Origin of the sequence: Acinetobacter sp. CFCC 10889 (assembly GCF_003268395.1) — a bacterium.
Classification (GTDB): Bacteria; Pseudomonadota; Gammaproteobacteria; order Pseudomonadales; family Moraxellaceae; genus Acinetobacter.
Genome location: NZ_LQXQ01000019.1, coordinates 1 through 57,671 on the forward strand (window position 1 = coordinate 1; position 57,671 = coordinate 57,671).

The 57,671-nt window shown below is 38.1% G+C and carries 58 protein-coding genes and 4 pseudogenes (1 of these 62 running past the window's edge); 42 read left to right on the plus strand and 20 right to left on the minus strand.

Translation table 11 applies throughout. The features are described 5' to 3' along the window. The 6 genes and pseudogenes from AVJ19_RS08910 to AVJ19_RS08930 form a co-directional block, all read left to right on the plus strand. A pseudogene (locus AVJ19_RS08910) lies at positions 1–2,113 on the plus strand (hypothetical protein); the annotation flags it as partial. Continuing rightward, positions 2,113–2,445: a hypothetical protein gene (locus AVJ19_RS08915; protein WP_111859386.1), complete on the plus strand. Its 333-nt coding sequence runs from the start codon at positions 2,113–2,115 to the stop codon at positions 2,443–2,445. The pseudogene AVJ19_RS08910 and the gene AVJ19_RS08915, both read left to right, overlap by 1 nt. Then, a complete protein-coding gene (locus AVJ19_RS08920; protein ID WP_111859387.1) occupies positions 2,445–3,092 on the plus strand; it encodes a hypothetical protein in 648 nt (215 codons plus the stop codon). The genes AVJ19_RS08915 and AVJ19_RS08920 overlap by 1 nt, the downstream gene beginning before the upstream one ends. A gap of 8 nt (positions 3,093–3,100) precedes the next feature. Continuing rightward, entirely contained in the window at positions 3,101–3,262 is a 162-nt protein-coding gene (locus AVJ19_RS22005) for a hypothetical protein (protein ID WP_162626573.1), read from the plus strand. Between the two features lie 15 nt (positions 3,263–3,277). After that, positions 3,278–3,634 (plus strand): hypothetical protein, encoded by a 357-nt coding sequence (locus AVJ19_RS08925; RefSeq protein ID WP_111859388.1) that lies wholly within the window; start codon positions 3,278–3,280, stop codon positions 3,632–3,634. Beyond that, entirely contained in the window at positions 3,631–4,380 is a 750-nt protein-coding gene (locus AVJ19_RS08930; protein ID WP_111859389.1) for an N-acetylmuramoyl-L-alanine amidase, read from the plus strand. The genes AVJ19_RS08925 and AVJ19_RS08930 overlap by 4 nt, the downstream gene beginning before the upstream one ends. A gap of 24 nt (positions 4,381–4,404) precedes the next feature. Here the strand turns inward: AVJ19_RS08930 and AVJ19_RS08935 are convergent, their stop codons facing one another. Then, positions 4,405–4,770: a hypothetical protein gene (locus AVJ19_RS08935; RefSeq protein WP_111859390.1), complete on the minus strand. Its 366-nt coding sequence runs from the start codon at positions 4,768–4,770 to the stop codon at positions 4,405–4,407. A gap of 552 nt (positions 4,771–5,322) precedes the next feature. Here AVJ19_RS08935 and AVJ19_RS08940 point away from each other — a divergent pair. Then, positions 5,323–5,967: pseudogene (locus AVJ19_RS08940) on the plus strand (hypothetical protein). Positions 5,968–6,009: 42 nt separating this feature from the next. On the opposite strand, the gene AVJ19_RS08945 reads toward AVJ19_RS08940, so the two are convergent. Further along, entirely contained in the window at positions 6,010–7,197 is a 1,188-nt protein-coding gene (locus AVJ19_RS08945) for an MFS transporter (RefSeq protein ID WP_111859391.1), read from the minus strand. An 18-nt stretch (positions 7,198–7,215) separates the two neighbouring features. After that, positions 7,216–7,647, minus strand: a complete 432-nt coding sequence (locus tag AVJ19_RS08950) for a RidA family protein (RefSeq protein WP_111859392.1) — start codon at positions 7,645–7,647, stop codon at positions 7,216–7,218. A gap of 89 nt (positions 7,648–7,736) precedes the next feature. On the opposite strand from AVJ19_RS08950, the gene soxR reads away from it, so the two are divergent. Continuing rightward, a complete protein-coding gene (soxR, locus tag AVJ19_RS08955) occupies positions 7,737–8,222 on the plus strand; it encodes a redox-sensitive transcriptional activator SoxR (RefSeq protein ID WP_111859393.1) in 486 nt (161 codons plus the stop codon). A gap of 4 nt (positions 8,223–8,226) precedes the next feature. Here soxR and AVJ19_RS08960 read toward each other — a convergent pair whose 3' ends face one another. Then, positions 8,227–9,084 carry an LD-carboxypeptidase gene (locus AVJ19_RS08960; protein WP_228203335.1) on the minus strand — a complete coding sequence of 286 codons (858 nt, stop codon included), beginning with the start codon at positions 9,082–9,084 and terminating at the stop codon, positions 8,227–8,229. Between the two features lie 3 nt (positions 9,085–9,087). Beyond that, a pseudogene (locus AVJ19_RS08965) lies at positions 9,088–10,021 on the minus strand (DMT family transporter). 886 nt (positions 10,022–10,907) lie between these two features. Here AVJ19_RS08965 and AVJ19_RS08970 point away from each other — a divergent pair. From AVJ19_RS08970 to AVJ19_RS08985, 4 genes are all read left to right on the plus strand, one after another. Then, entirely contained in the window at positions 10,908–12,035 is a 1,128-nt protein-coding gene (locus AVJ19_RS08970; RefSeq protein WP_111859394.1) for a Re/Si-specific NAD(P)(+) transhydrogenase subunit alpha, read from the plus strand. 11 nt (positions 12,036–12,046) lie between these two features. Then, positions 12,047–12,367 carry a proton-translocating transhydrogenase family protein gene (locus AVJ19_RS08975; protein WP_068973100.1) on the plus strand — a complete coding sequence of 107 codons (321 nt, stop codon included), beginning with the start codon at positions 12,047–12,049 and terminating at the stop codon, positions 12,365–12,367. Between the two features lie 3 nt (positions 12,368–12,370). Beyond that, the gene (locus AVJ19_RS08980; RefSeq protein ID WP_111859395.1) at positions 12,371–13,825 is read left to right on the plus strand and encodes an NAD(P)(+) transhydrogenase (Re/Si-specific) subunit beta; all 1,455 of its coding nucleotides are present in this window, start codon (positions 12,371–12,373) and stop codon (positions 13,823–13,825) included. Between the two features lie 388 nt (positions 13,826–14,213). Beyond that, a complete protein-coding gene (locus AVJ19_RS08985; protein WP_162626574.1) occupies positions 14,214–15,425 on the plus strand; it encodes an ammonium transporter in 1,212 nt (403 codons plus the stop codon). Positions 15,426–15,472: 47 nt separating this feature from the next. Here the strand turns inward: AVJ19_RS08985 and rsfS are convergent, their stop codons facing one another. The 5 genes from rsfS to AVJ19_RS09010 form a co-directional block, all read right to left on the minus strand. Further along, entirely contained in the window at positions 15,473–15,874 is a 402-nt protein-coding gene (rsfS, locus tag AVJ19_RS08990) for a ribosome silencing factor (protein ID WP_111859397.1), read from the minus strand. A gap of 101 nt (positions 15,875–15,975) precedes the next feature. Then, positions 15,976–16,770 carry a hydroxypyruvate isomerase family protein gene (locus AVJ19_RS08995; protein ID WP_111859398.1) on the minus strand — a complete coding sequence of 265 codons (795 nt, stop codon included), beginning with the start codon at positions 16,768–16,770 and terminating at the stop codon, positions 15,976–15,978. 54 nt (positions 16,771–16,824) lie between these two features. Then, positions 16,825–17,691 (minus strand): NAD(P)-dependent oxidoreductase, encoded by an 867-nt coding sequence (locus AVJ19_RS09000; protein ID WP_111859399.1) that lies wholly within the window; start codon positions 17,689–17,691, stop codon positions 16,825–16,827. Positions 17,692–17,720: 29 nt separating this feature from the next. Next, positions 17,721–18,509 (minus strand): crotonase/enoyl-CoA hydratase family protein, encoded by a 789-nt coding sequence (locus AVJ19_RS09005; protein ID WP_111859400.1) that lies wholly within the window; start codon positions 18,507–18,509, stop codon positions 17,721–17,723. A 108-nt stretch (positions 18,510–18,617) separates the two neighbouring features. Next, complete coding sequence (locus AVJ19_RS09010) at positions 18,618–21,422, minus strand: ATP-binding protein (RefSeq protein ID WP_111859401.1); 2,805 nt, start codon at positions 21,420–21,422, stop codon at positions 18,618–18,620. A gap of 314 nt (positions 21,423–21,736) precedes the next feature. Here AVJ19_RS09010 and cysM point away from each other — a divergent pair, with 314 nt between their 5' ends. The 4 genes from cysM (at position 21,737) to AVJ19_RS09030 (ending at position 27,323) form a co-directional block, all read left to right on the plus strand. Then, positions 21,737–22,651, plus strand: coding sequence for a cysteine synthase CysM (gene cysM / locus AVJ19_RS09015; RefSeq protein WP_111859402.1), 915 nt, complete (start codon positions 21,737–21,739; stop codon positions 22,649–22,651). A 108-nt stretch (positions 22,652–22,759) separates the two neighbouring features. Then, a complete protein-coding gene (locus AVJ19_RS09020) occupies positions 22,760–23,581 on the plus strand; it encodes a 3'-5' exonuclease (RefSeq protein ID WP_111859403.1) in 822 nt (273 codons plus the stop codon). A gap of 8 nt (positions 23,582–23,589) precedes the next feature. Beyond that, positions 23,590–24,966 carry a 23S rRNA (uracil(1939)-C(5))-methyltransferase RlmD gene (rlmD, locus tag AVJ19_RS09025; RefSeq protein ID WP_111859404.1) on the plus strand — a complete coding sequence of 459 codons (1,377 nt, stop codon included), beginning with the start codon at positions 23,590–23,592 and terminating at the stop codon, positions 24,964–24,966. A 50-nt stretch (positions 24,967–25,016) separates the two neighbouring features. Continuing rightward, positions 25,017–27,323 (plus strand): RelA/SpoT family protein, encoded by a 2,307-nt coding sequence (locus tag AVJ19_RS09030; RefSeq protein ID WP_111859405.1) that lies wholly within the window; start codon positions 25,017–25,019, stop codon positions 27,321–27,323. Positions 27,324–27,399: 76 nt separating this feature from the next. Here the strand turns inward: AVJ19_RS09030 and AVJ19_RS09035 are convergent, their stop codons facing one another. Then, positions 27,400–28,173 (minus strand): SDR family oxidoreductase, encoded by a 774-nt coding sequence (locus AVJ19_RS09035; RefSeq protein WP_111859406.1) that lies wholly within the window; start codon positions 28,171–28,173, stop codon positions 27,400–27,402. 116 nt (positions 28,174–28,289) lie between these two features. Between AVJ19_RS09035 and mazG the strand changes: the two genes are divergently transcribed. The 9 genes from mazG to yjgA all read left to right on the plus strand — a co-directional run bounded on the left by mazG (position 28,290) and on the right by yjgA (position 34,985). Beyond that, entirely contained in the window at positions 28,290–29,093 is an 804-nt protein-coding gene (gene mazG, locus AVJ19_RS09040; protein ID WP_111859407.1) for a nucleoside triphosphate pyrophosphohydrolase, read from the plus strand. After that, on the plus strand, positions 29,062–29,511 hold the full coding sequence (locus AVJ19_RS09045) for a ComEA family DNA-binding protein (RefSeq protein ID WP_111859408.1): 450 nt from the start codon (positions 29,062–29,064) through the stop codon (positions 29,509–29,511). Before mazG ends, AVJ19_RS09045 begins: the two co-directional genes overlap by 32 nt. Before the next feature lie 151 nt (positions 29,512–29,662). Further along, positions 29,663–31,117, plus strand: coding sequence for a polynucleotide adenylyltransferase PcnB (gene pcnB, locus AVJ19_RS09050; RefSeq protein WP_111859409.1), 1,455 nt, complete (start codon positions 29,663–29,665; stop codon positions 31,115–31,117). Further along, positions 31,114–31,602 carry a 2-amino-4-hydroxy-6-hydroxymethyldihydropteridine diphosphokinase gene (gene folK / locus AVJ19_RS09055; RefSeq protein ID WP_111859410.1) on the plus strand — a complete coding sequence of 163 codons (489 nt, stop codon included), beginning with the start codon at positions 31,114–31,116 and terminating at the stop codon, positions 31,600–31,602. The genes pcnB and folK overlap by 4 nt, the downstream gene beginning before the upstream one ends. Positions 31,603–31,645: 43 nt before the next feature. Next, positions 31,646–32,455, plus strand: coding sequence for a 3-methyl-2-oxobutanoate hydroxymethyltransferase (gene panB / locus AVJ19_RS09060; RefSeq protein WP_111859411.1), 810 nt, complete (start codon positions 31,646–31,648; stop codon positions 32,453–32,455). Positions 32,456–32,457: 2 nt separating this feature from the next. Next, positions 32,458–33,303, plus strand: a complete 846-nt coding sequence (gene panC / locus AVJ19_RS09065) for a pantoate--beta-alanine ligase (RefSeq protein WP_111859412.1) — start codon at positions 32,458–32,460, stop codon at positions 33,301–33,303. A gap of 25 nt (positions 33,304–33,328) precedes the next feature. Further along, positions 33,329–34,180: an RNase adapter RapZ gene (gene rapZ, locus AVJ19_RS09070; protein ID WP_111859413.1), complete on the plus strand. Its 852-nt coding sequence runs from the start codon at positions 33,329–33,331 to the stop codon at positions 34,178–34,180. Beyond that, the gene (locus tag AVJ19_RS09075) at positions 34,177–34,446 is read left to right on the plus strand and encodes an HPr family phosphocarrier protein (protein WP_065994388.1); all 270 of its coding nucleotides are present in this window, start codon (positions 34,177–34,179) and stop codon (positions 34,444–34,446) included. The genes rapZ and AVJ19_RS09075 overlap by 4 nt, the downstream gene beginning before the upstream one ends. A gap of 2 nt (positions 34,447–34,448) precedes the next feature. Next, positions 34,449–34,985: a ribosome biogenesis factor YjgA gene (gene yjgA, locus AVJ19_RS09080; protein WP_111859414.1), complete on the plus strand. Its 537-nt coding sequence runs from the start codon at positions 34,449–34,451 to the stop codon at positions 34,983–34,985. 80 nt (positions 34,986–35,065) lie between these two features. On the opposite strand, the gene AVJ19_RS09085 is transcribed toward yjgA, so the two are convergent. Continuing rightward, positions 35,066–36,712 carry an acyl-CoA synthetase gene (locus AVJ19_RS09085; RefSeq protein WP_111859450.1) on the minus strand — a complete coding sequence of 549 codons (1,647 nt, stop codon included), beginning with the start codon at positions 36,710–36,712 and terminating at the stop codon, positions 35,066–35,068. A 546-nt stretch (positions 36,713–37,258) separates the two neighbouring features. Here AVJ19_RS09085 and thrS point away from each other — a divergent pair. The 6 genes from thrS to AVJ19_RS09115 all read left to right on the plus strand — a co-directional run bounded on the left by thrS (position 37,259) and on the right by AVJ19_RS09115 (position 41,902). Continuing rightward, positions 37,259–39,181: a threonine--tRNA ligase gene (gene thrS / locus AVJ19_RS09090; protein ID WP_111859415.1), complete on the plus strand. Its 1,923-nt coding sequence runs from the start codon at positions 37,259–37,261 to the stop codon at positions 39,179–39,181. 5 nt (positions 39,182–39,186) lie between these two features. Beyond that, entirely contained in the window at positions 39,187–39,738 is a 552-nt protein-coding gene (gene infC / locus AVJ19_RS09095) for a translation initiation factor IF-3 (protein ID WP_086322731.1), read from the plus strand. A 290-nt stretch (positions 39,739–40,028) separates the two neighbouring features. After that, complete coding sequence (locus AVJ19_RS09100) at positions 40,029–40,646, plus strand: glutathione S-transferase N-terminal domain-containing protein (protein WP_111859416.1); 618 nt, start codon at positions 40,029–40,031, stop codon at positions 40,644–40,646. Between the two features lie 64 nt (positions 40,647–40,710). Continuing rightward, positions 40,711–40,995: a hypothetical protein gene (locus tag AVJ19_RS09105; RefSeq protein WP_111859417.1), complete on the plus strand. Its 285-nt coding sequence runs from the start codon at positions 40,711–40,713 to the stop codon at positions 40,993–40,995. A 58-nt stretch (positions 40,996–41,053) separates the two neighbouring features. Beyond that, the gene (locus AVJ19_RS09110) at positions 41,054–41,461 is read left to right on the plus strand and encodes a hypothetical protein (protein ID WP_111859418.1); all 408 of its coding nucleotides are present in this window, start codon (positions 41,054–41,056) and stop codon (positions 41,459–41,461) included. 15 nt (positions 41,462–41,476) lie between these two features. Further along, positions 41,477–41,902 carry a YqaA family protein gene (locus tag AVJ19_RS09115; RefSeq protein WP_111859419.1) on the plus strand — a complete coding sequence of 142 codons (426 nt, stop codon included), beginning with the start codon at positions 41,477–41,479 and terminating at the stop codon, positions 41,900–41,902. A 4-nt stretch (positions 41,903–41,906) separates the two neighbouring features. Here the strand turns inward: AVJ19_RS09115 and AVJ19_RS09120 are convergent, their stop codons facing one another. Beyond that, positions 41,907–42,092, minus strand: coding sequence for a hypothetical protein (locus tag AVJ19_RS09120; protein ID WP_111859420.1), 186 nt, complete (start codon positions 42,090–42,092; stop codon positions 41,907–41,909). Positions 42,093–42,163: 71 nt separating this feature from the next. Next, complete coding sequence (locus AVJ19_RS09125) at positions 42,164–42,529, minus strand: hypothetical protein (protein ID WP_111859421.1); 366 nt, start codon at positions 42,527–42,529, stop codon at positions 42,164–42,166. Positions 42,530–42,867: 338 nt separating this feature from the next. Between AVJ19_RS09125 and rpmI the strand changes: the two genes are divergently transcribed. Together rpmI and rplT are read left to right on the plus strand one after the other, a co-directional pair. Further along, entirely contained in the window at positions 42,868–43,062 is a 195-nt protein-coding gene (gene rpmI / locus AVJ19_RS09130) for a 50S ribosomal protein L35 (RefSeq protein WP_111859422.1), read from the plus strand. Positions 43,063–43,073: 11 nt separating this feature from the next. Continuing rightward, complete coding sequence (gene rplT / locus AVJ19_RS09135) at positions 43,074–43,433, plus strand: 50S ribosomal protein L20 (RefSeq protein ID WP_065994398.1); 360 nt, start codon at positions 43,074–43,076, stop codon at positions 43,431–43,433. 83 nt (positions 43,434–43,516) lie between these two features. Here rplT and AVJ19_RS09140 read toward each other — a convergent pair whose 3' ends face one another. Further along, complete coding sequence (locus AVJ19_RS09140) at positions 43,517–44,680, minus strand: hypothetical protein (RefSeq protein WP_111859423.1); 1,164 nt, start codon at positions 44,678–44,680, stop codon at positions 43,517–43,519. A 52-nt stretch (positions 44,681–44,732) separates the two neighbouring features. On the opposite strand from AVJ19_RS09140, the gene AVJ19_RS09145 reads away from it, so the two are divergent. The 4 genes and pseudogenes from AVJ19_RS09145 to AVJ19_RS09155 all read left to right on the plus strand — a co-directional run bounded on the left by AVJ19_RS09145 (position 44,733) and on the right by AVJ19_RS09155 (position 46,711). After that, positions 44,733–45,113, plus strand: a complete 381-nt coding sequence (locus tag AVJ19_RS09145; RefSeq protein WP_111859424.1) for a hypothetical protein — start codon at positions 44,733–44,735, stop codon at positions 45,111–45,113. 111 nt (positions 45,114–45,224) lie between these two features. Beyond that, positions 45,225–45,420: pseudogene (locus tag AVJ19_RS22200) on the plus strand (hypothetical protein). A 55-nt stretch (positions 45,421–45,475) separates the two neighbouring features. Then, entirely contained in the window at positions 45,476–46,021 is a 546-nt protein-coding gene (locus tag AVJ19_RS09150; RefSeq protein WP_111859425.1) for an AAA family ATPase, read from the plus strand. Between the two features lie 141 nt (positions 46,022–46,162). Next, a complete protein-coding gene (locus AVJ19_RS09155) occupies positions 46,163–46,711 on the plus strand; it encodes an NADAR family protein (RefSeq protein ID WP_111859426.1) in 549 nt (182 codons plus the stop codon). Between the two features lie 41 nt (positions 46,712–46,752). Here AVJ19_RS09155 and AVJ19_RS09160 read toward each other — a convergent pair whose 3' ends face one another. Further along, complete coding sequence (locus AVJ19_RS09160; RefSeq protein ID WP_111859427.1) at positions 46,753–47,763, minus strand: hypothetical protein; 1,011 nt, start codon at positions 47,761–47,763, stop codon at positions 46,753–46,755. Positions 47,764–47,933: 170 nt separating this feature from the next. Between AVJ19_RS09160 and pheS the strand changes: the two genes are divergently transcribed. From pheS to AVJ19_RS09175, 3 genes are all read left to right on the plus strand, one after another. Beyond that, positions 47,934–48,914: a phenylalanine--tRNA ligase subunit alpha gene (pheS, locus tag AVJ19_RS09165; RefSeq protein ID WP_111859428.1), complete on the plus strand. Its 981-nt coding sequence runs from the start codon at positions 47,934–47,936 to the stop codon at positions 48,912–48,914. A 130-nt stretch (positions 48,915–49,044) separates the two neighbouring features. Then, on the plus strand, positions 49,045–51,426 hold the full coding sequence (gene pheT / locus AVJ19_RS09170) for a phenylalanine--tRNA ligase subunit beta (protein ID WP_111859429.1): 2,382 nt from the start codon (positions 49,045–49,047) through the stop codon (positions 51,424–51,426). After that, the gene (locus AVJ19_RS09175; RefSeq protein ID WP_004723042.1) at positions 51,423–51,719 is read left to right on the plus strand and encodes an integration host factor subunit alpha; all 297 of its coding nucleotides are present in this window, start codon (positions 51,423–51,425) and stop codon (positions 51,717–51,719) included. The genes pheT and AVJ19_RS09175 overlap by 4 nt, the downstream gene beginning before the upstream one ends. Positions 51,720–51,830: 111 nt before the next feature. On the opposite strand, the gene AVJ19_RS09180 is transcribed toward AVJ19_RS09175, so the two are convergent. The 4 genes from AVJ19_RS09180 to trxA form a co-directional block, all read right to left on the minus strand. Further along, positions 51,831–52,433: a suppressor of fused domain protein gene (locus AVJ19_RS09180; protein WP_322873945.1), complete on the minus strand. Its 603-nt coding sequence runs from the start codon at positions 52,431–52,433 to the stop codon at positions 51,831–51,833. A gap of 101 nt (positions 52,434–52,534) precedes the next feature. Then, complete coding sequence (locus AVJ19_RS09185) at positions 52,535–52,813, minus strand: hypothetical protein (RefSeq protein WP_111859431.1); 279 nt, start codon at positions 52,811–52,813, stop codon at positions 52,535–52,537. A gap of 384 nt (positions 52,814–53,197) precedes the next feature. Then, on the minus strand, positions 53,198–54,466 hold the full coding sequence (rho, locus tag AVJ19_RS09190) for a transcription termination factor Rho (protein WP_111859432.1): 1,269 nt from the start codon (positions 54,464–54,466) through the stop codon (positions 53,198–53,200). Between the two features lie 326 nt (positions 54,467–54,792). Next, on the minus strand, positions 54,793–55,119 hold the full coding sequence (gene trxA, locus AVJ19_RS09195) for a thioredoxin (RefSeq protein ID WP_111859433.1): 327 nt from the start codon (positions 55,117–55,119) through the stop codon (positions 54,793–54,795). Positions 55,120–55,395: 276 nt separating this feature from the next. Between trxA and ppx the strand changes: the two genes are divergently transcribed. Further along, positions 55,396–56,916 carry an exopolyphosphatase gene (gene ppx, locus AVJ19_RS09200; protein ID WP_111859434.1) on the plus strand — a complete coding sequence of 507 codons (1,521 nt, stop codon included), beginning with the start codon at positions 55,396–55,398 and terminating at the stop codon, positions 56,914–56,916. Positions 56,917–56,967: 51 nt separating this feature from the next. Further along, a protein-coding gene (locus AVJ19_RS09205; RefSeq protein ID WP_111859435.1) for an acetyl-CoA carboxylase carboxyltransferase subunit alpha crosses the window boundary here: on the plus strand, positions 56,968–57,671 show its 5' portion. The gene runs 121 nt beyond the window's last position; 704 of the gene's 825 nt are visible here — the first part of the coding sequence; its start codon is at positions 56,968–56,970; the stop codon falls past the right edge of the window.

The following is a 57,671-nucleotide window of genomic DNA, read 5'->3' on the forward strand; positions in this document are numbered from 1 at the left end:
GGCAAATACAACTGCAGGTACCGCAAAAAATACGGCAGATGCAGCAAATGCAGCAGCTTCAAATGCGGGTAAAACAGCAAATGATGCAAAGGACTCTGCAACGACTGCTTTGACCAATGCTGCAACTGCGCTCAGTAAAGCAACAGCAGCTGCGGATCAATCCAGTGCTAATGCGAAAGACATTACATCAATCAATGCACAACTTACAGATAAAGCCAGTGCAGGAGCTTTGTCAGAGTTGCAAGCAGATGTGAAAGAAATTGATGGTGTAGTGACTGCCAATGCACAAAAGCTAGATGGGGTTTATGCACAGATTTCACCTGTAACTGCGGATTCAACTGAGCTGACAGTTGATAGCTCATCAAATCAAGCAGGATCTTGGACTTTACAAAGTGCATTTGCTGAAGGTGATCTAGTTTTAAGTCAACGCATTGATACTGTGTCTGCTTCTGTTGCCACTAGTGCTGCATTAATACAGTCAGAAACGACAGCACGTGCAGATGGTGATAGCGCCAATGCTCAGGCATTGAATCTTTATAAAGTCAGTAATGATTCAGCACTTGCCGCTGTATCTGAAAAAGTGAATGTTAATACAACTGATAATGCTGCGAATGCTTCAAAAATTACAGCATTAGATAGCCGTTTAGTTGTTGCTGAATCAGATGCAAGTACAGCAAAAACCAATGCAGCGACTGCGGTGAGCAAAGCTGAAACAGCAGTGACTCAGGCTGGATCAGCAGTGTCTACAGCAAACCAAGCGACCGCCACAGCTCAAGCTGCGGACTCTTTAGCGAAGTCTGCAAATACAACCGCAGGTATCGCAAAAAACACAGCAGATGCAGCAAATACGGCAGCTTCAAATGCAGGTAAAACTGCCAATGATGCGAAGGATTCTGCAATAACTGCTTTGACCAATGCTGCAACTGCATTAACCAAAGCGAATGCAGCAGCAACAGAATCAAGCGCAAATGCATCAAAAATTGATTCATTAACTGTTGATTTGGCAGGTAAAGCCAGTGCAGGCGCTTTAGACTCTGTGAAAACAGATGTGAAAAATCAAGGAGATAAAATAACTGCAAATACAGAGCGCTTGAATGGTGTGTATGCAAAAGTTACACCAGTAACTTCCGATACAACAAAGCTAACTGCAGATAGTAGCACTGTGGATGCTGGCTCATGGACACTACAATCAGCTTTCGCTGAAAGTGATTTGGCTTTAAGTCAGCGCATTGATATTACGCAAGCGCAAGTGAATGACAATAAAGCTGCAATTGTGACTGAGCAAACAGCACGAGTTGATGCAGATTCAGCCATTGGTCAGCGTATTGATGTTGTGCAGTCTGATTTTCAAAACAATAAATCTGTTGTTGATAGTCAGATCAAGACCCTATCAGATGCGCAATCAGCACAGTCGAGTCGAATTGATACGGTTCAAGCATCTACTGCAACAGCTCAAACGACTGCAAATGATGCGTTATCCAAAGCAAATACGGCAAATACCAATCTTGCGACTGTACAGACCAAAGTTGATGCGGTCACAACTGCACAATCTGCGACGGCTTCAAAAGTTGATACGATTCAGTCAACTGTGAATGGAAATACAGCAAGTATTCAAGCTCAACAAACATCAATCAATGGCTTGACTGCACGGGCAACATTGAAGTTGCAATCGGGTAATTTGATTGGTGGTGTGGGTATTGAAAATGACAGCAAAACTGTTGATTTCATCATCCAAGCCAATAAGTTTGCAATTGGTGCACCCAGTGGCGTTTCAGGTGTTTCTAATGCTTATGCATTTATTTACCAATCTACAGCATCAACTTTGCCGAATGGTACGATTATTCCAAAAGGTCTTTATTTGGATGATGCGTATATTGGATCAATCAATGCTAATAAAATTCACGCTGATAGCTTAAGTGCAATCAGTGCGAAACTTGGCACGATTTACTCCGATAACTATGTGCAAAACAAATCAGGTTGGGCAATTAGCAGTAAAACGGGAACATTTGAAATGAATAGCTCAACAAGTCAAAGTCAAACACAAGTGTCTGGTAATGGTTTAAGAGTGATTGATAGTAATGGTGTTGTGCGAATTGAAATCGGAGAGTGGTAATGCTGAAGATTAGAGATGAGCAAGGACGTTTAGTGCTTGATGATCAAATGTTGGTTGGGAGGTATTTAACAAGTTTGGAAATCGCTTGGAATGATAAAAGTGAACATCAGGTGGTACATGAAGGCTTTTCGAAAGGAAAGCCTTTTTTTCAGATCTACAATCCGAATTCGCATTACTTAAATTGTTATAGCTCAGTTTTTGGTAATCACTCATATATTGATATTCAATTTTCAGGAAATACAGCTGTATGCAAGCAAATTTTTGCAGATGGCGTGGGGGATTCATTTGTCGATATGAAGAAAAACATTGTGATCTATTTTGGAATTTATTGATGGCGATTAAGTTTTTTATTAAATCAAAAAATGGCAATGCTTTGATTGATGACACATATCGAACTCTTTCATTAACTTCGGTAAGAACAATAGCACAAAGCAATAACATTGAAATTAAGCGTAATAGCTTTTCAGTTTTGGCTTTGTCATGTCAAACCGAAGGCGTGATGATGCTTGGTGCAAGTTATGCGAATGGTTTTTCTTGGAAGTCGCTCGATCACTATACAACCAAAGGTGAGCTGAAAATTTATGAGTTTAGTGATGTTGAAGTTTTAAGAGATCCTGTTGGCATCAATATTCGAAACTCGCTTGGTGTTCTTGTTTTTTCATCAAAATTAAAGCCACTGCGGGTTGTACATCATCAAAGTGGTGTGATTAAAGATGTTTGGCAAGATGAGGTTTTATATGAAGCCAATCTTGATCCTTCTCGAAAATATGCAGTTGTTTTAGGAAATCTACCATTTAGTTTGTCTGTTAGTCGTGATGTGGTGTATGCGCGAGCCTTGACAATCACGACACAAGATAACGGTTATACAAAAGTGCAATTTAAACAATTTAGCTATGAAGCACAAACCGGTGCAGTCCGAGGAAATATTGCTGTTTCAGGTTTTTACAGCTTTCAGATTATTGATGTCACAACCTATTAAGAGGTCATATGAATGCAATTTTATTAAATGAGCACAGCAGATTGATGCGTGAAATGATGATGTATGCAATGAAAGACAGTATGGCTGAAAAACTGCAAGTCGGGCCTGTCTGTCAAGTCTTCGAGCTTGGTAATGCTTGGTTGTTGCACTGTAGTTATTTATTTTTTTAAAAGGGGTGCACAGCCATGGCTGAAAATGAAACATATGGGTTAAGAGTCGAAAAAAAGATTGATGCAATGCAATCTGATATTCGAACTTTATCAGATCACGTAACGCGGCTGACTTTTATTAATGAAGCACACAAATCAGCAAGTGAAGAAAACAGAAAAGATATTGATTCAATTGATCTTAAAGTTTCAGCACTTGAGCATAAATCGTCGATGCAAGACGGTGGCATTTCAGTCATTAAAATTATTTTAGGTTTATTCGCTGGATCTATTATTTCTGCATGTATTTGGGTTGGATCATCAATCATTCAAATGAATCAAGAGTTATCTCTTTTTAAAGAAAAAGTCGCAAGACTTGAGGAAGTTAGTAAATGAAATTAATCAATGAAAACCCATGGCAATATTTGTCAGTAAAGCTCCCGATGTTGGGGGCTTTTTTATTGCTTGTTGTTATTCCAGCGCTGCAGTGGGCGCTGGATTATCAGTTGGTCCCGGATAAGTATGAAGTGGTAATTATAGGTACGGTTCTGCCACTTTTGACATGGATTGGTCGCAAGATTGCACAGCCGAATTTGCACAATGTAAATCAATTTGTCACAGTGACAGCAGGACACTCGAATGTAGATCCGGGAGCAGTCAACGGAAAATTTAAAGAAGCTGAACTTGTTACAAAGTTCCGTAATGCGGTTGCTCATTATTTAAAAGAAGCAAACATTGCAATTAAAACAGACGGTGTTGGTACTGATAACCAAAATTTGAATACAGCAATTAAGTTGATTAAAGGTTCTGATGTTGCAATTGAATTTCACATGAATGCAGCAGCAAATAAGTCAGCGTATGGCATTGAAACCATTGCACTACCAAAAGATAAAAAATTAGCTCAGGATTTATCAAAAGTTGTGGCCAAAGCTTTTAATTCTAAATTGCGTGGTGATGAAGGTTGGATTGATCAAAGTCAGTCGGCTCGTGGAAAATTAGGATTTATCAGCAATGGCGGCTTAATCGTTGAACTTGGTTTTATTTCAAATGAAGCTGAGTTGAAAACGTTTAATGAAAAATATTGGTTGGCTGCACGTGATGTTGCTGATGTTTTGATTAAATATAAGAAAGCACTCAATTGAGTGCTTTCTTATAAAAAGTAACAATTAGTTATTTTCAGATTCTTCGATTGCTTTACGAATTTTATCATTTTGTTTACAAATATGCTTGTGGAATATGACAGCCTCAAGCTCATCATCTTCATTTTTGATATTTTCAATAGCTAATAATAATTTATCTATTGCGTAAAACATTGTCTTAAATTCGTAATCGAAATATGAGTTATCATAAATAGACTTTTGATCGATAACAGCTTTTAGTTTCTGAAAATTTTCTTTATGTGATTTTAATAGGCTTTTAGCTAAATCTGTATCTACACCCGGTTCTTTAAAAATTGCACTTCCTGATTTCTCTAAGACATATAAAGATTCAGGACCAATAGTTTCAATTGCGATTTTAGATGTTGAAAACATGATTATTCTCATTAAGTATATATGGTTCATTTTATATACTGTCTGTAAGGGATAAGTCAATAAGACTTAATCGTGTCAAAATCATGTCAATAAAAAAGCCACTTTATAAAAGTGGCTGATTTATTTAAGGAATTTTGGTGGAGATGGCGGGAGTTGAACCCTCATCTGAGTTCGTCCAGTAAAGTTGTCCAGTTTTATGCTTTATGTTTTGATTGCAACTAAATTGCAAACATAGAATTTTAAAAAAATATAAGACATTGAATTATAATTATTATTTTTGTTTTTAAGTCCAATCCATCATCGGTGCAACCGAAATGCGAGGCTGTAAAGATTGGAGATCAGACATAACATAACCCAAAAGGAGCAAAACGAGAGCGCAAATTATACGTGTTTTAGCACAAAATCTACAGTGCTGTGATGAAGTGCAATTTTTGCAAAAAATGTCATGATTGTGTTTTATTAATTTTTAATAAAATTAAATATTTAAACTTGAGCCACAGCTTAAACTTCAGTAATGTAATTTGATAAATACAGAGAATGGAGTGATAAATCATGTTGGTTTTAGAGGAAACTTACAAAAGTAAGAAAGCACAAAATTCAGACCAATTTAATTTAAGAATTCATCGAGGGTTGAGTTGGCTAAAACAAGCTATATTATTAGATGAAAGTTTAGATTTAAAATTTATCAGTCTATGGATTGCATTCAATGCTATTTATGCACAAGATGGTGATGAAATCAAAGATCGACAACAGTTTAGACAATTTTTATTAGAACTTTGTCAGGCAGATGCTGAACATAAGATTTATCATTTAATTTGGACTAAGTACAGCCATGCGATACGGATTTTGCTTGATAATCCTTATACGTTTCAACCATTTTGAGACTATCAAAACCAGAAAATAAGTCAACAAGATTGGAAAACTAGCTTCGAGAAAGATAAAAATAAAGTACATCGTGCCTTACAACAAAAAGACAGTGTAGAAGTGTTATATGTGATTTTTAATCGTCTCTATACCTTGCGTAATCAAATTATGCATGGTGGTTCAACTTATAACAGTTCAGTAAATCGTGCACAGATCCAAGATGGGTGTAATATTTTAACGGCTTTGTTGCCTGCGTTTATGCATATTTTATTGGAAAATGAAAAAATTATAGATTTAGGAAAACCTTTTTATCCTGTAGTACAAGTATCTTAGGTTATAAAAAATCCCTCAAAACTTGAGGGATTTTGATTGATTCTAAGCTTGAATTTTATTTAAAAATAACCGATCTAAGAGTGCAAAAAAGGCTGAACCAAAAACTAAACATAAACCTACGATACAAGTCATCGTCCAACCACCATGATGCCAAGCATACACACCGAGTGCTGAACCGCATGCACCACCTGTAAAATAAGCAGTCATATAAATTGAATTAATACGAGATTTTGCATCAGGACGTAAACGGAAAATAATATTTTGATTACTGCTATGCACAATGGCTAAACCCAAGCTAATCACACCATAACCGATGATATAACTGATCAGTGATGTACCACCAAAATATAAAAAACCCCAACTACAGGCTAAAATTATCACACCGATTAACGTTAAACTGTTGGTATAACCTTTGTCCGCAATTTTACCGATTTTTGTGGTGCTGAGTGCGCCAAAGACACCAATAAGGGTTGCAACACCCACCATAACATCAGGCAACTCAAAAGGTTTTGATGTGAGTAAAACAGCAATGGTAGAGAATAAAATACTCATGGCAGCAAAGGCAAAACCACCAATCAACGAACGGTACACCAAGCGCTTTTCTTGCACAATTAAAGTCGCCATCGACTGAAATATTTTGCCATAACTCATTTTAAATGTTGGCACAGCAGGTAAACGTGTCAGTAATAAAAATGCTAAAATTAACATTAAAATTGCACTAACAGCATAGATGACTTTCCAGTGGAATAAGTTAGAAAGTAAGCCTGCCAAACTGGTTGAAAGCAATAAACCGACCAATAAGCCACTCATCAAAAAGCCAACCACTTCGCCTGTTTTTTCAGGTTTGACAGCCATAGTTGCCAGTGGAATCAAGACTTGTGCAGCGACAGAAAATAATCCTGCAATGACTGTACCGACCCAAAGCATGGGTAAGTTCACAGCAAAGGCGCAGAGCAATAAGCCGATTGAAGCAAAAAACATCAGTAAAGGAATAAACTTGGTTTTATTGACAATATCACCCACAGGTACAATCAATAATAACCCTAAAGCATAGGAGACTTGTGCAAAGGTCACAGTCAAAGCCACTTGTGACTCAGGAACTTGAAAATATTGTTGAATTGAATGTACCAAAGGTTGGCAATAATAATTCACACCTGCACATAAACCGCAGGCGATCGCCATTAGCCACAATAATGCTTTATTTTGGCTAATATCGAGTTGAGGTTGCATAAAAGCTCCGCATGGGTTTTATAAACAATAGGCTGTAGCTTCGATTTCAATCTGCATGGCAGGCAGTGCCAAACAAGGGACAGGAATTAGCGTACATGCAGGAAAAGCATGATTTTTCCATAAATGCTGCATTTCTTGAATTAAACTTTGATGTTTCTTTGCAGAATGATCGACAACTAAAATTCGCAAAATGGCGATATCACGTAATGTTGCATCAACATCAGCCAAAGCAAGCTGTAAATTTGCAAAAGCCTGATGAGTTTGCACCGTAAAATCACTGGACAGTTGACCTTGTGGATTTTCACCACCTTGACCTGAAATGTGCAGAATTCTTAAGAAATGTTTCACTTCAGCGATGTGACTATACGCAAATGCACGTGGATTATAAAGTGTGTTTGGGTTAATGAGATTAAAGGCTTGAATGCTTGAGAGAGAGGATTTTGAATTCATGATGTTGAACCATCTTGGCTTGAATTTTTGATTTTGCTAGTATCAAAGCTCAAGTTAACTTTAGGTCAAGCCTTTGAAGAGAAATTTTGATGGAAAATAATGATATTCATACGTGGCTAAGCATTGGTGAGTTGGCAGAACGTAGTGGGGTGAGTGTGCCTACTGTTCGCTTCTATGAAGAAAAGCAATTAATTTGGAGTACACGCACACAAGGGAATCAACGGCGTTACCAACGTGCCATGCTTAGACGAATCGCCATTATCAAAGTTGCGCAGCAAGTGGGGATTAGTCTGCAACAAGTCAACGAGGCATTTTCAGTCTTACCCAAACAGCAAATTGCTAGCAAAAAAGATTGGGCAAAAATGTCGAAAAAATGGCAAGCACAACTTGATCAGCAGATCATTACCTTATTGCAATTACGTAACCAATTGGATAAATGCATTGGTTGTGGTTGCTTGTCATTAAAGCAATGTCCACTACGCAATCCCGATGATCAATTTGCGGAACAATCTTCAGGTGCACATTTTCAAAGTGTTTTATTGTCTTTACTCGAAAATGATGATGCTGAGCTTTAGATGCTCAGTTGAGTATCGATAATACTGCCATTTTTACCCACCCAAATGGACGATTATGTTCACCATGTCCAAACCAGTCACATTGATATAATGGAATATTTAACGCTTCAAGATGCTCATTGATAATTTGCATCAAACTATGTGGCACATTTTTTTGTGGACAATGATAAAACTCACCAAGAATCACTGCTTTGAGCAAAGATGTATCTATACTTTGTAACAGCTGAACCAAACAACGCTCAATGCGATAATAAGGCTCACTCACATCTTCAAGCAGTAAAATAGAGGGTTGCTTAAGTTCTAAATGATAAGGTGTACCTTGTAAGCTACATAAAACTGTCAGATTTCCCCCCAAAACTTGTGCAGCACTGATATTGAAATCGTGTGCAAAACGATTCACAGGCGATAAAGCATAATTTTGTGTGGTTTGTGCATTTAATAATGCAATCGTTTTTAAAGCATCAGTAGAAAGTGGAGCATTGTCTAAGTTTTTACAGGCAATTTCTTGAAAGACAGGGGCATGTATAGCATAACCACCATGCATCGCAACATAATTCAACAAAACCGTACTGTCAGAATAGCCAATAATCGGTTTATTTAACATCCATTTGCCTAATTCGGGCAATAACATCGCTGCACCTGTACCACCACGTGCACACCAAATTGCATCGATCGTTGGATCTTCACAAGCTTTTTGTAAATCTTGAATACGCTGCTGCGTGTTACCTGCTAAATAACGATATTGTCCAAATACATGTTCAGCAAGACTGACTTGATGACCTAAACGTTGCAACTTTTCTTGTGCAAGTTCAATCTTTTCAACATCTACACACGCACTTGGCGCTACAATTTGAAAATGCATAATTTACCTAGATGATTGAGCAAGTTTCTTTTTTGACAAGGTAATCATCATGACACCAATGATATTCAAGATGCAACCTAGCCATTGAATTGTATTCATATGCTCGCCCAATAAAGCAACAGCCAAAATAATGGTCAGAATCGGTCCAATAGACCCGATCATTGCAGACTGTGCTGCCCCCAAACGGGAAATACTTTGTGCAATTAAAATAGTGGGGAGAACTGTGACCAATAATCCCAAAGCGATGCCATACCAAATAATTTCATTCGGTAATTGGGTGAGTAAAGTCAAAGGTTGCGGTGTTACGATCAGAAAATGAGTTAATGTACCGATACAGGCGATGCTCAAAGCTAAACCTGTATAGTTCCACGAGCCAAAACGCACGATTAAACGAGGTGTTAATAACAGATATGCAGCAAAACTGATGGCACTTGCAAAGACCAAACTAACACCAAGCCAAAAATTTCCCTCATGTGGGACAGTGCTTTGTTCTTGCAACATCACAATCACAGTTCCGCCATAACTCAAAGCGATCGCAAAAATACTTTTAAAACTCAGTTTTTGCTTATAAATAGCACAAGAGGCTAAAACGGTTAAAGTTGGATATAAAAATAAAATGATCCTTTCTAAAGATGCGCTGATGTACATCAAACCTGAAAAGTCTAACCAACTGGAAAAATAATAGCCAAGTAAACCTGCAAAGACCAACAAGCCCCAATCTTTCATTGCAATATTTTGGCTATGTTTACGGTTCAACCAACACAGCAGCAAAAAAAATGGCAAAGCACTTGCCATACGTAGCGCCATGAGCACCGTACCATCAACTAAAGGAGATAAGGCATAGGCTTGTTATGAAAATTGCTTTGGTGCTAAACAGGAATGCTGCCCCTAAAGCAAACAAGGAGCCCCATTGCACGCTAGATAAAGAAAGTTTCATAGAGTGACCATTACACAAGAAAGAATGCGCTGAGCATGTTTGTATTTGAGTATAAATGTTCTTAATTTAGAGATGAAATGCAAAAAAAGAATTAATTTCATCACAATATGGAATGTAAAATTCCTTGAATTGTCATGTTTCAGCTTTAAGCTCAAGAAATACTGGTTTTACGTGACTTAACAGAGAAAAAGTAGTCTGCCGCAAAAACGCACTAAAAATGTGCATATTATGCCAAAGTGTTTCAATAATGCTATTTAGTCATCATTTGGCAAAATGGCGAATAAAAAAATTAAAAAAAAATTTGTATTTTAAATTGTGGTAAAAATAGCCGATTTGAGATATTTCACCCAAGTACTTTTATTTATTAATGAAATTAAAAAAAGTAATGATAAAATTCTTGCATAATTGACCAGTTTTGTATGAAATTAAGTCAATAAAATGAGAGAGATAACACGCTAAAATTGTCAGAAAGGCGAATTTAGAAAATTATGTAGATAAAAAGCTTGTTTTCTAAATAAATATCTAAAAGTGATTAAGATGAATTTTATAGGTCTAAGTGTAGCAAAAGCCAATTTTATGTTGCTGTTGAATCTGACACTTGGTATTTAAAGTCATCATAATCGACACAAAATATTCTATTTTTAATTTTTTGATTGAAAAACGCACTAAAATACAGCAAGCATTATTAAGCTAAGTAAATATTCAATATGTTTTAAATTTATAAAAGTGAATCATGAGTTCAAAATAATCACATTTATTAAATAAATATTGGGTAGTATTTTAAAAAAGTTCAATTAGAATCCAAAAATTAGAAGAAAACGCATCCTAGGGGGAGACATCGTTCACACGATGTTTACTTGAAGAAAAATTAGCTTGAGGAACGCTCATGCAGATCGGAATCCCAACCGAAACTGTCGTCGGAGAAAGTCGTGTAGCTGCTACACCTGAGACAGTAAAAAAGTTGATCAGTGCTGGTCATAACGTAATCATTGAACGTGGAGCAGGTGTTAGAGCCGCTTATATTGACAGTGCTTATGAACAGGTCGGTGCAAAAATTACGGATGATGCCTATACAGGCAGTCAATTGATTTTGAAAGTTCGTGCACCTAAAGGTGAGGAAATTCAGAAACTTGCTCCTAATACAACTATTGTTGCAATGTTTGATCCATACCGTAACCCTGACCTTGACCAATTTGCATTACAACAAGTGTCTGCATTTGCGCTAGAGCTTTTGCCACGTACATTGTCACGTGCGCAAAACATGGATGTCTTGTCATCACAAGCCAACCTTGCAGGTTATAAGTCAGTGTTGTTAGCTGCTGCGGAATATCAACGTATGTTCCCGATGTTAATGACAGCGGCAGGGACTGTAAAACCTGCACGTGTCGTGATCATGGGTGTTGGTGTTGCTGGTCTGCAAGCAATTGCAACAGCGAAACGTTTGGGTGCTGTCGTTGAAGCAACAGATTTACGTCCAACTGCACGTGACCAAGTGGAATCACTTGGTGGTAAGTGGCTAGATGTACCAATGTCTGATGAAGAAAAACAAAAAGCCGCTGATGCTGCAAAAAATGGTTATGGTTGGATGCCGGGTGAAGAATATATCCGTGATCAAGCCATCATCGTGGATAAAGCTGTGTCGAATGCAGACATCGTGATTACTACGGCATTATTGCCAGGTCGTGATGCACCTCGTTTAATCAAGGCTGAAACTGTTGCCAAAATGAAACCAGGTTCAATCATCCTTGATATGGCGGTTGAGTCAGGTGGTAATGTTGAAGGTTCTAAGTGTGGTGAAAATGTGGTGACTGACAATGGTGTAACCATTTTAGGTATTCCAAATATCCCTGCGACTGTGTCTACAGAAGCATCTGCACTATATGCACGTAACGTGTTTAATTTCGTTGATACTTTATTTGATCAAGATAAAAACTTTAAATTGAATCAAGAAGACGAAATTCAAAAAGCACTTCTGGTAACTCATGGCGGTCAAGTACTGCTCAAGCGTGGTTAAGGAGAGTCATCATGGTTGAAACTATTACTATTTTCGTCTTAGCCATCTTTGTTGGTTACTATGTGGTTTGGGGTGTAACACCTGCATTACATACACCATTGATGGCAGTAACGAATGCATTGTCTTCGATCATTATTGTCGGTGCAATGATTCAAACTGTGGGTATTCCAGGTGTTGTGGATGCCAATGTACAGTTCCAAGATATTAATGTTGTAAGTGTACTTGGTGCAGTTGCAGTGTTTTTGGCAAGTATTAACATTTTTGGTGGCTTCGCAGTGACTGCGCGTATGCTTGAAATGTTTAAGCCTAAGCAAAAGAAAAAAGAGGGCTAATGAATGGAATTTATTCGTGAAAATGCGGACTGGTTCTACCTGATTGGTGCTGTCCTCTTTATTATGACTTTGCGTGGTTTGTCTGGTCCTAAAACTGCGATTCAAGGTAACCGTTATGGTATGGTCGCAATGGCGATCGCTGTAATCACGACGTTCTTTGTTGCAGATCATCCAGTGATTTGGATGATTGGTGGGGCAATGGTACTAGGTGCAGTCGTGGGTATTGCCCGTGCTCGTACAGTACCAATGACACAAATGCCTGAAACTGTTGCATTAATGCACTCATTGGTGGGTTTGGCTGCGGTTTTGATTGCGATTGCTGCGATTCTGCATAACAACCAATTAACAGCTCTATTTGCACAAAATGAAGCAGCTTTAACAGCAGCAGGTGTACAACATGCGCACATGAGCAATGTTCATTTATTTGAATTGTTCGTGGGTTGTTTTGTTGGTGCGATCACGTTTACAGCATCCGTATTTGCTTATGGTAAATTGGCTGCGAAAAAGTGGGCAAAAACGATTTCAGGTGCATGGGTTAAACCTGTACAAGCGATCATCTTCATTGCAATGTTAGTCTGTGGTGTATATTTCTTCACGACAGGTAATATGCAAGCATTCTGGGCGATGACTGCACTTGCATTAGTATTTGGTTGGGTTTGGATTGCACCTGTTGGTGGTGGTGATATGCCAGTTGTGGTATCACTTCTCAACTCATTCTCTGGTTGGGCTGCGGCAGGTATTGGTTTTACGCTTGAAAACAACATGTTGATTGTTGCGGGTTCGCTTGTTGGTTCATCAGGTGCGATTCTGTCTTACATTATGTGTAAAGCCATGAACCGTTCAATCATCAACGTATTGTTTGGTGGTGCGATGGGTGGTGCGGCTGCACCGACTGCAGGTGCTGGTGAGCAAGTTCAACGTAACCATCGTTCAGGTTCTGCGGATGATGCTGGCTTCTTGATGTCAAATGCGGACAGCGTTGTGATTGTACCGGGTTATGGTATGGCGCAAGGTCGTGCACAAAATGCCGTAAAAGAATTGGCAAATACATTGAAAGAACAAGGTGTAACGGTACGCTTTGCGATTCACCCTGTAGCAGGTCGTATGCCTGGTCACATGAATGTATTGCTTGCTGAAGCTGATGTGCCGTATGAAGACATTTTGGAAATGGATGAAATCAACTCAGATTTCCCTGCGACAGATGTAGTACTTGTGATTGGTGCGAATGATGTTGTTAACCCTGCAGCAAAAGATGATCCAAGCTCTCCAATTTATGGTATGCCGATCCTTGAAGCACATAAAGCACGTACGATTATGGTGATCAAACGCTCTATGGCGACAGGTTATGCTGGCTTAGATAATGACTTGTTCTATAACGATAAAACAATGATGATCTTCGGTGATGCGAAGAAAGTTGTGGAAGATATGACTAAAGCGATTAATGGCGGTGGTCACTAAGTGTAGCTTCTAAAAGTCTCTCTTTTGTGAGAGGGATTCAGAAATCAAAACCACCTTCGGGTGGTTTTTTAATATCCTATAAATAAATGATATGCATGTAGCACATTTACTGATTTTGAAAGGATTAGATAAAATTTATTGCTCTAAATGTATCTATTATTTGGGTTTTATGAGAAATTAAAAAAGTGATGAATGTCTGATAATGAAATTAATATGTGAAATGTTTTAATTAAGTAAAAGTCATTTGCTAAACTATGGTAAATTTCAATTAAATAGATTGTTTGAAAAATAATAAAAATGTACGAAATCTTAAATTAGTGTGGTTAAGGTCGGGGCATCCAAAAAATAGGATGAGTAACTTGGGGGTATGTTGGGTTGGGCATCATTTATGAAACGATTTTTTCTGTGTTTTCTACTACTTTTAAGCTCAACATTAAGTCATAGTTTAACCACTGTATCGCCAACAGGTTTTAATGCGTTCAATACTTTGTCTGACTTGTCCTTGATTGTTTTAGGCACGCTATTTTTACTCATGACACAGGTGGGTTTTGCTGTGCTTGAGGGGGGCTATATTAAAAATTCTAAGGCGATGTATAACTTGGGGATAAGTTATTTGTCAGCTTTATTGGGAAATACTTTATATCTTATTTTTTGTTTTATCTTGGTTTTTTGGGGTGTTTTAGAAACAGAGAATAATAATCATTATATAGGTTTGTATTGGTGGCAGTGGCAGATTTTTATTTTCTATATTTTAATGTCTTCAACGATCACCACCATTGTTGGCAGAATTATTCCAATTAATTTGTCCTCTAAAGTGTACTGGGTCGTAGGATTAATAGTCTCAGGTATTATATTTCCAATTTTGAGTGTTTCTGTTTGGGGGGATATTTTATTTGATCGGCATTGGCTTAAGGATTTAGGCTTCACTGATTATGCTGGTGCTACAGTGATTCATTCTTTTGCTGCATGGATTGTGCTAGCGGGTTATTTGGTGTTTTGGCAGCACCATCAAGAACATCCAAAGGAAACGTATTATATTTTTCAAGAGCAAAAAGTTCTGATTTTTTCTTTGGCTGGTTTTGTTTTATGGTTGGCTTGGTCATGTTTGAATGTAGCATTTATTACAGGAATGGTCATTGATATCACAACCGTCTTAATTAATATTATTGCTGTGGTGACGGGTGTTTGTATTGCGATGTTAGTTGCTGCTTTTATTGATGCAAAATATATAAAACGAGATATTTTGATTAAAGCACTGTTTGGTGGTTTGGTTGCAATCACTGCAAGTTGTGGTTTGATTAGTGGATACATGGCGTTTATTGTGGGGTTGGTTGCTGCAGGCATGACATTGGTATTGCCAACATTATTGCGACCTTGGATTCGGATTCGTAGTGTTGCTGATGTGTTGGTGATCCATGGTTGTTGCGGGGTTTGGGGAACTTTAGCAGTATTGATGAATCAGTTTGAGCATCATCCAATTGGAGTGAGTTTGAAATTTCAACTTTTAGGCATCGTGTTTACATTTATTTTGGGTTTTGGTGTGATGTATTGGGTGTTTCGATGGATTGCATTTCATTCTAATTGGATGAATACGGAATAAAAAAGCGATCACTGTGGACCGCTTTTGTTTTTATATATCTAGGATATTTATGCCACGTGTTCAGGTGTGGTGCGCCATAAGCTTTCAAGATCATAGAATTTACGTGCTGTTGGTAGCATAACATGCACAACAATCAATCCAAGATCAATTAAAATCCATTCAGCATCACGTTCACCTTCGACACCGATCGGGCGAAAGCCTGCTTTACGTGCTTCTTCAGCAACATTGTCAGCAAGTGCTTTAACATGACGTGTTGATGTGCCGCTTGCAATCACAAGGGCATCTGCAACATTGCTAATGCTGCTAACGTCAAGTTCAAGAATATCTTTGGCTTTTACATCTAGTAGAGCTTCGTGTACAACTTTTAAGCAAGTTTGTACATCTTGTTTGTGAGAATTCATTGCAAGTTCAAGAGAATTAGAAGCGCTGGGCGATGGTTCTAAATTCATGGTAAGGTATATTTTCCAGACAATTACTCATCCTCTAATATAACGCTTTTGTCTCATAAATTCAAATTTATACGCCCAATCATTGTGGATATTTTTTAAGCTCAAACTTGGTGGTTGTTGGAGAAGTATTTTTTTCTCCATGCAAATGATTGATTAGAATCGACTTGTGGTTTGTATTCTGCAGCGACATAGCCTGTGTATGAACTTTGTGCAAGCCATTTAAAAATTTCCGCATAGTTAATTTGGGCGGTGTCAGGTTCATGTCGTCCTGGACAGTCAGCAAATTGAATATGTCCAATCCATTTTATATTTTCCTGTAATGCTGCCAAAATATTTTCGCCCATCATTGCCATGTGATAACAGTCGTATTGCATTTTTAGCGCTGGATGTTGAACAGCTTCAAGCATCTCTTGGGCTTGGGCAACATTTTGTACCAAAAAGCGAGGCATGTCTGTTCCATTAATCATTTCAAAAACGGGTTGAATATGATGTTCAGACAAGAGGTGGCAGGCAAGTTTTAGGTTTTTAGACAGCATGTTGAGACAGGGCAATAGATCTGCATCGAGAGGCTGTTTACCTGCAAGAATATTGACACTCGGTACATTGAGCGCAGTTGCATATTCGATGGCTTTTAATAGTGCTTGATGAAATTCAAGCTCTTTGCCAGGAATACCCGCTAAACCATTACCACCATGCATCAAATCACCCGCTGGAATGTTGATTAGACATAAACTAAGTTGGTATTGATCAAGTTGGGCTTGAATTTCTTTAATGCTCAACTCATAGGGAAATTGAATTTCAACATGTTGGAAGCCATGCTGATGGGCTAAAGCAAACCGTTCAATTAAAGGGACTTCAGTAAAAATCATTGAAAGATTTACTGCGAGTTTGCTCATAGCTTCGCTCCATCTCGATCCATAAAGTAGGTATGTATATTTTTTACAATAATTTTAAATTTCAACCTGTTTGATCACGGTTGCTAAATCTGTATCAGCATAACCATTGTTTTGGTGTGCTTGCAATTGCGAAAGTGCTTTTTTCGCCACAGGAATATCAAGTTGAAATTTTTCTGCCAAAATCATCGCATTATTTAAATCTTTCGATAGAGTTTGCACTTTCCATTGCACAGGTTCAAATGTATGTGTTGCCATACGTGGTGCTAAAATTTGGAAAGGTTTGGAGTCGGCAAAACCGCCAGCGAGTGCAGGCGCAAGTAGTGTGGTATCAACACCAGCGTGTTGTGCTAATACGACAGCTTCTGCGATCAGTGTACTGTTTGCAGCGACAATGAGTTGATTGCAAATCTTAGTAGCTTGTCCTGTGCCTGAGTCGCCCATACGTGTGACACGCTGCGAAAGTACATTATAAATCAAGCCTAAACGCTCAATTGTTTCTGTATGCCCCCCTGCAAAAATAACCAAAGTGCCATTTTCCGCACCTGCTGTACCGCCAGAAACAGGGGAGTCTATCCAAGTTACGCCAAGTTGTTGTGATTGTTCTGCAAGTGAAAGGGTCTTATCCACAGATAAGCTAGAAAAATCCACAATCACTTGTTGGGTGTTGAGATGTGGGGAAATGAGATCAAACACATTTTGCACAGCCGTATCATCTGATAAACAAGTTAAAATCACAGGATAATCTGCAATATTTTCAAGTTGTAGTGCATGTGCACCCATAGCAATTAAGCTTTCACATGCACTTGCTGTACGATTCCATACTGCAACCTGAAAACCTGCTTGTACTAAGCGAGTTGCCATGCGACTGCCCATCAAACCCATACCTAAAAATGCAATTTTAGTATTACGATCAAAACTCATTATCACGATCTCAAACCATTCCTTGTGTGCTATTTAAATTGGCGTGGTAAAAATTCCACATCTGGATTTTTATCTTTTTTACGTGCCAATTGACTATTCTTACCTAACAGTAACTTGAGTTGCCAAATCTTTTCAAGGCGTAATGACTTTTTCGGTGCATGTTCCATTGCATCTAGCACTTGCTTGGCTGCCATGAGGGCATCAGGTGAACGTTGCAACATTTCTGCTGCGATTTGTTGTGCTTTTTCAAGTGGTGCTACATCAACATGTGTGACTAAGCCGATATCTTTGGCATAGTGACCATCAAAAATACGAGCAGTTAACGTCAATTCTTTCGCTAAGTCCAAGCCGATCACTCCTTTAATGGAGCGAGATAAACCCATATCAGGCACTAAGCCCCAACGACTTTCCATGATCGACATTTTGGTATCAGGATGGGCGATTCGAATATCTGCTGCGAGTGCCAATTGCATGCCCGCACCAAAGCAAAAACCTTCAAGTGCTGCAATGACAGGGACTGGGAGTTCTTGCCAAATAAGAAAAGCTTTTTGAAATAAACTTTGTCCAGGTTTTAATAATTCCCAAGCAGCAAAGGCTGTATTTTTGGGGCTATTTAAATCTGCTAAATCAATGCCAGCACTAAATACATTGGCTTCGCCTGTTAAGATCACGCAGCGAATACTACGATCCTTTTTAATTTTCTTTGCCATGATGACCAGTTCTTTAAGCAAAGCAAAGCTCATCGCATTACGTTTTTCGGGGCGATTCAAATAGACCGTGGCAATGCCATTTTGTTTTTCGATGCGTAATAGTGACATGGTTTTTACTCTTATTGATTTGTTGTTTAGCATAGCATGTGCATGTCATCAGCGCGTGACAGCACAGTCACAGAAAATAGAGATTTTGAATATGAACTATATAACAGATTAGTGATTCAAAATTTGTTGTGCTGCCGATTCAACTTCATGAATGACCAGTTGTAAATGATCTAAACGCTGTAAAGTTTCTTGAATAAATGCATCATCAGCTTTACGGCGTTCCTTCCTAAGCATTGATAAAAATTGTTCAAACTCACCTGTGGCACGTTGTAATTTTGGTGTACCCACATAGCGTGTTGCACCATAGAGACGATGTAACACATGCTCAAGTTGTGGAAAATCCTCAAGTTCAATCAATTGTGAGATTTCTTCTAACTCATCAGCAAAACTATCCACCAACATTTTTAATAAGTCTTGTGCCAAATCTTCTTTATTGGCAGCTAAGGCTAAGCTTTGTTTCCAATCTAAAATATCAGGATCAAGTGCATCAACAAAGACTGTGTTTTCAGCAGATTGTTGTGGTTGGACAAAACTGTCAGAAGTCCATTGCGTTAAAATTTGGATCAATTGATCAATTTGAATCGGTTTGGTGACATAGTCATCCATGCCAACTTTGAGTAGTTTTTGCTTTTCATCCGCGAGTGCATGTGCTGTCAAGGCAATGATCGGCATACGCATGCCATCTAAAGTGGATTCTAAAGAGCGAATCGCACGAGTGGTATCAATACCTGACATGACTGGCATTTGAATATCCATAAACACTAAATCATGCGGTTTTAAGCCTTGTTCAATGCCTTGTTGAATAATGGTTAAGGCTTCTTGACCACTTTGCGCTTTGGTTGTTTTGACATTCAGTTCACCGAGTAAGGCTTCAAGAACGATTAAGTTTGGCAAATGGTCATCAACAGCTAAAACATGTAAATTACGTGCTTTAAAGTCTTGGTGTTGCTCAGGTTCAAAAATGGGTTGATTGCTGAGTAGTTGAATCACACCTGTACGGCTTAAAGGCTGATATAACGGACGAGCACGATATTCATTAAGCATATTTGGCTCTAATGACATTTGATAGCCATATACAGCTAAATTGCCTTGATAACGCCCACGAATTTCTTTCAATAACGCTTCCGTATCACCACTATGATCCACGATTAACCATGTGTTTTCAGGAAGTTGATCTAGGCTGTTGAGGCGGCTGAATAGATCTAAAATAGACTGTGTTTCAATGTGTGTGACTTGATAATCTTCTAAATAATGACGTAGCACATTGGCAGTTGCAGGATGTGCCAAGAATGATACGACATGCATATCTTTAAAGCTTGGATGAATAATTTCTTCATCTTCATCCACAACAAATTGCGCTGTAAACCAGAACGTTGAGCCTTTTTCTGTGGGCGCACGTTCTTGGTTGTCTTCAAAACCAATTTGTCCATGCATCAAATGCACAAGCTGTTTGGAAATGGCAAGTCCTAAACCAGTACCACCAAACTGACGAGTGACTGAAGCATCGCCTTGTGAGAATGATTCAAATAATTTTTTACGATCTGTACCGCTTAAACCGATTCCACTGTCTTGTACGCTAAAGTGCAATAAACATTGTCCAATATCATCATGTTCAATGCGTACACGTACAATAATTTCACCATCAGGAGTGAATTTAATCGCATTGGAAATAAGGTTGGTGAGGATTTGTTTAAAGCGTAAAACATCACCATTCACATGTTTAGGCACATTGTCAGCATAATAAAATGCCATTTCAATTTGCTTTTGTGCAGCCAAAGGTGACAGCATATCCATCACATCAAAAATGGCTTCTTCAAGATCAAAAGGGGCGGTTTCAAGTTCTAATTTTCCAGCATCAATTTTTGAAAAATCCAAAACATCATTAATCAATGCCAACAAATGTGCTGAAGATTTACGAATGGTTTGTAGATATAAACTTTGATCATTACTTAGATTGTCTTGTCTAAGTAGTAAATGAATAAAACCATCAATACTGTTAAGTGGTGTGCGCAACTCATGACTGATATTGGCTAAAAACACCGATTTTGCTTGATTGGATGAAATCGCTTGGTCACGGGCTTGTTTATAGGTGATATTTTGGACTTCAAGTGTGTCTAAGGTACGTCTTAAATCGTCTTCAGTTTGTTCAGTATGTTCTTTAAGTTCTAAGAAGCTAAAATGTAGACGTTTCACGACATTGGCAATGTCACGTTGGAGTAAACGCAGCTCACCTGTGCTGTTAATCACCATGTGCTGATCAAGCGTGTCAGCATTTAAGCGTTGTAACTGCATACGAATCTCGTACATTGGTGCGATCCAACGGCGAGAATAAAAATTTAAACACAGTAACAATAACAGTAAGGTAAATAATCCTGTCGTAATCAACACGATCATGACCCGATAATGGGCAATTTCTAAGGGCTGATTGTCCAATTCAATCATCAACCAATGCGGTATTTGATGCGGCGAACTTTGTAAATGAATTGCGTAAATATTATTGTGCTTTGTATTAAGAGGGCCAACAAAAGTGCCTTGTTTTGGCAGTGTAGGCCAATTTTTTTGACCTTGATAACCGACATTTAATAGGATTTGATTATTTGATTGTACGATTGCAGCGCGAATCAAATATTTTTCATTAAAGATACGTTGTAAAATATTTTCAGCATGTGCTTTTTGCTTTGGGTCGGCTTGAATCAATTGAACCAATTGCTCAGCAGTCGCTTGATAACGACTCAAAATTGCAATTGCAGCATAGCGTTGATTGGATTTGGTTGTAGAAGACGTTTCTTTCACGACCAACAAAGCACCAACACACGCTAAAATTGTGATTGGTACAAAAATCAATGCAATAAGTTGCCCATACGCATGATTGAGTTTTAAGCGTTTAAAGAGTTTTTTATTGAAATTCGACATGGTTCCAGCAACTCGTTGACCATGCGCAAGATATTAACATGCTTTATTCATCCTGCATGACAATATGATTAAAAATCTTAGGTATTGGGAAATACACTTTGCAGATTTAAAGATAATCTTAGTGTTTTAAATGCTAAGAAAAACCATAATTTATTTATATAAATGATTTTAAAGATAAAACATTGAAAAATACAAAATTTAAAAATATTTCAATTTGTTTTAAGTTGTACCAGTCTTTGGAAAAATGAACGGAAAGTTGTGCAGTTGGTTTTATTTTTTCATACAATATCGCCACCTCAATATAGGTGCAAATGATGAGTAACACACAACCTGATTTCTTCGCTGATGATTTTCTGCTTGACCACTATGTCGGAAAAACGCCTTTGGTGCGTTTACAGCGTTTGGCAAATCATACTCAAGCAACGGTATTGGCAAAACTTGAGGGGAATAATCCTGCAGGTTCTGTCAAAGATCGCCCTGCATATAACATGATTATGCAAGCTGAAAAGCGTGGACAAATTCAGCCAGGTGATACCTTAATTGAAGCGACCAGTGGAAATACAGGGATTGCATTGGCGATGGTTGCTGCGATGCGTGGTTACAAAATGCGTTTGATTATGCCTGCTGCATCAAGCCAAGAACGTAAAGATGCAATGCGTGCGTACGGTGCCGAGCTGATTGAAGCAGCAAGTATGGAAGAAGCACGGGATATGGCTTTGCAAATGGAGAAAGAAGGTCAAGGTTTAGTGTTAAATCAGTTTGGTAATCCTGACAATGTAGAGGCACATTACCTGACGACTGGTCCAGAAATTTGGCAACAAACTGAAGGTAAAATTACCCATTTCGTGAGTGCTATGGGCACAACAGGCACCATCATGGGGATTTCAAAATATTTAAAAGAACAAAATCCTGAGATTCAAATCGTAGGTTTACAACCTTCGGAAGGTTCAAATATTGCAGGGATTCGCCGTTGGCCACAAGAATATTTACCGACTATTTTTGATGCAAAACGTGTTGATCGCATCATGGATATTCCACAAATTGAAGCTGAAAAAACTGCCCGTGCTTTGGCACGTCAAGAAGGCATTAGTGCAGGAACATCATCAGGTGGTGCAGTGTGGGCTTCAATCAAAATTGCTGAAGAAAATCCTAATGCTGTGATCGTATGTATCGTGTGTGACCGTGGAGATCGTTATCTCTCAACAGGTTTATTCTCGGTTGAGGATTAAATATTAAAAGGCTTGGACTTTATAATTATTTGCCGATCAGCATTGATTCACTGAAAAGAAGCGGGTTAATGTGTAAAATAGTCTAGGTCTTTTAGGGAAATCTTATTTATGCGTTTACCCGTACTTGTTTTTGATATTGAAACATTGACCGATCATCAGTCGGGTGCACATTTGTATGGGTTAGATTTACCTGAAGAAGATATAGAACAGGCGCTAATGAAAATTCGCCGTCAGGAAGCTGGGACGGATTTTCAGCGCTTGCCGTTACATGAAATTGTGTGTATTTCGGGTTTATGGATTGATGAAAATGGTGCGATGAAGCTGTTTTCATTTAGCCAAGAGCATTTTTCTGAAGCAGAAATTTTAAAGAAATTCTTGTCAATCTTTGATAAACGGCATCCTACTTTGGTCAGTTGGAATGGATCACAGTTTGATTTACCTGTGATTTTGTTCCGTGCCATGTATCATGGTTTATCTGCACCAAGTTTGTTCGATCAAGGTGAGATTGATACACAAAAACGTTATAATAACTACCAAAATCGTTATCATCATCGTCATGTTGATTTGATGGATGTGATGGCGATGTTTAATGGTCGGCATTTTCAGAAATTAGATGACATTGCACATTTGCTAGGTTTTCCTGGGAAGCGTGGTATAGCAGGTTATTTTATTCCTGAATATGTGAAAACCAAGCAATGGCTCAAGTTGAGCAGTTATTGTGAAGGTGATGTGCTCAATACATGGTTAATATTTTTACGGTGGAATTTGCTAAAAGGTCAAATTTCATTGGCAGATCATCAGCTTTGGATTCAAGCAACGATTCATTATTTACAAGGTCAAGCACAGCAAGCTGAATTTTTGCAGATTTGGCGTGAAAGTTCGCAAAAAACTGCATTTAGCGCCACAGATTTTCCCACCACTCCAAATTAGGTATTCCTTTGAAACATAGAGCTAAACCTCGTTCATCTCAACTGCCACAGTCTATTTTTAATGTTGAGAGACTTTCACATGAAGGGCGAGGCATAGCACGCTATGGTGATGATCCAAGTCATCCATCTGATAAAAAAGGCAAAAGTGTTTTTATTCGTTTTGCTTTACCTGGTGAAAAAGTCAAAGTCCAAATTACCCGCCAAGTATCTAAACTTGAAGAAGGCGATAGTATTCAGCTTTTGAGTGAACCACATCCACAGCGTATTGAGCCGATTTGTCCGCATTTTGGTATGTGTGGTGGTTGTAATTTGCAACATTTACATCCTGATGAGCAAATTCGTTTTAAACAAGATGTTTTAAAATCACACTTTAGTCATTTTGCAGGTTTAGAACCGAAAGAATGGTTAGCGCCAATTCGCTCACTTAAAGTCGATTATCGTCATAAAGCTCGTATCGGTGTACGTTATTTTCCTAAAAATAAACAATTGCTTATGGGGTTTCGTGCGGCTCAAAGTAATCTGTTAATTGATATTCAAACCTGTAAAATTTTAGACTTAGAACTTGATCAAGCCTTGCCTGAGCTGCGCTTATTACTCGAAAGTCTAACAGGCAAAGCGGACATTGGTCATATAGAATTAGCAAAAGGTGATACTGAGGTTGCGTTATTAATTCGCCATACCGCAGATTTATCTCAAAAAGATGTCAACCAATTACAACAATTTGCGTTACAGAAACAATGGCAATTGTATTTTCAACCCGCAGGCAATGACAGTTTACATCGTGTTGATGACCCACATGCAGAGATGCATTTACATTATCAACTTGCTGATTTTGATGTTGAATTTTCATTCAATCCGACTGATTTTACTCAAGTGAATCCAACGGTAAATCCTCAAATGGTCAAATTGGCATGTGAATTGCTTGATTTGCAAGAGGGTGAGCGGGTTCTAGATTTGTTTTGTGGTTTAGGGAATTTTTCTTTACCACTTGCTAAAAAAGTGGGTGCAACAGGAACGGTCGTTGCTGTCGAAGGCAGTGAGGAAATGGTACTGCGTGGTACAGAAAATGCACTGAAAAATAGCATAAGTAATGTTAAATTTTATTCACAAGATTTAACAAAAGATTTTTCTCAATATTCTTGGGCAAATCAAGGATTTGATGCATTATTGATAGACCCACCTCGGTCAGGGGCGGAACAAGTAATGCATTATGTGCCTAATTTTGGTGCAAAAAAAATCGTTTATGTGTCCTGTAATCCTGCCACTTTGGCACGAGATGCAGGAATTTTGGTGCAACATGGTTATCAGCTGAAAAAGGCAGGTGTGATGGACATGTTCACACATACAGGTCATGTTGAATCCATTGCCTTGTTTGAAAAAGTGTAGTGTAGAGATAAACGATTTTATAATGAACTGTAGATTCACAGGAGACGGGTATGGTCACAGTACGTGAACAACTTCCAGAACAACTGAACGAGTTGTCTGAGGAAGCGACTGTAGAACATGCCGTAGAAGCGCAACAGGCTTTGGCAACTTGGCTAGATCGTGTGCGTGGAATTTTAGACGGTGCTGAGCTTCGACAGTTGCAAGAAGTGGCTCAATTAGTTTTACAAAAAGAATTAGCAACCATGGCAAATAGCCGAACCAATATCTTTACAACAGGTATTGGGATGGCGGATATTTTGGCACATTTACATGTCGATGAAGACACGCTGTCTGCTGCTGTTTTATATCGTAGTGTACGTGAAGGTATTATTTCGCTTGAGGAAATTCAAGTACAGTTTGGGGAGCAGGTTTATAACCTTGTCAAAGGTACTTTGGCAATGGGGAAACTGTCTGAACTTATCGAGAAAAATAAACGTTTAGAAGACCATTTTAATAATAACCAACGTGAACATTTGTCAGGCATTTATAAAATGCTGATTTCGGTGACTGAAGATGTACGTGTGGTTTTGATTAAATTGGCAGAGCGTACTTATGCTTTGCGTGAATTGGCAAAATCTCCAAGAGAGCGTCAAGAACGTGTTGCACGTGAAATTTTAACCATTTACTCGCCTTTAGCACATCGTTTAGGCATTGCACAATTAAAATGGGAGCTAGAGGATTTAGCTTTCCGTTATTTGGCACCCGAACGTTATAAAGAAATTGCTTCGTTACTCAATGAAAAGCGTTTGGAGCGTGAACAATATATCCAATTTGTTGTTGATAAACTTAAAAGTGAATTGGCTGCACATGATATTCATGCAGAAATTTCAGGGCGTGTGAAACATATTTACTCTATTTATCGCAAGATGAAGAGTAAAAATCTCAGCTTTGATCAGCTTTATGATATTCGTGCTGTTCGTGTTTTAGTGAAAAATGTTTCTGAGTGTTATCACGCTTTAGGTATTGTTCATCAAATTTGGCGACATATTCCACATCAGTTTGATGACTATATTACCAATCCGAAAGCCAATGGTTATCGTTCATTGCATACAGCGGTGATTGCTGAAAATAAATCGCTCGAAATACAAATCCGTACTGTAGAGATGCATGAAGAAGCTGAGCTTGGTGTATGTTCACACTTCAACTATAAAGAAGGTTCAAAAACCACCGATTATTCATTTAATCATCGTTTGCATTCTTTACGTTCAGTGCTTGAACATTATCAAGAGCGTAATGATGCAAATGTACATCCGAATGAAGATGAAGTTGAGGATTTTGAACATATTCAAGACTTTGAAGGTTTTGAAAAAATTTATGTCTTTAGTCGTGATGGTGATATTAAAGAATTACCACGTGGTTCAACGGTTTTAGATTTTGCCTATCATGTACATACTGAAGTGGGTAATAAGTGTTATGCAGCACGTGTTAATCAACGTTATGTACCTTTAACATATACCTTGAAAACAGGTGAACAAGTTGAGATTTTAACCAAGAAAGATCGTGAGCCAAATCGTGATTGGTTGGTGAATTCTTTAGGTTATATCAAAACAGCACGTGCCCGTGACAAGTTGCGTCATTGGTTTAGGCAGCAAGACCGTAGTAAAAACTTGGAAGTGGGACGAGAGATTTTAAATAAAGAACTTTCTCGTTTGGCGATTCATCCGAAAAGTATTGATTTAAATGATTATTGTAATCATTTTAATGTCAAAACAGGGGATGATATTTTGGTGGCATTGGTGAATGGTGATATTAGCCTGCATGCCATGATTAACCAAGTGAATCGTCACATGCATTTAGATCAGGATGAACCTGAACTAGTGTTGAAACCAACATTAAATCCACGTGCAAGTCATACTTTATCAGCGCATGGTATTTTGATTGATGGTTTGGATAATGTAGAGTTGCATATTGCACAATGTTGTCAGCCTGTGCACGGCGAGTCGATCGCGGGTTATATTACTTTAAATCGTGGTGTGAGTATTCATAAAGTTGCCTGTACAGATTATATGCGTATGATCAACTTAGAGCCTGATCGTGCGGTAGAAGCAGACTGGGAAATGCAACCCACACGTGGTCAAAGTGTGCAGATTGTGGTGGAAGCCTATGATCGCCGTGGTTTGTTAAAAGATTTAACCCAAGTGATTTTCTCTGATCAGATCAATATTCGTCAGGTCAATACCATTTCTGAATCAGATGGGATTGCCAATATGAAACTTTTGATTGAAGTTAAAGGTTTGGCACAGCTTTCTCGTTTATTGGCACGTTTAGAGCAGCAACCTGGCATTATTAGTGCAAGACGTTTGGTGCAAGGGAATTAACTTAAATTTAAAAATATAAATGAACCCCATAAATTGAATATTATTTATGGGGTTTTTATTTTGAGTAATGATAATTTCATTTTCGACTTAAAAGCATATTTGTTAAACGATTGATGATTTGTGGGCTGATATTGGAAAGTTGATACATCACCTTAGTCTTGAAACCAATAGGATGATGTGTTTGCGTAAAGACCGTTCCTTTGCTAGTGGCGAGTTTAAAAACTGCATCAGCAATATCTTGTGGTTTTAAATCTACGCCAATATTTTGAATCGTGCCTGCATCCATATCTTTTACCATTGCAGTTTGCACAAATAGCGGCATGACATCCAAAACACGAATGCCGTATTTTTGCCATTCAATATCTAAACCTTCTGTGATACCACGTACTGCAAACTTACTGGCAGAATAGGAGATAAGATCGGCTTGACCGTAAATCGCAGAAGCTGAGGATAGATTAATGACTCGAGCAAAAGAGGCTTGTTTTAAGAAAGGCAATGCAGTATGACAACCATTGAGAACACCTTTGACATTAATATCAATTGTACGGTGATGCGCTGCAATATCAGTATTTTCAAAAGCACCTGAATATAAAATTCCAGCATTATTCACTAAAATATTCAGTTCACCTGCCCACATGACAAACTCAGATAACGCAGTTTGCCATTCAGAATATTGTGCTACATCGAGTCGCCCTGCTTTGGCATGTGTACCTAACTGTGCTGCCAAATGCTGTGCTGCAGTTTCATTAATATCATAAATTCCAACATTATAGCCCTGTTGATAAAATAATCGGGCAATCGCTGCACCAATACCTTGTGCCGTACCACTAATGAAAATACTTTGCCGCATGTGGGTATCCTTTTTGTTTTAAAAGTATCAATCTCGATTCAGTTGAACATAAAATACTTTCCACTGACAAGTCTGTGCAGTCATAGATTTTATTATGTGGAAAATAGGGCATTTTTATGGAAAAGTTACTTAATATCATGCAGCAGTTGCGCCAAGAATGTCCTTGGGATCGTGAACAAACACCTGAGTCTTTGACTCGATATGCCATCGAAGAAGCATATGAAGTAGAAGATGCTGTACGCTCAGGTAATGTGAATGATGTCCGTGATGAACTGGGTGATTTGTTGTTACAAGTGGTTTTTCAGTCACAAATGTATAGTGAGCAAGGAGCATTTGATTTTGATGATGTAGTTGAAGCGATTTGTCAAAAGTTAATTCGTCGTCATCCACATGTTTTTGAAAAAGAAAAGTTTAATGATCTTACTCCAGATGAGGTTTCACAGCTTTGGCAAAGTATTAAACAGCAAGAAAAACAAGGTAAAGTACAGTCTCGTTTGGATGAAGTAAAACATGCACCTGCTTTGGTTCAGGCAGAAAATATTCAAAAAAATGTGGCTAAAATTGGTTTTGATTTTCCCAATGCAGCAGAAGCTTATGGCAAAGTGAAAGAAGAGTTAGCAGAGTTTGAGACTGCTATTGCGACTGAAAAATCCGATGAAATGCTGGATGAATTTGGCGATTGTTTGTTCTCATTGATCAATGTTGGGCGTAAACTAGGCATCTCTAGTGAAATGGCATTGTTGAGCACCATTCACAAGTTTAAAAAGCGTTTTGCTTTTATAGAAGATCAAGTATTACAACAAGATAAAAGATTAGAACAGATGAGCTTAGAACAATTAGATCAACTATGGGAGCAAGCCAAATTACATTTAAAACAACAGGCTGCGTATGAACAACAATCATCAGGAACATCCATTTAAAGATTCTATTTTATTTTCAATATTATTCTTATTTTTCAGTATGTGTGTATTGTCTAATGCACATGCTGAAAAATTTGACCAACGTTATGTAAAGTGGAAAGAACAACAACAAGCACATGATGAACAATTGAAACGGCAAGACCCGAATCATTATTTGGGTAAACCAACTGTGACCAACACGCAAGCATCAAAGCAAACAGCGAGCAGTAGTGCGGCGTTATCAGGTGCAAAAGTTAATATTAATACTGCTAATGTGCAGCAATTACAGCAGTTAAATGGGGTGGGGGAAAAGAAAGCGCAAGCAATTTTGGATTATCGACAACAAAATGGGAAATTTAAAAATATTGATGACCTGCAAAATGTCAAAGGAATTGGTCCTAAAATGGTAGAAAAGAATCGTGCCATGATTGTTTTATAAAAGAATATTTTATGTCAAATGGCATAAGCTAGATATTCCATGTCTGATTATTTCAAACAAGATTGAGAGAATCAAATTGCCCTTTGATTGTGTTAGAGATATTATTAGCACAATTATTATTTTTACGTCCTGACGTAGGAGACAGCGTCTTTTGCAAACTTTGCGTGCGTCAAAGTGTGGATTATCCACCGCTCAACTACCTTCTTCCATTTTAGATGTTATAGATTCTTTAACAAAAGCGGGCTACGAAGCTTATATCGTCGGTGGCGGCGTTCGTGATCTGATGTTGGGACAAAGCCCGAAAGATTACGATGCTGTAACCAATGCAACGCCATCCCAAGTTAAAGAAGTCTTTGGACGTCGTTGCCGTATTATTGGTCGCCGTTTTGAATTGGCTCATGTCTATTCGGGTCGTGAATTGATCGAAGTCGCAACATTTCGTGCACCGCCAAAAAAAGCCATTACTTCGGCTGCAGGAATGATTTTACGTGATAATAACTGGGGCACGATAGAGCAAGATTTTGCTCGCCGAGATTTCTCGATCAATGCTTTATATTATCAACCACGTAAAGGAATTGTTCTTGATTTCTGTAATGCAGTCGATGATGTAAACAATAAAACTTTACGTTTATTGGGTGATCCTGCGCAGCGTTTTGAAGAAGATCCTGTACGTATGTTGCGAACTTTACGTTTTGCAGCCAAGCTCCATTTTAATATTGATCAAAATATTTTAGATATTTTTACGCCTGAAATGACGCAGCTTTTGCGTGATGTGTCGCCACATCGTTTATATGATGAATCACAAAAATTATTCACCATGGGGCATCTTAATCGTGTGATGCCAATGTTGATAGAGTTTGGTATTTGGCAGCAATTATTTGCAGATTTAGAGACAAAAATTACGCCATTTATGGAACGTGCTGCGAAAAATACCGATCAACGTATTCAAATTGGTAAAACGATTAATCCAGCATTTTTCTATGCCGTGTTGTTATGGGAAAATTTCCTACAACGTTGTGAGGTATATCAAAGCAAAGGTGTGGTTGCCACTGAAGCACGTGCACAAGCAGGTTTGGATGTGCTGAAACGTCAAGCGTCACGTACCATTATTCCACGTTTTGCAGAAACCTTTATTCGTGAAGTTTGGGAAATGCAAACGCGTTTGTTGAATCCAAAGCCACAGCAAATTGAGGCTTTGTCGGGTCATGCACGTTTTAGAGCTGGCTTTGACTTTTTGCTATTGCGTGAAAAGTCTGGGGATGCTTCAACACAAGGTATGGGGGCTTGGTGGGAAGCTTACCAAAATATGTCTTTGGATGAAAAGGAACGTGCGATTAGTAGTTACAATCGTCAACGTGCTAAAAATCGTCGTAAAGCAACACCAGAAGAACCTGTTGAAAGCAAAGTTTCAGCACAAATTGAACCTTTGGTGAAAGAAACTGAAACACGTAGTCGTCGTACTCGTAAACCACGTGTTGAAGAGAAAAAACCTGTAACACATGCAGTTTCTCATCAAGCTGACACAATTCACCCTGATCATCCTATCTTAAAGCGTAAGCGTGTACAGCGTGATTTGACCAAAGTTGTCTTTGGACCAACGCAATGAGTGTAGTGACCTATATTGGTTTGGGTAGTAACCTTGGTGATTCACAGCAAATTTTACAAGAAGCCGTGCAAAAACTTGCCACGATTGGACAAGTGAGCGTGTCGAAATTGTATCAAAGCCCACCAATGGGACCGCAAGATCAGCCAAATTATCACAATGCTGTTGTACAGTTGATTACTGATTTAGCGCCTTTGCCACTGTTGGATGCTTTACAACTGTTTGAAAATGAATCTGGGCGTGTGCGTTTGCGTCGTTGGGGTGAGCGCACTTTAGATTTAGATCTTTTGCTTTATGCGGAAAAAAACATTATAAATGAGCGACTCACTGTGCCACATGTTGGTATTTTAGAGCGTGATTTTGTGGTGATTCCTTTATTAGATTTAGATCCTGAGCTAAAAGTGAACGGACAATCTTTAAAAGACTTAGAACTGCTACAACATTCAACTTTAACTGTTTTAGCTGATACAGATTGGGCAAACATTTAAGCCTGTTGAACGCTAAGGAACTCTGAATGAGAGGATTATCATCATGATTAGTCTAAGTGATCTACGTAAATTTAAAACGCAAGGACGTAAATTTTCATGCTTAACGTGTTATGACGCAAGTATGGCAAAAGCAATGCAAATTGCTGAGATTGATAGTATTTTAATCGGTGATTCTTTAGGTATGACCATTCAAGGTCATGATTCAACTTTGCCTGTGACTGTGGCAGATATGGCATATCATACCGCAGCTGTACGTCGTAGCAATCAGCATGCCTTTATCATGTGTGATTTACCTTTTATGAGTTATGCAACTTTGAATGATGCATTAGTAAACTCAAAAACAGTGATGCAAGCTGGCGCACAAATGGTCAAAATCGAAGGTGGTGAATGGTTGGCTGAAACTGTGCAAACCTTAACCCGTAATGGTATTCCTGTTTGTGTGCATTTGGGTCTAACGCCACAGTCTGTACATGTATTTGGTGGTTATAAATTACAAGCAAAAACTCGTGAAGCGGCAGATCAGTTGATTGCAGACTGCAAGGCAGTCGTTGCAGCAGGTGCAGCCATTTTATTACTTGAATGTGTTCCTGCGCAGTTAGGTCAAGAAATTTCTGAATTGTTCCCCGATGTTCCTGTGATTGGAATTGGTGCGGGCAAAGAAACCGATGGTCAAGTTCTTGTCGTACAAGATATGTTAGGACTTACTTTTGGTAAAGTAGCACGTTTTGTGCGCAATTTTATGAAAGAACAAGCAGGGGAAACTGCGATTGTTGATGCATTTAAAGCGTATCATGTTGCGGTGCAAGATCAATCTTTCCCTGCGGCTGAACATACTTTCCAAGTCGAGCTATAAATATGAAAACTGAAACTACCATACAAGGATTATCTGCATCGTTAAATCCTGCTCGATCGGCACGTAAAATCATTGGTTTTGTTCCAACCATGGGGAATTTACATGAGGGGCATTTGAACCTTGTGCGTGCTGCTCGTAAATTGTGTGATGTAGTCGTGGTGAGTATTTTTGTCAACCCGATTCAGTTTGGTCCAAACGAAGATTTTGATAATTATCCTCGTACTTTAGAACATGATAGTCATCTTTTGGCTGAGGTGGGCTGTGATATTGTGTTTGCGCCATCTGTGGATCAAATGTATGGCAAGCAACCGCGTTTGACCAATATTAGTGTCAGTGACATTACCAATGATCTTTGTGGTTTACAGCGTCCTGGACATTTTGATGGTGTTGCGGTTGTTGTGACTAAATTGTTTAATATTGTGCAGCCTAACTTTGCATTTTTCGGGCAAAAAGATTATCAACAATTGGCAGTGATTAAACAGTTGGTACGTGATCTAAATATGCCAATTGAGGTGATCGGTGTGCCAATTACTCGTGCAGAAGATGGTTTGGCATTAAGTTCTCGTAATGGTTACTTATCAGAGCAGGATCGTGCAACTGCACCTTGTATTTATGCAACTTTGCAAGCAGCTGAAAAGCAATTGCATGATGGACTTGCGCTCGATGTTGCATTGAGCAATATTCGTCAACAACTGACCGAGGTTGGTTTTGATGTAGACTATGTGGAAGCACGTAGTCCAATGTTGCAAAAAATTGGTCAATTTGATCAAGATATAGTATTGTTTGTAGCTGCAAAATTAGGAAAAACCCGTTTGATTGATAACTTACAGGTTAAACATACAACTTAAAAAAATAACTTAGGGTCGCCATGCCATGAAGCGTATACTTATCGTGACAGGTCAGTCTGGATCAGGAAAATCATCTGCATTGCAGGTTTTAGAAGATTTGGGCTATTACTGTATTGATAATTTACCTCTGGCATTGCTGCCTGAAATCGTCGAAAAATTAGATAAAGAAAATAATTTAGAACAACTGGCGCTAGGCGTTGATGTTCGTAGCACACGTGCGGATTTGCAAGGTTTTGATCATGTTTTTCAAATGTTGCAAAAGCATGGTGAAGTCGATGTTATTTATCTCACAACACGTGATCAAGAACTGATTTCTCGTTTTAGTGCTTCACGTAGACCGCATCCTTTATCGACACGTTTTAAAAGTTTGAATGAATGTATTCAAGAAGAAAAAACTTTACTTCTTCCGATTCAACTACGTGCCACAGTCCATATTGATACATCGGATAAAAGCGTACACGATTTAAAAGATATTTTATTGTCTAAGCTTGGACAGTCTGATAAGTTGATTTTGATTTTACAATCATTTGGTTATAAATATGGTATTCCTTTGGATGCCGATTTTGTCTTTGATGTGCGTCATTTGCCCAATCCACATTGGGATCTTGAACTGCGCAAATTTTCAGGTTTGGATGAACCTGTACGACAGTTTCTACAAGACAGTCAACAAGCCAATGAGATGTATGAAGACATTTATCAATTTTTAAATAAATGGTTGCCAGCATTTGCAGAAGGGCATCGTCATTATATTACGGTATCTATAGGCTGTACGGGTGGGCAACATCGTTCAGTTTATATCGTGGATCGACTGAAAACAGCATTGCAGTCGAAATGGACGATTCAAGTATTACATAGAGAAATGAAGCACTGGTCATGATCGACACAACTGTTGACGTAATTAATAAATTAGGGTTACATGCGCGGGCATCTGGAAAACTCATTGAAGTGACCACCAAATTTCGTTCATCGATTCAAATCGGAAAAGGTGATAAATTGGTCGATGCAAAGAACATTCTTTCTTTACTCATGCTTGGAGCCGGTAAGGGAACTACTTTACGTCTAGTGATTGATGGTGCAGATGAAGAAAAAGCTTTGTCTGAAGTTCAAGCACTATTCGCAGCTAAATTTTACGAGGCAGAATAATCGTGGCACGTCGTCCGCAACGTTTTACTGAAGATGATTTTGAGTCTTTAGAAGGACGTGCAAGTAAATCAGAACAGAAAAGAGCCGTACAGCGTATGGCTGCTTTAGGTGAGCAACTGGCTGAGTTGTCTAAAAAACAAATCGAAGCTTTGCCTGTCGAAGAGCGATTAATCGAAGCTTTGCTTGATGTGCAATTGATTACATCTTTTGAAGCACGTCGTCGTCAATTTCTCAGAGTGGGCAAATTATTGCGTAATGAAGATGAGGCTATGATCTTGTCTTATTTAACCCCGAAACAAGGTGCGAAAAAATTAGCACAATTGGATCGCTGGGTTGAGCGTATGATCGAGCAACGTGATCCTGCGATTAAAGAGTTTTGTAAGTCTTACAAAGCAGCAGAAAGTCATTCATTGCGTCAGCACGTGCTACGTATTCATCGTGATAAATCATTACAAGCCACTGAAGAAGAGTTGGCTGAGTCTAAACAAAAGTTTTTAAACTATGTTCAACAAGTGGCTTTGCTATCTGAACAAGGTTAAGTGAAATTATTGTTTTACATAAAAAAACGACCTTTTGTAGGTCGTTTTTTATTGATGGTTTTTGTTTTATGGAAATGAAATTAACTAAACTCACCTACAGAACGTTCTTTTGCCCAATCACGTAAAATGAATTTCTGTAATTTACCTGTCGAGGTTTTTGGAATTTCACCAATGACCACATCTTTCGGTACTTTAAAGCGAGCTAAATGCTGCTTACAGAATTCAATCACTTCTTCAGGTGTTGTTTCAGCACCTTGCTTGAGTTCAATAAAGGCGCATGGCACTTCTTGCCAGCGTGGATCAGGTTTTGCCACCACAGCTGCAGTCATGATTGCTGGATGGGTATAAAGCACTTCTTCCACCTCAAGTGAAGAAATATTCTCACCGCCTGAAATGATGATGTCCTTTGAGCGATCCATGATTTTTGCATAACCATCAGGTTGGCACACAGCCAAATCACCTGTATGGAACCATCCGCCCTTAAAGGCTTCTTCAGTGGCTTGGGTATTTTTCAGATAACCTTTCATCACGATGTTGCCACGGAACATGATTTCACCCATGGTCGTGCCATCATTCGGTACAGGCTGCATGGTTTCAGGATCAAGCACACGCATCCCATCTTGTAATGGATAAGGTACACCTTGACGAGAATGAAGTTGTGCTTGTTCTTGAATCGACAACTCACTCCAACCCGCTTGTGATGCACACAGCGCAGAAGGACCATAAGTTTCAGTCAAACCATAAACATGGTTCACTTGTACACCAATATGATGCATACCTTCAATGATCGCAGCAGGAGGCGCAGCACCCGCCACCATGACTTCAACACGATGATTAAACTTAATTTGTTTATCTTTAGGTGTGTTGATCAACATCGATAAGACAATCGGTGCACCACAGAAATAATCAACTTGGTATTGATCAATGAGCTTATAAATGAGTTCAGGATCAATTTTACGTAAGCAAATATTGGTACCGCCATTGGCTGCAATCGTCCATGCAAAACACCAACCATTACAGTGGAATAGAGGTAGTGTCCATAAATACTTACAGCGTGGTGTCATGCCACAAGCGATGATATTACTCGCGGCATTGATGTACGCACCACGATGATGATAAACCACACCTTTCGGGTTACCCGTCGTACCAGAAGTATAGTTTAGGCTGATCGCATCCCATTCATCTTGAGGCAAGTGCCATTCAAAGTTTTCATCGCCAGCACTTAACCAGTCTTCATATTCGATCTGACCAATACGTGCAGTAGAATCATTGGCTTCATATTCAACATCTGCCACATCAATGATGTAAATCTCTTGTGGTACAAGAGCGACAGCTTCCTGCGCCATCGCTGCAAATTCAGGGTCAACCAAAAGTACTTTAGTTTCAGCATGTTCCAACATGAATGCAATGGTTTTTGCATCTAAACGCGTATTTAGTGTATTTAAAACAGCGCCTGCCATCGGTACAGCAAAATGTGCTTCGACCATTGCAGGAATATTAGGCAGTAATACAGAAACTGTATCATTTTTTTGAATGCCTAAATTTTTTAATTGGTGTGCAAACTGACGGCAACGTCGATACGTTTCACGCCAAGAAATATGTCGTGCACCATGAACAATTGCATCTTGATGTGGGTAGATGTACGCAGCACGCTCTAAATAGCGCAAAGGTGACAATGCTACAAAGTTTGCAGGTGTGCGTGGTAATTCATCGTATGCACTAACCATATTTTTTAACTCCATCTAATATTTGTTTTATTTTCCATCTCTAAAAGATATGCATATTGTGAATTGAATGCATTTATTCTTTAGTCGAGTATTTATTCTAAAAGATGTTTTTGAAATAGCCTCAAGGCATAAATTTTGTAAATATATTTTTAAATCTTTGATTTTCAGGTTGATTAAACTTGTATTTAGCATAAAGCAAGCATCTTTTTAAGCGCAAAACATAACGAAATTCTGATAAAAATGAACTGAAGCGTTTATTTTTATTTAAATATCGCATGTCTATACAAGAAGCGATCGTAGATTTCAAAGGGTTAAATCTGTCACAATAAATAGGATGTGCTTACTTTTGTATATGATGCCATTTTATTCTGCTGGAAAATAAAAGGAAATCTGCAACAAAGGTTTATAAAAGCGCATTTAAGGTGTAAAATTCGACACACTTTTATTCTGTTCCACCGATTTTATCTTTTGAGGGTTTCCCTCGATCATAATCTCGCGGTGATATGCTCTATTGTACGGGGCATCACTCCTTAAGGATTTTTAAATATGCCTATTATCACATTGCCAAATGGCGATCAAAAACAATTTGATCAAGCAGTTTCTGTGATGGAAGTTGCACAAAGTATTGGACCTGGACTGGCGAAAAATACGCTGGCAGGTAAAGTGAATGGTCGCTTAGTCGATGCAAGTGATTTAATTACCGAAGACGCAACACTGGAAATCATTACCCCTAAAAATCAGGAAGGTGTTGAAATCATTCGTCACTCATGTGCTCACCTTGTGGGTCATGCGGTAAAACAACTTTTCCCTGAAGCCAAAATGGTGATCGGTCCCGTTATTGAAGATGGTTTCTATTACGACATTTTCAGTCAAAAACCGTTTACACCTGAAGATATGGCTGCCATCGAAGCACGCATGAAAAAGCTGATCGATGAAGATTATGATGTCATCAAAAAAATGACACCGCGTGCTGAAGTGATCAAATTGTTCACTGAACGTGGCGAAGATTATAAGTTACGTCTGATTGATGATATGCCTGATGAAACTGAAATGGGCTTGTACTATCATCAAGAATACGTAGACATGTGTCGTGGTCCACACGTACCGAATACTAAATTCTTAAAATCATTCAAACTGACTAAAATGTCAGGCGCTTACTGGCGTGGTGATGCGAAGAATGAACAGCTGCAACGTATTTATGGTACAGCTTGGGCAGATAAAAAAGAATTAGCTGCTTATATCAAACGTATTGAAGAAGCTGAAAAGCGTGACCATCGTAAAATTGGTAAAGCTTTAGACTTGTTCCATATGCAAGAAGAAGCACCAGGTATGGTGTTCTGGCATCCAAATGGTTGGACAATTTACCAAGTGCTTGAACAGTACATGCGTAAAATTCAACAAGACAATGGCTATGAAGAAATCCGTACTCCGCAAATTGTAGATTTTACACTTTGGGAGAAATCAGGTCACGCAGCCAACTATGCAGACAATATGTTTACGACTCAGTCTGAGAGCCGTAACTATGCTGTAAAACCGATGAACTGCCCATGTCACGTACAGGTATTTAACCAAGGCTTGAAGTCTTACCGTGATTTGCCAATTCGTTTGGCTGAGTTCGGTTCATGTCACCGTAACGAGCCATCAGGTTCTTTACACGGCATTATGCGTGTACGTGGCTTTACTCAAGATGATGCACATATTTTCTGTACCACTGAACAAATTGGTAAAGAAGTTGCAGATTTCATTAAGCTTACTTTAGATGTGTATAAAGATTTTGGCTTTGAAGAAGTACAAATGAAATTGTCTACACGTCCTGAAAAACGTGTCGGTGCAGATGAGCTTTGGGATGTTGCTGAAAAATCTTTGGCAGATGCTTTAGATGCAGCAGGTCTTGATTGGCAAGAACAGCCTGGCGAAGGCGCATTCTACGGTCCTAAGATTGAATTCTCATTGAAGGACTGTTTAGGTCGTATCTGGCAGTGTGGTACAATTCAGTGTGACTTTAACTTGCCGTTACGTTTAGATGCCTCTTATGTAACAGAAGATAACGATCGTGACCATCCTGTGATGTTGCATCGTGCAATTCTTGGCAGTTTCGAACGTTTTATTGGTATACTTATTGAACACTACGCTGGCTTTATGCCACCATGGTTGGCGCCAATCCAAGCATGTGTCATGAATATTACAGATTCACAAGCGGAAGCATGTGAGTCAGTGGTCGCAAAACTCAAAGAAAATGGAATTCGAGCAATTTCAGACTTGAGAAATGAGAAAATCGGCTTTAAGATTCGTGAGCGTACATTAGAGCGTATTCCATACTTATTGGTACTTGGGGACCGAGAAGTGGAAGAAGGTACTGTAAACGTCCGTACCCGTTCTGGAAAAAATTTAGGTACTATGTCAATTGATGCATTTGTTGACTTAGTGAAAGCAGCCGTTGCCGAACGCGGCCGGTACATTGTGGAGTAAGAAAGATTAAACAGCCTGACCGTAACCAACAACAAGGTGCTAAAAGCAATCGTCCTGCATTGAACGACGAGATTAAGGCAAAAGAAGTCCGTCTCGTTGCTGCAGATGGTGAACAGAAAGGTATTGTAACGCTTGCAGAAGCGTTGCGTGCTGCTGAAGACGCAGATCTTGACCTTGTTGAGATTGTGGCAAATGCAGAACCGCCTGTTTGTAAAATCATGGATTTCAACAAACATTTATTTGATCTGAAGCAAAAGCAAAAAGATGCGAAAAAGAAACAGCATCAAGTTCAGGTCAAAGAAATCAAGTTACGTCCTGGTACAGATGTTGGTGATTACAACGTTAAGTTGCGTGCTATTCTCAAGTTCCTTGAGGAAGGTAACAAAGTCAAAATTACTCTACGTTTCCGTGGTCGTGAAATGGCTCACCAACAGTTGGGTCTTGCTCAATTACAAAAAATTGAAGCAGATGTGGCTGAGTGTGGTGTTGTTGAACAAGCACCAAAAATGGAAGGTCGTCAAATGGGTATGTTACTTGGTCCTAAAAAGAAAAAGTAATCCCTTGTTGATCTTAAAAAAGCACTGCATTTGCAGTGCTTTTTTATGGGCAGCGTTTTAAGATTTAATGGCGCTGGTTTTTTGGATAAATAAACTTTAATAGTGTCGTAATTCAAATATCAAAATATGATAATTAGGATTGTTTAATATAAGTTTATTGCTTTATTTTAGAATAAATTATGAAAATATCTTGATTGATGACATATTCGATTTAGCAAAATCATGTTATAAAAGTACAATACTAAAGTCATAAAATATAGAAAATACGCGAGAAAGCGGAAGGATGAAATATGATTGATCTGTATTATTGGGGAACACCCAATGGTCATAAAATTACCATCGCACTTGAAGAAATGGGTTTGGATTATCAAATTTTCCCGATCAATATTTTAGAAAATGATCAATTCCAACCTGATTTTTTACGCATATCCCCAAATAATAAAATTCCTGCAATTGTCGATCAAAATGGCCCAAATGGCGAAGCGATTTCAGTGTTTGAGTCTGGTGCGATTTTACAATATTTAGGGCGTAAAACAGGCTTATATTATCCTGAAAATGAACAAGAGCGTGTTGAGGTTGAACAATGGTTGATGTGGCAAATGGGCGGTTTTGGTCCAATGCTCGGACAAAATCATCATTTCAGTAAATTTGCCAAAGAACAAATTCCTTATGCTATTGATCGTTATGTGACTGAGACTAAAAGATTGTATTCAGTCTTAAATAAACAGTTGATCGGTCAAAAATTTGTTGCAGGGCAATACTCGATTGCAGATATGGCAATTCTACCGTGGGTGCTCCGTCATGAGTGGCAACAAATTGATTTAGATGATTATCCTTATGTGAAAGAATATGTTGAACGTTTAACTGCACGTCCAGCCGTTCAACGTGCATTATCTATCAAGGTCTAAAATCAGAATATGCTAAACTGCTGAACCACCGAATCTGGTGGTTTTTTAATGTTGGATATGAACGATGAAAGCATTCTTTTTAAATCTCACGCATATTTTGGAAAAAAATCCTAAAATTTATTGGTGTGTGATTGTAGGGATCGCACTGTGTTCAGTGCTATATGTAGTAGAGGTTGTGCATATTCAAAATTTATTGCCTGATGTGAAAGTACAAGATAGCTCAGCATTACGTGCAACGATTGACCCTATTGCACAGCGTTATTCTTGGGCACGTATTACGGTGATTATCGTGGCAATCATTGCTGCGAATTTTCAATATTTTAAAACAAAAAAAGAACTTCATTTATAAAAAGCTATAAATTCAGGGCTCACAATAAGCCATCCGATCAATTGCTTAAGGGCATGCTATGAAAAATATATGTGTTCAGCATTTTATTTATAGTTTTCTTTGTATGCTCATGGTAGCAACGATTTCTGCATATTTACAAAATACATTTTCCATTGATCGTGTTGGTACATTGGTTTTTCTTATGATTGGCATCATCGGTTTGATATTTTCAATCGCATTTGCATGGTTTCAAAAATGGTTGCAGCAAAGTGTGAAGTCTACGGTAATTTTTGTGCTGATACTTTCCGTTTATCTTGTTGTATTCACTTATATGTTTCATGTGGTTGATGTTGATTGGAATGCAGTGTTAGAAGGGCAGATACAATTAACATTGTTGCAAAAATTTTTACATTCTGAATGGTCAATTTGGCTGGCTTTTCTTTTTCCTTTCTGTGCTTCATGGTTATATCAGAAAAAAGTGAAATGAATCTAATGAATTGATATGGCATATTTTTTACTTTTTTTATCTGCCTTTGGTGCTGCGACTTTACTGCCTTTACAGTCTGAGGCTGTTTTGGTGGGATTATTGATGCAAGACAAATATTCAGTTTTAGGATTGCTTTTAATTGCATCCTTTGGAAATATTTTAGGTTCGTGCGTGAACTGGTATTTAGGTTTGCGTATAGAGCAATTTAAAGATCGTAAATGGTTTCCTGTTTCTGTCAAAAATATGCATAAAGCTGAAATGGTTTACCAAAAATATGGTTTTTGGTCATTATTTTTAAGTTGGATGCCGATCATTGGTGATCCGATCACATTGATTGCTGGTTTACTTAAAGAAAATTTTTGGCGATTTTTATTGATTGTAACTTTGGCAAAAACAGGTCGATATGTTTTTATCTACCTGTTGTATATGGGGTTATTTTAATTTTTTAATCATTTTCACAATTACTCGGATCGAGTTGGATTTGATCTGTGGCTGTCATTTTAAAGAATGGTATTAAAGAGTTTTGAGTTTTAACTAATCTACTTTCTAACAAGAGCCTTAATTTGGAATCAATATAAGCATTTCCTGTGCTTTCAAGGATTTCGATTACTGGGTAATTTGACTCTTCCATTTTAGAGTTTGCTTTTATTTTGCATAGTGGAAAATCAGATATTAGATATAAGTGGTTATCATCAATGTTGTCTAACGCGAAATAAGTTCGATTGGTAATTCTGCGATAATAGGGAAAGCCTGACCATTTATTGTATGGGGTTTGAGTCTTGATCGTTTGAGTGATGAAACTAATTTTTGATCCAATCTCTGTAACTCTGTACTTTTCAATATCTCAACTTGTGTGACTATTCCTTGTTTATTCGTAAATATCCGTGCTAAAAATTGACGATTAATATTTTCCAAATCATTGTTTGTAAAATAAAATTTTGGAGAATTCAACCAAATCACCTGATCTAATTGTATTTTTAATGCGCTTTCGTTGTTTTGTATATCAACATCTGCAAAAGCAATAGGACACAATAAGCTGCTCAGTAAAATCAATGTTTTAATTTTCATAAAATAAATCTTAATTGTTAAAATTGAATCGTAAGATATTATTATAAATTAGTTTAAGTTATAAACAAAATAAAAGGGTGAATTTGGGAGATGTGCTAAATTACATACTAGTTAAATTTGTAAATAGAAAAAACATATTAAAAGCCTCATGACATTTAAGCCGTAAGAAAAAGATAGTTAGCATCTCGTTTGAAATGTGACCTAAATATATTCAAGATAAATTTAGCAGTTATTGCTTTTGTTTTAGCCATAGATGATTTAGAATATTGCCTCCCTTACCTGCAGGTCGTTGTCGCAATGGTGCGAGCGTTCCGAACAGGTGTTCAAAAGAGGTTGTTATGCCTAAGATGAAAACTCGCCGTGGTGCAGCTAAACGCTTTAAAGCGACTGCTAACGGTTTCAAGCGTAAACAAGCGTTCAAACGCCACATTTTGACCAAAAAATCTGCTAAGCGTATCCGTCAATTACGCGGCTGTGTAATGGTTCACGTAAGTGACATGAATTCAGTTCGCCGTATGTGCCCATACATCTAAGGAGATTATAAATGGCTCGTGTAAAACGTGGTGTACAGGCGCATCGTCGTCATAAAAAAATTCTTGCTCGTGCTAAAGGTTACTATGGCGCGCGTTCACGTGTTTATCGTGTAGCGTTCCAAGCGGTAATCAAAGCAGGTCAATATGCTTACCGTGACCGTCGTCAAAAGAAACGTCAATTCCGCGCTTTGTGGATTGCACGTATCAATGCTGGTGCTCGTTTAAATGGTTTATCGTACAGCCGTATGATTTCTGGCTTGAAAAAAGCTCAAGTGATCATCGACCGTCGTGTACTTGCTGACATCGCTATGCATGACGCAGTTGCATTTGCTGCTTTAGCTGAAAAAGCGAAAGGTGCATTGGCTGCATAATCATCATTGATGATTAAAAAGAAGACCGCTATTTTGCGGTCTTTTTTATTTTAAGAAAAATAATTTTAATGAGTTGAAAATAGCTATTCAGATTGTTCATTTGATTTAGGCAGTATTTTGTATAGTGCATATAGAAATGCGATTCCAAGTACAAAAATATTTCCCCAGCGTACTGTAAAATATGCCAATGTCCATAAAGCGCAGTAACACCACAACATAAACCATAAAAACTTAATCAGCCCAAACCATTTAAAACCAGAAGATACTTCATTTGATTCAGAATTTTCAGATTCAATATTTTCTAAATTTGATGTTGACGTATCGCGTGTATTTTCTATGGTTTTTGAGGTGGAAACAAAAGGTGTGTTTGATTGTGTTTGTGCATCGAGGGTTGCATTTTGATAATGGTTAGCTGAATGTTTTAAGATAATAGGAAAAAATTTATCTACAATATTTGAGGCTTGAGAGAATTCAATTTTTTCATTTTCTGTCATATGCCAATAATCTGCATATTCATTTTTAGGCTGAGATTCATTATTAAAGTGATGACGCAGTGCAGTCGCATTGATAATTAAATTACTCGCATAATTTCGTTTTAAACTATACGGTAATAGGGGAAATTGTTCCTCTTTTTGATAGAGATCACCTTCATAGCAATTACTTTCTGTCAGTGGAACGGGAAAAGAACCATAACGTTTTGAAATATCAAAATTATAGACTTTATTTTGATAATCATTATAAAAAGATTGCCATGAAAGAGGCTGTAAATCCGCTAAAATTTTGTCTGAAAAATCAGGTGATACATCCATCAATACATAGTTTTCTACGCTATCATGATAATTATTATAGTTAGACTGTAGTGGAAATTGATTCGCATCATATTCTTGCCATAGTGGTTTTTCATCAACATGAATGAGCACTTTAAAAATTTGATTTGGGAAATGACAGACAATGCAAAAATTGTATTCACCTACATTAAAATCAAAGATTTGAGAATCAGTAAGTGGCTGTAATACATCAGATGCAAAGTGTAAACTAACTTTATAAAGTCCCTGTATTGTCAGATGATTGAGTAAATGTGAAGCAGAACCTGTCAGTAAAGTACCTTTTTCAAGATCACGCAAAATAGGAAAATGAGTAAAGAGTAGGGGATGGCGATCTAAAATTTCTGAATCCACTGCGCCAGTTAAAAATTCATTTCCATAACTGACCAAAGCCACTTGGCGATAAGCTCTTTCAAAATGCATGTATTTTCCTGTTATTATATTTTTGATTGTCATATAGGATGTGTGAAAAAATATGAGAAAACAATACCATTTCCGCCAAGTGGGTGAAGACACTTATATTTGGGATGTACATCGCTTGGTTGAGCTAAGTCAAAATTTTGCAACGATTGAAATAGCATTGACCGAAATTCAAGAATTGAATGAAAGCTATTGGTTTCCTGATACTCATCCGACTACACAAGAAATAATTGATCATATTCAATTGGTTCAAGATGCTGATTTAAAATATCCGATTATTGTATGTGCAGATGGGCGAGTGATGGATGGAATGCATCGTATTGCTAAAGCTAAATTACAAGATCAATTGACCCTTCAAGCAGTCAAGTTTGAAGTTACGCCACAGCCTGATTTTATCAATGTTGATGCAGATGATTTGGATTATGACGATGAATAAAAGAAAGTTTTTGAAGCTAAATTACACAATATCAACATGAAATGATTGTCGAATTGAATTGCGCTCGCATACATTAAGGCTATCTCCAAATAAAAAGATAGGAAAAGAATAATGCGTGTAGAAATTGAAGGCGTTCCACAAGGCGCAATTGAAGTTGAGTTACAACTTCTTCCAAGAATCGGTGAAACCATTAAAGTGATGTATGGAGCAGATGCGGAAGTGAAAGGAGAAGTTACTGAGGTTGAACATTATATTAATCAACATAAATGACCAAAAGATTATCTTAATAATACGCCCAAGATTTTGATGTAACTTTGTTTAAAGGGGCGCTACAATGGCGACCTTTTATCAGTTGAATAACAATGAAAAGAATAAATGTTGTTGGTACATCTGCTTCAGGAAAGTCGACTTTTTCCAGAAAATTGGCACAAAAACTCAATTTAGCCTATATTGAACTCGATGATTTATTGTGGATGGATGATTGGCAGGAAACGTCTGATCCTGAGTTTTTTCAAAAGATTAAAGATGCGATAGCTGATGCAGAACATCATTCTGATCTACAAGGTTATGTAATTGATGGAAATTATACGAGAACAGTACCTTTAACGTGGCAAGAGATTGATACAGTCATTTGGCTTGATTTACCATTTGCGTTGAATTTATTTCAGTCTATAAAACGAGCTTTAAGCCGTGCAATTTCAAAACAACCAATGTGGCAACATTCTAATAATACTGAAAGTTTTAGCCGTATGTTGAGTCGAGATTCGATTATTTTATGGATGATGAAAACTCATAAAAAGAATCGGAAAAAATATCAGGATAGAATCAATCATCCTGATTATGCCCATATTCAGTTTATTCATTTAAGGTCTAGAAAAGAAATCGAGAGTTTTTTAAAGCAACTGTGATTGATCAAATCCGTAGTCATTTTAGGAAAATAAATGATTCTACTTGTAATAAAAAATGATATTGCAAAACTAGTTTAAATTGAAGATGCTGATAATTTAAACATCTGCCATGATCAATGGAATATTTAATAAGAGAAAAATATGTCTGATTTCCAATATTTAACAGAATTACAAGAGCGAGTTCGCCAAGGACAGCATTTTAAGTATTTATGCTTTTGGGGGCATACACCAAAGCAAACAGGTGTGATTGATAAAAGTTGTTTTAGTCAGTGGTTTCCTGCACATTTTGAAGTCGATGGTATTGAATATAAAACAGCAGAACATTATATGATGGCGCAAAAAGCCAAACTATTTGCTGATGAAGATATTTTTCAGAAAATTATTCAGGTAAACCATCCCAATGAAGCCAAAACTTTGGGACGAAAAGTGAAAAATTATCAGGAAAATGTTTGGTTAGAACACCGTTTTGATATTGTGGTAAAAGGCAATATTGCAAAGTTTTCACAACATCCAGCATTGAAAGCATTTTTATTGGATACACAAGAGCGTATTTTGGTTGAGGCATCACCTGTAGATAAAATTTGGGGAATAGGTTTAGCGGCTGATGATGAGTGTGCTGAAAAACCATTGCAATGGAAAGGCTTGAATTTATTAGGTTTTGCTTTAATGGAAGTAAGAAAGCAACTTTAATGTTGCTTTCTTTTTGGGTTTAATTTTATTTTAAATGAAATTTACAAGCCAAAATAATAGGCTGCAATACAAATTAGAATCGTAATCACGATCAAGGTCATTACCCCAGATTTACCCACTTTGGACTCAGCATTTTGACTGAAACGTTGTTTATTTTCAGTGTTCATGGGTTCAAAAGGGGATGGTACTTGTTGAGGTGTTAATTGTGCTGATTTGTAATGGTTCGCCACTTTGGTAATGAACTTACCATATAAGTCATCAAGTTTTTGGGAAAAATGACGTAAATTCATTTGTTCTTCAGGGCTGGTTTCTTGTCCTAAATCATTTGAAGAATATTGCATTTTATTTTCAATATAAGCAGATAAGGCTTCCAAACGATGTAATGTTTCATGTGCATAATCTGCTGAATAGGCACTTGGAAATAATGAAAGATTTGTTGTGTCATTTGGAGAGTATTGTGTTGTATTTAGACCTAAATAAGGTAGCGCAATGCTGCTTGGTGCAATAAATCCTTGCGCATATTTGCTATTAAATAGTTCATTATCAGTATAAACCTGAATATCATCCCAATTGGGCTGTGCTAAATCTTGTTCAATACGTTTGTTATATTTAGCAATCAGCTCAAAACGCCAAAAAGTTTCTTGACGAGTACTGTTTTGCTGTGCTGCTGGTACTTCATAATCATTATCTGCTGTGTACCATTCAGCAAGTTCTTTACCTAAGATCCAAGCGGTATGTTGTTGCTTGTTATGACTAATAATAAAGTGTGGTGTTGCAAGGAGCTCAACATTGGCATTGGGGTTTTGTTCTTCATTTAAAAGGCTAGAACTATGTAGGCTCAGGCGATAAGCCCCTTGTTTTTTCAAGCCTTCAAGCCATATTTGAAAATGCTGTGCCAATAAATGTTGGCTAAGTAAGTCCCGAAAATACACACGGTGCTGATTAAAAATAGCATGATTGACCCATTGATTAAAACTTAAATCTTGGGACAAAAATTCGTTGCCATAGGTGACAAGCGTGAGTTGTTGTTTCCAAATTGGGTCGAGTGCCATATGTTATTGATCTCGGTGACATCATTTTTGTGAAAGTCCGATTATCTTATACTTTTTATGATGGAAAATACCAATTTGATTTTCCTGTTTATGAAGCTTCATCCATCTGCATAAAAACTGTTAGAATACGCAGTTATATTATTTTCTAAATTGTTGCTTTGAGAGTTACTATGTCACTGGAAGCCCTGACCACTGAAGCGCTCGCTGCGATTGCAGCAGCTCAAGACCTTGCTACACTCGATCAAGCTCGAGTGCAATTTACAGGGAAAAAAAGCCAGCTTGCGGAACAATCTAAGTCACTGGGTAAAATGGATGCAGAAGAGCGTAAAGCTTTTGGTGCACAAATCCATGCTGTACGTGAAGCGATCAATGCAGCATTGACTGAACGTCAAGCGGAATTGCAAAAAGCGGCATTAGAACAAAAGCTTGCAAGCGAAACCATTGATATTACCTTGCCTGGTCGTGGGCAAACTATTGGTAGTATTCACCCTGTAACCCAAGTGCAAGAGCGTATTTGCCAATTTTTTACCAAAGCAGGCTTTACTATTGCGACAGGTCCAGAAGTTGAAGATGATTATCACAACTTTGAAGCATTGAATATTCCAGGACACCATCCTGCACGTGCAATGCATGATACCTTCTATTTTGATGCCAATCATTTGTTGCGTACGCATACTTCAGGTGTGCAAGTGCGTACTATGGAAACCAGTCAACCGCCGATTCGTATTGTTTGTCCAGGTCGTGTGTATCGTTGTGACTCGGATCAAACCCATTCTCCAATGTTCCATCAAATCGAAGGTTTATACGTTGCTGAAAATACCAGCTTTGCTGAATTAAAAGGCTTGTTGGTGAATCTACTCAATGAATTCTTTGAAAAAGATTTGAAAGTACGTTTCCGTCCATCTTATTTCCCATTCACAGAACCAAGTGCCGAAGTGGATATTATGGATGAGCGTGGTAAATGGTTGGAAGTTCTAGGTTGCGGTATGGTGCATCCAAATGTACTCCAAGCTGCGGGCATTGACCCTGAAAAATATAAAGGTTTTGCTTTTGGTTTAGGTGTAGAGCGTTTTGCAATGTTGCGTTATGGCATCAATGACTTGCGTATGTTCTACCAAAATGATGTGCGTTTCTTACGCCAATTTGCTTAACAAGTTTATACTCTCCCTGACCTCTCCTGAAAGGAGAGGGGTTGTCCATTGTGATGAGATGACGGGTACTTTGCTTTTTAAAGTGGAGTGAGAGGGGATTAGAAATTTAGAAATTATAGGTTTTTACGAAATGAAAATTAGCGAAAATTGGCTACGCACGTGGGTAAATCCTGCAATTGATAGCGAAACCTTATCTGACCAACTAACCATGCTTGGTTTAGAAATTGATGATTTAACACCAGCAGCAAAGCCATTTACAGGTGTCGTGGTTGGTGAGGTTTTGACCGTTGTACAGCATCCAGATGCAGACCGTTTACGTGTAACCACAGTCAATATTGGTTCAGGTGAGCCATTGCAAATCGTTTGTGGTGCGCCAAATGTACGTGCAGGGATGAAAGCACCTGTTGCAACGATTGGTGCAGTATTACCAGGTGATTTTAAAATCAAAAAAGGCAAACTTCGTGGTGTCGAATCACAAGGTATGCTGTGCGGTGCATCTGAAATTGATCTTGAAGATAAAATTGACGGTCTTTTAGAGTTACCAAGTGATGCGCCTGTTGGGGTGAATATCCGTGAATATCTAAATTTAGATGACAATGTGATTGATATCAGTATCACGCCAAACCGTGGTGATTGTTTCAGTATCCGTGGTATTGCGCGTGAAGTTGGGGTAATTAACCAATTGCCTGTAACTGCACCTGAAATTCAAGAAGTTGCAGCAACAATTGCGGATCAAAAACAAGTTGTGATCACCACTGAGGGTTGCCCACGTTACTTAGGTCGCGTCATTAAAAACGTCGATACCAAAGCACCGACGCCTGCATGGATGGAACAAGCGTTGTCTCGTTCAGGTATCCGTCAGCACAGTATTTTGGTGGATATTACCAACTATGTATTGATGGAATTGGGTCAGCCTTTACATGCTTTTGATGGTGGTAAAGTGCAAGGTTCAGTCCATGTACGCCAAGCGACTGCTGCTGAAAAACTTGTTTTGCTGAATGAACAAGAAGTTGAATTGTCTGAAAATGTCATGGTGATTGCTGATGATGCAAAAGCATTGGCAATTGCAGGTATTATGGGTGGTTTATCTTCTTCTGTGACTGATGAAACCACTGAGATTTTCTTGGAATCAGCATTCTTCGCGCCACTTGCGATTGCAGGTCGTGCGCGTAGCTTTGGTTTGCATACGGATGCATCGCAACGTTATGAACGTGGTGTAGATTTTGAATTGCCAATGATTGCCATGCACCGTGCATCACAATTAATTGCTGAACTTGCAGGTGGTGAATTTGGTCCGATTACTGTGGCTGAACAAACTGCGTTATTGCCAAAACGTGAAGCGATAAAATTAAACCAAGCGCAAGTCGATCAATTGCTTGGCTATAAAGTTGAATCAGATTTTATTACCGATGCTTTACAGCGTTTAGCTTGTGAAGTGACTGTAACAGCACAAGGTGAATGGACGGTTGTACCTCCATCACACCGTTATGATATGGCGATTTACCAAGACTTGATCGAAGAGGTTGCCCGTATCCATGGTTATGACAATATTCAAATCAGTCTGCCTGTGATTGATGTGAAATTGGCAAAACACCAAGATCAATTTGAATTGCCACAGTTACGCCAAACTTTGGTCACTTTGGGCTATCAAGAAGCAATCAGCTTTAGCTTTGCCGATTTAAAACTTGAAAAACAGTTGAATTCACAAGTGAATCCATTGGCACTTGCCAATCCGATTTCAAGTGATTTGGCAGTAATGCGTTCAACCTTGCTTTCAAGTTTGATTCCTTGTGTGCAATACAATGTGAATCGTCAACAAAGCCGTGTGCGTTTCTTTGAGCTTGGTTTGCGTTTTGACTATCAAAATGCACAAAGGATTGATGACCTCAAACAAATCCCAACTTTGGCGATGATTGCTACAGGTGCGAAACAGGCTGAATCTTGGCATGCAAAAGCACAGCCTATGGATTTCTTTGACTTCAAAGGTGAAGTTGAAGAGTTGCTTGCAGCTGCACGTGTGAATGTGGAATATGTCCGTTCAGAACGTGAATGGCTACATCCTGGTCAATCTGCTGAGATTTTGGTAGATGGAAAATCGATTGGTTATTTAGGTCGTTTACATCCTTCATTGGAAAATGAATTGGATTTGACAACAACCTGGGTTGCAGAAGTCGATCAATTGGCTGTTTTGCAAACTTATGTATCTAATTTTACAGAATTATCACGATTTCCATCGGTTAGACGTGATATTGCGCTTTTAATTAGTGATAAGATTAATGTCAGTGAAATTCAGCAACTTATCGAAAAAACGGGCGGAGCGCTTTTAGACTCATCTTGGTTATTCGATGTGTATACGGGTCAAGGTGTGGCAGAAGGCAAGCGCTCATTGGCATTTGCATTATTATGGCAACATCCAACACGTACACTTGAAGATGCTGAAATTAAATCAGGTATGGACAATATTATACAAGTGTTGCAAGACACTTATGAAGCGACATTGAGGGCCTCATGACAGCATTAACAAAAGCAGAAATGGCTGATCATTTAAGTGAGCTTACGAGTTTAAATCGTCGTGAAGCAAAACAAATGGTTGAGTTATTCTTTGATGAAATTAGCCAAGCATTAATTGCTGGCGAGCAAGTGAAACTTTCAGGATTTGGTAATTTTGAATTACGTGATAAACGCCAACGTCCTGGTCGTAATCCGAAAACTGGGGAAGAGATTCCAATTTCTGCACGCCGTGTTGTGACTTTCCGTGCAGGTCAGAAATTCAGACAACGTGTAGGTACTGAACAAGAGGATTAATCTTCTTTATTTAGTGAAAAGCCCTGTATTCTTACAGGGCTTTTTTATGTCTGGATTCTGTGGTGATATAATGAGAATCTATTGAATTTTTTGTATTTAAAGTATGTGTCTTTAAATTATTGTAGGGCGATCTATATTGATGAGGCTATATTGAAAATCACGCTCAAGTTCTTCAAAAGCCTCAACACCATTGTGTAAAATAAATTCTGCTTCAGAGTCAAAAATAGGAATTAGCCAGCGCAATTGCACTGTGCTATCTTGATCTAATAAATACATATTATTGAATGATTCATGTTCTAAACATGCTTCATCATCTAAGATACATTTTTGTTTTAATTTTAAGGGAGCAATTTGAATATCTGTGATGATGCTTACATCACAAGCTAGTTCTTTTTTAGATAAATGCAGACCAAGATTCATGAGATAATCTATATATTCATTCATATCTTGCTTTACAAATATTGTGGGTAAGATGAAATAGTATTCATTTAATTTATTATAGCTTTGTTCAATTTGGATGTTTACAAAGCCGAATGTCACGATCCTTGTCATATTTCTATGTATTAAATCGTGAAAAACAAGTATTTCAATTTTAAATGATGAATCCTTTGAATATGTTTTTATTATATTGGGGTTTCCCCAATGCTTAATATAAGTGGTAAGTAAAGAAGATCTATATTGTTCGTGTATTTGTTGATGTTGGTTTAAGTTTATGTTTTATAAAAATATTATTTGTTTTTATTTCTATATAAATTTCGGGCATAAAAAAAGAGAACCCAAGGTTCTCTTTTTCTGATAATAATCTAAAGTGATTATTATTGAGCAGCAGCAGTTGAAGCAGCAGCAGTAGCTTCAGAAGCAGCAGCAACAGCAGTGTTAGCAGCAGCATCTACAGTTGAAGCAGCAGCAGTAACGTCAGCAGCAACAGAAGCAGCAGCAGCGTCAGCAGCAGCAGTAGCTTCAGAAGCAGCAGCTACAGCAGTTGAAGCAGCAGCGTTTGCATCAGCAGTAGCAGCGTCATCTTTCTTAGCACAGCCAACGAAAGCTAAAGTAGTAGCAACTGCAGCAGCAATAGCGATTTTTTTGAATAACATGGCATCACTCTCATAAATTAAATTGAGACAAAAAACCCAAGTTAGCCTGTTTTTTGCTTTTGTGCATAGCAGTCTAACTGGTATGCGAATATGCTATCACTGCGGATTTAGAATTGCTACTGCCCAAAATCAAAAAAATGCCAAAAAAGGTGATAAAATGACGTTTTTTTAACAGGTATTTACAATTAATTTTGCTTTTTATATTGGCTTATTACACTCTAACTGCTTAAAAAACATAGTTTTTATTAAATAAAAATATTATTATTCAAAGGTTTGCAACATATAATAACAAACATGAATGCTCTATGTAATTTTATGTAAACAAAGTCAACCAAATAAAAAGGCTATCGTTATAGATAGCCTTCTTATTCAATCAATAAAATTTTAGTTCGTTGCTTTACGCTTCATCTGATCAAAGAAATCATCATTGGTTTTGGTTTCTTTCATACGGTCAAGTAGGAATTCCATTGCTGCTAATTCATCTTGTGTATGTAAAAGCTTACGTAAAATCCAAACTTTACGCAGATTTTCTTCACTCATTAAGCGTTCTTCACGACGTGTACCTGATTTCTTGATATTCATCGCAGGGAAGACACGTTTTTCAGCAATACGGCGATCAAGCGTGATTTCTTGGTTACCTGTACCTTTGAATTCTTCGTAGATCACTTCATCCATTTTACTGCCTGTTTCAATCAAAGCAGTAGAAATAATGGTCAATGAACCGCCTTCTTCAATATTACGTGCAGCACCAAAGAAACGCTTTGGGCGCTCAAGTGCATGTGCATCCACACCACCAGTCAATACTTTGCCTGATGAAGGAATAACAGTGTTATAAGCACGTGCTAAACGAGTAATTGAGTCAAGCAAGATCACAACGTCTTTTTTGTGTTCAACAAGACGTTTAGCTTTTTCGATCACCATTTCTGCAACTTGGACGTGACGTGCAGGTGATTCATCAAATGTAGATGCAACGACTTCACCACGCACTGTACGTTCCATTTCTGTCACTTCCTCTGGACGTTCGTCAATAAGAAGAACAATCAAGAAGCATTCAGGGTTATTACGTACAATTGACTGCGCAATATTTTGTAATAACATTGTTTTACCCGCTTTCGGCGGAGCAACAATGATTGAACGTTGACCTTTACCAATCGGTGCGATCAAGTCAACAACACGTGCAGTTAAATCTTCGGTTGAACCATTCCCCAATTCCATAATCAACTGTTCAGTTGGGAAAAGTGGCGTTAAGTTTTCAAATAAAATTTTATTACGTGAATTTTCAGGGGTGTCGTAGTTAATTTGATTTACTTTTAATAAAGCAAAATAACGTTCGCCTTCTTTAGGTGGGCGAATGGTACCTGTAATGGTATCACCTGTTCTAAGGTTAAAGCGGCGAATTTGTGACGGGCTCACATAGATATCATCTGGTCCTGCAAGGTAAGAGCCAGCAGCCGAGCGTAGGAAGCCAAACCCATCAGACAAAATTTCTAGAACACCATCACCAAAAATTTCTTCGCCATTCATTGCATGGCGTTTTAAGATGGCAAAAATAATGTCTTGTTTGCGGTTACGAGCCATTCCTTCAAGGCCCATAAACTCAGCAATCTTAATGAGTTCGCCAATCGGTTTTTTCTTGAGTTCAGTTAAGTTCATAGATGGTCAGATTGATGTAAGGATGTGTGGTACACAGAGATAATAGAAAGAAGCAAAAGTCGCCCGCAGTACAATAGGTGAGTGTAATTGTATTTGCACAATAACAAAACTCAGAATCTAATTAGTTCTTTCGAGGAGAAATGTGTAAAACAATTTCTGTTGCCGAGCGGCGATCTTATGTGTTGTGTTGTAAGAAATTGGAATCAACCCCAAATTTTCTCATGCATGGAATATAAGTGAGAACTTAAAAATGTCAATGTATAGAAGAAAAATACGCCATATTTTTATGACGTATTTTGAAGAATAATTGACAATTAAACACTGAATTAAATGTTTTCGTCGATGAAAGCAGTTAGTTTTGACTTAGGTGCAGCACCGATTTGTTGTGCAACCACTTCGCCATTTTTAAACATTAACAATGCTGGAATGTTACGAATGTTATAGTTCACAGCAGTTTGTTCACATGCGGTCACATCAACTTTGACGATTTTAACTTTACCTTCATATTCATTAGATAAAACTTCAAGTACTGGTGCAATAGCTTTACAAGGTGCACACCAACCTGCCCAGAAATCAACAATCACAGGAATGTCAGATTGAAGAACATCAGCATCAAAGTTTTCATCTGTAGTGTTTACGATATTGCCTGACATGGATTTTGCTCCAAAATATTTTAAAGATGTCATCTATGTCTATAAGTATTACATAGACATCTCATACAGAGTAGGGGAATAGGTAAATTTTCGATCTTAATTGTGAATTTGTCTAATTGATGCTCACGATAAGTACAATCGGAGCTTTGAAATTGTCATACAACTGTCACAAATGTAGAAAAAATAATGACTCAGCGAATTGTCGACATAAATGGCTTTTCAATTGTCTGTAGGTGAATTAATCTAGGCACACTTCTGGATGAGTTTGTATAAATAATGTCTGATTTTTTGATTGATGAAGAATTACTTGCTGCCATTGATATGGGGTCGAATAGCTTTCATTTAGCGATTGCACGCGTTGATCATGGCGAAGTAAAAAAAGTAGCATCAATGTCAGAAAAAGTTCAGCTTGCCGCTGGGCTAGATGAAAATAAAAATTTAACTGAAGCTGCACAACAACGAGGTTTGGCGTGTTTGGCTCGTTTTGTTGGGCGTTTAAGTTCAGTTCAACCGAATCGTTTGCGAATTGTGGCAACTAATGCTTTGCGCCAAGCGAAAAATGGTCAAGAATTTATTCAAAAAGCCGTAGAAATCCTACCTAAGCCGATTGAAATTATTGCAGGTCGTGAAGAAGCCCGTTTGATTTATTTGGGTGTTTCACACACGATGGCAAATAGTGGTCGTCGTTTGGTGATTGATATTGGTGGTGGTTCAACTGAATTGATTATTGGCGAAGAGTTTGAACCAATCCATACTGAATCTTTGCAAATGGGGTGTGTAGCTTTTACCAAAGCCTATTTTCCTGATGGTGAAATTAGCCAGAAAGATTTTGATAAAGCCGTAGTTGCAGCCCGTAAAGAATTAACTTCGATTGCCAATACCTATAAAGCCGAAGGTTGGGATACGGTCGTGGGTTCAAGCGGTACGATCAAGGCATGTCGTCAGATTACGGTAAATATGGGCTGGAGCGATGATCAGGAAAATCTGACTCGTGAAGGCTTAGAAAAACTTAAAGATAAAATGCTGAAATATAAACATGTTTCAGATATGGAATTTGAAGGTTTAAAAGAAGATCGCCGTGCTGTGTTGCCAGCAGGTCTTGCGATTTTATATGCGGTTTTTGAAATTTTAAATATTGATAAATTGGTTTATTCCGATGGTGCATTGCGTGAAGGTGTAATGTACGACTTATTGGGTCGTTTTCAGCATGAAGACATTCGTGACCGCAGTGTGCAAGCGATGATCGGACGTTATAATGCTGATTTAAAGCAAGCCCAACGTGTAGTCGATACTGCACAGCATTTATTTGACAGTGTTGCATCTGCATTGGGTTTAAATAATGATGATAGTGATTTATTACGTCGTGCTGCCTATTTACATGAAATTGGTTTAGCAATTAGTCACAGTGGTTATCATAAGCACAGTGCTTATCTCCTTCAGCATTCAGATATTCCTGGTTTTTCACAAATTGATCAGAATCATTTGTCACATTTGGTCGCTCATCATCGCCGAAAATTGCGCACAGACAGCAAAATTGATGTGATGAGAGTCGGTGGATATAAGCTTATTTATCTATGTGTATTGCTTCGTCTCGCAGTTTTACTCAATCATAGTCGTAGCGATGAGATGCTTCCTGCCATTGAATTAACAGTTCAGAATGAGCAACAATGGCAACTCAGCGTTTCTGGTGATGCCAAACAATGGCCATTGCTCGTTGCCGATTTGCATGATGAGCAACTGCAATTTAAGCATTGGGACATTGAATTGAATATTCAGTCGGAACAGTTTATCGATTAACACAAATTTCTCGGTGTGAGTCATCGGCGAATTAGGGATAATACTCGACTTATGAAAAATAAAGCTGCTCAATCTAAAGCTTGGAAAACGGTTCAAATTGCACGTCATCCAGAGCGTCCGCAATTTTTGGATTATGTAGGCGAAATTTTTACAGAATTTGATACATTACATGGTGATCGTCTTTATGGCGATGATGGTGCGATGGTGGGTGGTTTAGCACGTTTTAATGGCCAGCCTGTGATGGTCGTAGGTCAGCACCGTGGTCGTAGCACCCGTGAAAAATTACAGCATAACTTTGGTATGTGTAATCCTGAAGGTTATCGCAAATCTCAACGTTTATTAGATATGGCAGAACGTTTTAATCTGCCAGTATTTACCTTTATCGACACGATGGGTGCATATCCTGGTGTTGGCGCAGAGGAACGTGGTCAAGCAGAAGCAATTGCAACAAGTCTTGCGCAACTTTCTAGCTTAAAAGTGCCTGTGATTGCAACGGTTTTAGGTGAAGGTGGTTCTGGTGGTGCATTGGGTATTGGTGTTGCTGACCGTGTAGTGATGCTTTCACACAGTATTTATTCTGTGATTTCACCTGAAGGCTGTGCTTCGATTTTGTGGAAAACTGCTGAAAAAGCAGAACAAGCGAGTGAAGCATTGGCATTAACTGCTGACAAATTACAAAAAATTGGCATTGTTGAATATGTGGTTGATGAAGGTGAAGGCGCACATTTACATCCATTAAAAGTAATGGAATCTTT

What these genes read in the sequence shown, in the direction of transcription:
- AVJ19_RS08915 (WP_111859386.1), top strand. Translation starts at nt 2,113, where the DNA reads ATGCTGAAGATTAGAGATGAGCAAGGACGTTTAGTGCTTGATGATCAA.
- AVJ19_RS08920 (WP_111859387.1), top strand. Translation starts at nt 2,445, where the DNA reads ATGGCGATTAAGTTTTTTATTAAATCAAAAAATGGCAATGCTTTGATT.
- AVJ19_RS22005 (WP_162626573.1), top strand. Translation starts at nt 3,101, where the DNA reads ATGAATGCAATTTTATTAAATGAGCACAGCAGATTGATGCGTGAAATG.
- AVJ19_RS08925 (WP_111859388.1), top strand. Translation starts at nt 3,278, where the DNA reads ATGGCTGAAAATGAAACATATGGGTTAAGAGTCGAAAAAAAGATTGAT.
- AVJ19_RS08930 (WP_111859389.1), top strand. Translation starts at nt 3,631, where the DNA reads ATGAAATTAATCAATGAAAACCCATGGCAATATTTGTCAGTAAAGCTC.
- AVJ19_RS08935 (WP_111859390.1), bottom strand. Translation starts at nt 4,770, where the DNA reads ATGTTTTCAACATCTAAAATCGCAATTGAAACTATTGGTCCTGAATCT.
- AVJ19_RS08945 (WP_111859391.1), bottom strand. Translation starts at nt 7,197, where the DNA reads ATGCAACCTCAACTCGATATTAGCCAAAATAAAGCATTATTGTGGCTA.
- AVJ19_RS08950 (WP_111859392.1), bottom strand. Translation starts at nt 7,647, where the DNA reads ATGAATTCAAAATCCTCTCTCTCAAGCATTCAAGCCTTTAATCTCATT.
- soxR (WP_111859393.1), top strand. Translation starts at nt 7,737, where the DNA reads ATGGAAAATAATGATATTCATACGTGGCTAAGCATTGGTGAGTTGGCA.
- AVJ19_RS08960 (WP_228203335.1), bottom strand. Translation starts at nt 9,084, where the DNA reads ATGCATTTTCAAATTGTAGCGCCAAGTGCGTGTGTAGATGTTGAAAAG.
- AVJ19_RS08970 (WP_111859394.1), top strand. Translation starts at nt 10,908, where the DNA reads ATGCAGATCGGAATCCCAACCGAAACTGTCGTCGGAGAAAGTCGTGTA.
- AVJ19_RS08975 (WP_068973100.1), top strand. Translation starts at nt 12,047, where the DNA reads ATGGTTGAAACTATTACTATTTTCGTCTTAGCCATCTTTGTTGGTTAC.
- AVJ19_RS08980 (WP_111859395.1), top strand. Translation starts at nt 12,371, where the DNA reads ATGGAATTTATTCGTGAAAATGCGGACTGGTTCTACCTGATTGGTGCT.
- AVJ19_RS08985 (WP_162626574.1), top strand. Translation starts at nt 14,214, where the DNA reads ATGAAACGATTTTTTCTGTGTTTTCTACTACTTTTAAGCTCAACATTA.
- rsfS (WP_111859397.1), bottom strand. Translation starts at nt 15,874, where the DNA reads ATGAATTTAGAACCATCGCCCAGCGCTTCTAATTCTCTTGAACTTGCA.
- AVJ19_RS08995 (WP_111859398.1), bottom strand. Translation starts at nt 16,770, where the DNA reads ATGAGCAAACTCGCAGTAAATCTTTCAATGATTTTTACTGAAGTCCCT.
- AVJ19_RS09000 (WP_111859399.1), bottom strand. Translation starts at nt 17,691, where the DNA reads ATGAGTTTTGATCGTAATACTAAAATTGCATTTTTAGGTATGGGTTTG.
- AVJ19_RS09005 (WP_111859400.1), bottom strand. Translation starts at nt 18,509, where the DNA reads ATGTCACTATTACGCATCGAAAAACAAAATGGCATTGCCACGGTCTAT.
- AVJ19_RS09010 (WP_111859401.1), bottom strand. Translation starts at nt 21,422, where the DNA reads ATGTCGAATTTCAATAAAAAACTCTTTAAACGCTTAAAACTCAATCAT.
- cysM (WP_111859402.1), top strand. Translation starts at nt 21,737, where the DNA reads ATGAGTAACACACAACCTGATTTCTTCGCTGATGATTTTCTGCTTGAC.
- AVJ19_RS09020 (WP_111859403.1), top strand. Translation starts at nt 22,760, where the DNA reads ATGCGTTTACCCGTACTTGTTTTTGATATTGAAACATTGACCGATCAT.
- AVJ19_RS09030 (WP_111859405.1), top strand. Translation starts at nt 25,017, where the DNA reads ATGGTCACAGTACGTGAACAACTTCCAGAACAACTGAACGAGTTGTCT.
- AVJ19_RS09035 (WP_111859406.1), bottom strand. Translation starts at nt 28,173, where the DNA reads ATGCGGCAAAGTATTTTCATTAGTGGTACGGCACAAGGTATTGGTGCA.
- mazG (WP_111859407.1), top strand. Translation starts at nt 28,290, where the DNA reads ATGGAAAAGTTACTTAATATCATGCAGCAGTTGCGCCAAGAATGTCCT.
- AVJ19_RS09045 (WP_111859408.1), top strand. Translation starts at nt 29,062, where the DNA reads ATGAACAACAATCATCAGGAACATCCATTTAAAGATTCTATTTTATTT.
- folK (WP_111859410.1), top strand. Translation starts at nt 31,114, where the DNA reads ATGAGTGTAGTGACCTATATTGGTTTGGGTAGTAACCTTGGTGATTCA.
- panB (WP_111859411.1), top strand. Translation starts at nt 31,646, where the DNA reads ATGATTAGTCTAAGTGATCTACGTAAATTTAAAACGCAAGGACGTAAA.
- panC (WP_111859412.1), top strand. Translation starts at nt 32,458, where the DNA reads ATGAAAACTGAAACTACCATACAAGGATTATCTGCATCGTTAAATCCT.
- rapZ (WP_111859413.1), top strand. Translation starts at nt 33,329, where the DNA reads ATGAAGCGTATACTTATCGTGACAGGTCAGTCTGGATCAGGAAAATCA.
- AVJ19_RS09075 (WP_065994388.1), top strand. Translation starts at nt 34,177, where the DNA reads ATGATCGACACAACTGTTGACGTAATTAATAAATTAGGGTTACATGCG.
- AVJ19_RS09085 (WP_111859450.1), bottom strand. Translation starts at nt 36,712, where the DNA reads ATGGTTAGTGCATACGATGAATTACCACGCACACCTGCAAACTTTGTA.
- thrS (WP_111859415.1), top strand. Translation starts at nt 37,259, where the DNA reads ATGCCTATTATCACATTGCCAAATGGCGATCAAAAACAATTTGATCAA.
- AVJ19_RS09100 (WP_111859416.1), top strand. Translation starts at nt 40,029, where the DNA reads ATGATTGATCTGTATTATTGGGGAACACCCAATGGTCATAAAATTACC.
- AVJ19_RS09105 (WP_111859417.1), top strand. Translation starts at nt 40,711, where the DNA reads ATGAAAGCATTCTTTTTAAATCTCACGCATATTTTGGAAAAAAATCCT.
- AVJ19_RS09110 (WP_111859418.1), top strand. Translation starts at nt 41,054, where the DNA reads ATGAAAAATATATGTGTTCAGCATTTTATTTATAGTTTTCTTTGTATG.
- AVJ19_RS09115 (WP_111859419.1), top strand. Translation starts at nt 41,477, where the DNA reads ATGGCATATTTTTTACTTTTTTTATCTGCCTTTGGTGCTGCGACTTTA.
- AVJ19_RS09120 (WP_111859420.1), bottom strand. Translation starts at nt 42,092, where the DNA reads ATGGAAGAGTCAAATTACCCAGTAATCGAAATCCTTGAAAGCACAGGA.
- AVJ19_RS09125 (WP_111859421.1), bottom strand. Translation starts at nt 42,529, where the DNA reads ATGAAAATTAAAACATTGATTTTACTGAGCAGCTTATTGTGTCCTATT.
- rpmI (WP_111859422.1), top strand. Translation starts at nt 42,868, where the DNA reads ATGCCTAAGATGAAAACTCGCCGTGGTGCAGCTAAACGCTTTAAAGCG.
- rplT (WP_065994398.1), top strand. Translation starts at nt 43,074, where the DNA reads ATGGCTCGTGTAAAACGTGGTGTACAGGCGCATCGTCGTCATAAAAAA.
- AVJ19_RS09140 (WP_111859423.1), bottom strand. Translation starts at nt 44,680, where the DNA reads ATGCATTTTGAAAGAGCTTATCGCCAAGTGGCTTTGGTCAGTTATGGA.
- AVJ19_RS09145 (WP_111859424.1), top strand. Translation starts at nt 44,733, where the DNA reads ATGAGAAAACAATACCATTTCCGCCAAGTGGGTGAAGACACTTATATT.
- AVJ19_RS09150 (WP_111859425.1), top strand. Translation starts at nt 45,476, where the DNA reads ATGAAAAGAATAAATGTTGTTGGTACATCTGCTTCAGGAAAGTCGACT.
- AVJ19_RS09155 (WP_111859426.1), top strand. Translation starts at nt 46,163, where the DNA reads ATGTCTGATTTCCAATATTTAACAGAATTACAAGAGCGAGTTCGCCAA.
- AVJ19_RS09160 (WP_111859427.1), bottom strand. Translation starts at nt 47,763, where the DNA reads ATGGCACTCGACCCAATTTGGAAACAACAACTCACGCTTGTCACCTAT.
- pheS (WP_111859428.1), top strand. Translation starts at nt 47,934, where the DNA reads ATGTCACTGGAAGCCCTGACCACTGAAGCGCTCGCTGCGATTGCAGCA.
- pheT (WP_111859429.1), top strand. Translation starts at nt 49,045, where the DNA reads ATGAAAATTAGCGAAAATTGGCTACGCACGTGGGTAAATCCTGCAATT.
- AVJ19_RS09175 (WP_004723042.1), top strand. Translation starts at nt 51,423, where the DNA reads ATGACAGCATTAACAAAAGCAGAAATGGCTGATCATTTAAGTGAGCTT.
- AVJ19_RS09185 (WP_111859431.1), bottom strand. Translation starts at nt 52,813, where the DNA reads ATGTTATTCAAAAAAATCGCTATTGCTGCTGCAGTTGCTACTACTTTA.
- rho (WP_111859432.1), bottom strand. Translation starts at nt 54,466, where the DNA reads ATGAACTTAACTGAACTCAAGAAAAAACCGATTGGCGAACTCATTAAG.
- trxA (WP_111859433.1), bottom strand. Translation starts at nt 55,119, where the DNA reads ATGTCAGGCAATATCGTAAACACTACAGATGAAAACTTTGATGCTGAT.
- ppx (WP_111859434.1), top strand. Translation starts at nt 55,396, where the DNA reads ATGTCTGATTTTTTGATTGATGAAGAATTACTTGCTGCCATTGATATG.